This is a genomic window from Bradyrhizobium sp. CCGB12 (genome assembly GCF_024199845.1).
Lineage (GTDB): Bacteria > Pseudomonadota > Alphaproteobacteria > Rhizobiales > Xanthobacteraceae > Bradyrhizobium.
In genome coordinates this window covers 5,164,376-5,222,046 of record NZ_JANADO010000001.1, presented here as the reverse complement: position 1 = coordinate 5,222,046, position 57,671 = coordinate 5,164,376, and the positions used below count along the sequence as shown (strand labels likewise).

Here is a 57,671-nt window from a genome sequence, read left to right as displayed (position 1 = left end):
ACGTGGTGAAGAAAACATGCGTGGGACGCAGATCGCGCAGCGCCGATCCGAGAGACGCCGGATCCAACAAATCAGCGGCGATCGGCAACATACCCGCGATATCAATTCCTGGCCTGCGTGCCAGCCCGTACACTGACCACCCGCGCTCCAGCAGATGCCGGGCAAGATTGTTGCCCACTATGCCGGTTGCTCCTGCGACAAGTGCGGAACGTTCCATCTTCGGACCCTTTGCGATCCATTCGAGATGGGGCGCCGATTAGGCGCGAGCAATCCGAATCCCTGTTTCGTGATGTTGCGAGTTTGTCCGGTTTTGGCCCTGAACTGAACACCACGAGAGCCATTGCCATGTCTGCTGTCTTAGGGAAGCCGGACGTCGTCCGACCGATCGGCTGACCGCTGCTCTTGACCCGAAACGGACTTGGTCACATGCTCTCAGCTACGACACGGGGTACTCTCAGCGGCAGCTGCCTTGCTGTGAGCACTCGCGGCTGCAGCGGCAAAGATCGCTCCGGTGTTCTCCGGTGCAAAGAACTCGGCTGGTGATATCGTGCCAGCGTTCAGTCGCGCAAATCCATCCATGGCCATCTGATTGCCGTGCACCGCCTGAAGCAGCTGTAACAGCTCGGGCGGTGGAGACTCGAGCGCTGCGAGTTCGCAAGTGAAATCGTACATCGCTCCACCTCGCTCGTCGCGGATTCGCTGATAGTCGGCCATTGCATTGTCGAATGACCGCGCCCCCGAGAGGGACTCATGGAGTGCCTTCGCGCAGAGTTCGGCATCGCGGAAGGCATCGAGAATTCCCTGCGCGGTGATAAAGTCCTTATTGTAACCGGCGTCCCCCACGAGGGCCCATCCGGGGCCGTATGGCTTGCGGAAATAGTTCGGTACGGCAGTGCCGGCGAATGATGCTACGCGGGTTGCGCAGCGCAGCCGTTTGGCAAACGCCGGTGCCAGTTCGATCGCCTTCAAATAGTTGCCCTCGATGTCCTTCCGGTTCTCCGTAAACTCGGCGTAAGGCCATCCGGCAATCACGAGCGTCAGATCGTCGTGGGTCGGGACGACCGCAAATGCGCGCTTTTCGCGACTATAGGCTTCAAACCGACCGTCCATCGGCAGCCCACTCCAATAGCTGTAATAACCGGCCAGCAGAGGCGGCTTCTCGCGGTATTGCTCAGGGTGAACCGCATCGCTTACCATCGAGTGCCGGCCGTCTGCCCCGACGACAACGTCCGCATGTTCCGTGACGAAGCCACCGTGCTTCGATCCACCCTTGATGCCGGCCGCACGCCCCCCATCGATAATAATCTCCTCGACGTTGAAACCTTGACGGATCTCGGCGCCGGCTTCGGCCGCGGCGTCGACCAGCAGCTTGTCGAGGATCGTCCGACGGGGACAGTAAGCGACGGGATTCTCGTCCGTGCCCGGCGTACCGGCGATCGTGAACGCGCCGAAGTCGAAGGCGTAAGTATGGATTGGGGGACATCCGGTCGCCACCAGCCTGTCGAGCAGCCCCCATCGCGAGAGCGCCCCTACACCGAGGGGATGCAGGATATGAGTTGAGATGGTGTCGCTCGGGAATGATGCGCGGTCGACCGCCAGCACCCGGTAGCCCTTTCGCGCCAGTAACATGGCAGTTGTCGAACCGGCGCAGCGCGTACCCACGACTATCACGTCGAATGCCTTGCCCATTGAAACCTCCTGCGAGACCTTGCCGGCGGTGCGTCGCGATGCGGCTATTGGTAGCGGCATCCACCCTGAGGGAACAGGCTAGGGCAAATCCGCATTCCAAACTTTGCCGGAAATCCGTGCTTCTTTGCAGCGTGGTCACGCTTCACGATCGGCGGAGCAACGAAATGGATGCTCTATCGGATGCGCTGACGTCGGTGCGCATGACTGGTGCCATCTTCTACCATGCGGAGTGCACGGCCCCTTGGGGTTTCCAGGTGCCGCACCTGCATGACGTCGCCCACGTGCTCGCGCCCGGGACCGAGCGTCTTGTCAGCTACCACCTGGTCATCGACGGAAAGGCGGTGGTGCGCTTCCCGGGCCAAGAGCATATACCGGTTACTGCCGGGGATATCCTGATCATTCCCCACGGCGATGCCCATACGGTTTCAAACGGATCGCCCTCGACCTTTCTCGACAGCGGAGCCTCGCTCGACAAGTATCTGGCGGGCAGTCTGACAACGATGCGATTGGGCGGCGGCGGCGAGACGACCAGGTTTGTATGCGGCTATTTCGGTTGCGAGCGGCATGCGGATCGGCTCTTCCTCGCCGGGTTGCCGCTGATGATCAAGATCAACCTCCGCGGCGACGCGGCTGGCGAGTGGTTGGAAAACTCGGTCCGCTATCTTGTCTCTCAGGCCGGATCGGCGCGGCCGGGACAGTCAGTCCTCCTCTCCAAGATGGCTGAGGCGCTCTTCATCGAGAGCATTCGCCGCTATATGGAAGCGCTGCCGCCGGAGCAGACCGGCTGGCTTGCGGGCGCGCGGGATCCGGTCGTCGGCGGCGTACTGGCACTTCTGCACCGGAGGCCTAGACACCATTGGAGTATGGACGAGCTTGCTGTGGAGGCAGGCGTGTCGCGCTCGGTCCTCGCCGAAAGGTTCTCCCGCTTTCTCGGCGAACCGCCACTGACCTATCTGGCGCGCTGGCGATTGCAACTCGCTGCAAGAATGCTGCAGACGAGCCGGGAAGCGGTCTTACACGTGGCGTCCGAGGTCGGATACGATTCGGAAGCGGCGTTCAATCGCGCGTTCAAGCGCGAGTTTGGCATTCCGCCTGGACAATTCCGGCGGTCGGCCTTTCGATCGGGATCAACTGGTAGCGAGAAGCCAACCCGCGGCCGACCCGTCTTGGTCTAAGTATCCGCTTCTGGCCGATTCCGTTGAAGAAGTCCGTCTCGCGGCAGAGGCGGCCGCAAATTGCAGCGCGAACCGACCATCTCTCAGGCCGCCTTTGGCTGCGGCATTGGGACCAGCTTAGCTAATTTCCGAAGGTTCTGCGCGGCTGCTGCGAGGAGGAACTCGTCACGGGCACCATTCGGTCCACGTAGTCGCAGTCGGTCCAGCCTGAGAATGCGTTTGAGGTGAGCGAACAACATTTCGACCTTCTTGCGCAGTCGTCTTGATGTTCGCCCCTCCCAGGTGTTGGCAATCGCCCGCGCCATGTCGCGGGCCCCCTCATGAATCGAACGAGGCACCCTTCGAGCAGGCGTGTTCGGGCAGCAGCGTGGCCTCAAAGCACAAGCGTCACAGTCAGCCTTGCTCGCTCGATAAAGCAACGTCTCGCCATCATTCACACGTGTCCCTGTTGTGGTCAGTGTCTTGCCGCCAGGACAGATATAAACGTCGCCGGCTGGATCATAATTGAAGTCCTCCCGTGCGAAGGTGCCGTCCTTGCGTGCCGATTTGTCGAACACGGTCACATGCGGCTCGATGCCGTGTTCATCGACCAGCCAGCCCAGCATGTCGGCTGAACCATAGGCACTATCACCGAGGAGTCTGGACGGGTGGAGAGCGAAGTTCTTCGCGGTTCGCTCGATCATGCGCTTGGCAGCGAGAACTTCCGCCTGCCGTATCGCCGTGGTCGGCTCCACGTCGACAATGATCGCGTTCTCCACATCGATCAGATAGTTGGTAGAGTAGGCAAAGAAAGCCTGCCCGCCATGGGCGCCGGTCCAGCGTGCGGCTGGATCAGCCGGTGAGATGAACTTGGGGACGATCTCGGTCGCGGCCCCAAAAGCCGCATCGTCCAAGACGGCTAGATACTCGTCGATGGCACGGCTTGCAGCTTGTGGGGGCAACCCCTTCTCGCCCTCGACGCCGTTCTGCCGGTTCGCGTCGGCCTTGATCAGGCTGGCATCGACTGCAAAGCTTTCTCCGCCAACCAGCCCCTCGTCGATGCAGCGGCGCAATACGGCCTCGAACAGCTGTCGCAACAGATCACTGTCGCGGAAGCGGCCATGTCGGTTCTTCGAGAAGGTCGAGTGATCGGGCACGTCACGATCGAGCCCAAGGCGGCAGAACCAGCGGTATGCCAGGTTGAGGTGGACCTCTTCGCACAAGCGACGCTCCGATCGGATACCGAAGCAGTAGCCGACCAGCAGCATCCGGATCATCAGCTCGGGGGCGATCGAGGGACGCCCGATCGTGCTGTAGAAGGGTGACAGCTCTCGCCTCAGCCCATCGAGGTCCACGAACCTGTCGATTGATCGCAACAGATGATCGCTCGGAATGTGCCGCTCGAGCGAAAACTCGTAGAACAACGCAGCCTGCTCACCCAGCTGATGTCCCATCATGATTCAGTCCTCTCGCGACGACTGAATCAGCGAAGATCAATCGGCGCAAGCGTCGACTTTTTCAACAAAATCGACCCCAACCCGACATGGCGGGTCAAGTCAGCGATGTCGGCTCAGCGAAACAAGGCGGACCCTGTGTTGGTACGCAGATCCGGAAATGGAATTGGGCTCGCGCTCGGCGAGCCCAATTGTGCACTCGGCATTTCAAGCCTTGTGGTGGACAGTCTGTAGGCCATAGACCGGCGTCGGGATGCTCTCGTGGCGCGCCTTCAACTGCAGGGAAAGGAATTGCGAGTAATGCCGCGACTGATGCAGGTTACCGCCGTGAAACCATAGTCCTTCCTGCTGCGTCGGCTTCCACATGTTACGCTGTTCACCTTCCCATGGCCCGGGGTCCTTTGTCGTATTCGAGCCGAGGCCCCACACCTTGCCGACCTGGTCGGCCATTTCCGGACTGACGAGATCGGCGACGAAGCCGTTCATCGAGCTGTAGCCGGTGGCATAGACGATCACGTCCGCTGGCAATTCCTTGCCGTTGTCGAGCCTGACGCCGTTGGGCGTGATTTCCTCGACCTGTCCAGCGAACAGTTTGATTTTGCCGTCAATGATGAGCTGCGAAGCGCCGACGTCGATGTAATAGCCCGAGCCGCGGCGCAGATACTTCATGAACAGCCCGGAATCGTCGTCACCGAAGTCCAGCCTGAAGCCGGCCTTCTCCAGCCCGGCATAGAAGGCGGCGTCGTCCTGGCGGATCTTGTCGTAAACAGGCTTTTGAAACTGATTCAAGATGCGGTAGGGCAGTGAAGCAAAGATCAGATCGGCCTTTGCCGTGGTCATTCCGCTGCGGACGGCACGTTCGGAATAGAGGTCACCGAGGGTCGCCATCAGCGAATCCGAGCGCACAATGTGCGTCGTCGAGCGCTGCACCATCGTCACGTCGATGCCGGCCTCGTACAGCGCAGCGCAGATGTCATGGGCCGAATTGTTCGAGCCGATCACCACCACCTTCTTGCCTTTGTAGCCGTCGGAGCCGGGATGGCGTGAGGAATGGTGTTGCTCGCCCTTGAAGTTTTCCATGCCTTTGATTTTCGGCATGTTCGCGTTGGCCGACATGCCGGTCGCGAACACGAGCTGCTTGGGCCGCAGCGTGATCTCCTTGCCATCCCGCTCGACGGCGACGGTCCATTCCTTCTTGGTGTCGTCCCAACTGGCGTGTTTGACGGTCGTGTTCGTCCAGTAGTTCAGCTCCATGACCTTGGTGTACATTTCCAGCCAGTCGCCGATCTTGTCCTTGGGCGAGAACACAGGCCAGTTCTTGGGGAAATCGATGTAAGGAAGATGGTCGTACCAGACGGGGTCGTGCAGGCAGAGCGACTTGTAGCGGTTGCGCCAGGAATCACCGGCGCGTGCGTTTTTTTCGGCGATGATCGTGGGCACTCCGAGCTGGCGCAGCCTCGCCCCGAGCGCAATGCCGCCCTGTCCGCCGCCGACGATAAGCACGTAGGGCTGGGTCTTGAAGCCGAGTTGCTCGGCTTCCTCGTCGCGCAGCTCCTTCCAGGTCTTGGAGCCGGGATTGACGCCGTGCCTGGCGCCGAGCGGTCGGCTGAAGCCAGCCTTTTCCTCATGGCCCTTGAGTTCGGCCATCGTTGTCAGGAGCGTCCAGATCTGGCCGTTCTGCAGTCGGATGAGTCCATATCCGCGCGCGACCTCGGTCTCGAACGAGATCCAGGACTCGGTGACGCCGCCAGCCTCGGTTGGCGTTTCACCCTCGGCGATTTTCCAGTTGCGCGGCTTCGCATGCGCGAGGCAATGCGCGAGCATGTCGCGGACCTGATCGCGACCTTCCATGGTCTTGATGTTCCAGGTGAAGGCCACGAGGTCGCGCCAGTAGCATTCCGGAGCGAACATTTCCACGGCGGTGTCGTAGTCGCCCGCCGCAAGCGCGGCGCCAAACTTGTCGAGGAAAACCTGGACGCGCGCGCTAAGCGTGGTGTCGAGCATCACTTCCTCCCGGATGTCTTTTGCAATTGTTCTGCGCAGGCAGCGTGACATTACGCCGAATATTGCGGGAATCCAGACCGGCGCGGCAGGGTTCCCGGTGGGCTTCAGCGCCTTTCGGGCCGATTCCGCCGCGAAACTGGTGTGGGGCGCCGTGAGGCCGAACGCCCGCGTGTCCTCCGTTTGAGGCTTCCGCTTCCGAGCTCGGTCTATTTATCGTCACACGGCCTTCCAATTCTCACCAAGTTTGGCGGTCAGCAACGCTTCGACATCCAGCAGGGGCGTGACGCTTGACCAGCTCAAGGGTTGCCGCGCCTCGGAAGAAGACGGCCGGCCTCGGACGAGCATCATCTGGCAGGGTCAAAATGTTAAATGAAGCAATCAATCATGTGTTGCACGAGGTGCAGGCCGCGCGGCGTGACCTCACCCTGACCACCTTCAGCGTGCGGCAGGCAGAAGCGCTTCGCAGATTGGATCGAGCCAAAGCCACCCTTGCCGATCTGATGCAGTCCCGGAGCCAGTACTGGGCCTCTCACGACAACGCTTCCATCCCGCGATAAGTGGCGGGATGACTGCGGTTGATTCTTCTTTCGCGCTCGCCTGCGTTTCCTGTCGTTTCCTCCGATTGCGTCTCGGTTTGTAAGATAGCCGAGCTTGGAGGCATTGCCTTCAAGCGTTGAGATTACATAGCGATTCAGCGACCGGGGCGCCGGAGCTTCGGAGGAAGAGTATTGATCTACATCAAAGGACAACTCCGAGGTTAAGCTAAAGCGCGTCCTCGCCTCGGAGACGAAGTTCGGGGGCAAACTGGCACGAACTGCATAACTGCTCGGCCGCCTGCAGGGCTGGACCGTCGTCGTCATGAAGGAGGACTGGAAGCAGATATTCCCGACCGAAAACGCAGGGAAATAGAAGCAGGCGAGCGCCATGATCATCGAACCCAGAGCGACGGATGCTCCGATCGTCTCCATCCGGGAGGGCCTGGGTCGAAGAGCCTATCCGCCGAACTCGACCATCTTTGCCGAGGGCGAAGCCGGAACGCTCGCCTATGTCCTCCTTCGGGGCGACGTTACCATTTTCCTCAGGTTCGGGACCGCCCAGCAGCGTGCCGTGACGGAGCTGAAGCCGCCCGAGATGTTCGGCATTCACGCTCTCATGGCCGGGGCGCAACGCGCGGCGACGGCCTACACGAAAAACGGATGTGAGCTCCTGGCCGTGAGCGAGACCAGGCTCAGGCAGAAACTGGAAGAGGCCGATCCTTTTCTCCGGTATTGGGTCGACTATCTGTCGAAGCGCATCAACGACCTGTCCACGTGAGCCGAATGTGGAACTTGTAGCCATGCGTCGTGCAGGCGGAGCTCCGCGGATCCCGCTATTCGTCACGGTGTTGATGCTGTTCGTGCTCGCGGCCTTTCTGCTCGGAACCGCGCTGACGATCACCAATTTCATCGAGACCCGCAGGACCGCGGTGAAGGTGGCCGGCGAGACCTTCAAGGCCACGATCGAACGGATCAACGAGCGGCGGCTCGGATTCTTTGCTCCCGCTTTCTTGATGGCGGCGCAGCTCAGCGACGACCCCTCCGTAAAACGGATCGACGGCCTGAAGATGTCGATCGAAGCGCTGATTCTGACCACTCTCTCGCTGAATCCGCAGATATCGGCGGCCTATGTCGGATACGAAGACGGCGGCTACTTCCAGATATTGTCGATTTCCGAGGCCGAAGCTCCTTTCATCGCCGCATTGGGAGGGCCTCGGAACACGCGGTTCGCGATTCAGCAAATCCACAAGCGAAGCGAGACGTGGCTCTTTCTGGATGCCGGACGCCGGCAGATCGGCACGCTGGACAGGCAGACGGAGTACGATCCGCGGCGGCGCCCCTGGTATCGAGATGCCAAAGCGAGTCCGGACAGGACCGTCCGCAATGCACCTTACATCTTCGCCACCACCTCGATGCCCGGCTTCACTCTCGCCAGAGCTTTCGACGGCGGAGCGGTTGGCGTCGACATCACGATCGATCGCTTGATGGCTTATGTCCGCTCGGTTCGATTGAACGATGCGCATCGCTTCCTGGCGTTCGACGACCAGCGGCGGATCCTTGCTCATTCGGATCCCGGTCAGATGTTCAAGTCTTCTGGAGGCGACACGGTCGTCGTCGCGACCGTGGGCGACGTTTCCGATCCCGTCATGCGGGAGGCGATACGTATATTCGAGCGGGACGGTCCTTTTCCCCTGACGCGATTCCACGCGGCTGGCGCCGACTACTTCTCTACTGTCGTCCGCCAGATCGCCAGGGACGGTGGCGTGTTCTTCGTGCTGTACGCGGCGCCGCTTTCGGATTTCATGGGCACGTTCGTCGATGCTGCCGCGCGGAGTATCCCAGCGGCTCTTCTCATCTTCGCGCTGTCATTGCCGGCGATTGCCTATTTCGCACACTCGATTTCGAAGCCTGTCATGAGGCTCGCCGGCGAGGCCGACCTGATCCGATCGTTCAAGCTCGACGCTCCGGTCGGCTTCGATTCGCGGGTTCGGGAGATCAACGCGCTGATCAGGTCGATGTCGGGGATGAAGGGAGCGATCCGAGAGGTATCGAAGTTCGTGCCGAAGACGCTTGTGAGGGACATTCTCGAGACGGAGAAGGTCGTCGCGGTTGGCGGCGAGGCGCGCTGCGTCAGCATCCTGTTCACGGACGTCCAGGATTTCACCGCGATGGCCGGCTCTGTTTCGGCTGCGGATCTCATGAAGCATCTATCCGAGTATTTCGAGGAGCTCGCCTCGGTGGTCCTCCGGGAACAGGGCACGGTCGACAAGTTCATCGGCGACGCGATCTTCTCATTCTGGAACGCGCCGGTGCCGGTCGAGCGGCATGAGCATGTGGCCTGTCACGCCACGCTGAAATGCCGGGCGGCCGCTCTCCGTCTGAACGAACGTTGGCGCACCATTGGGCTTGCGCCATGGAGAACGCGGTTCGGACTTCACGTCGGCGAAGCCGTGGTCGGAAACGTCGGGTCGTCCGATCGGATCGATTATACCGCCATCGGCGATACCGTAAACCAAGCCTCCCGGATCGAAGGGCTGAACAAATACTATGGCACGGAAATTCTTGCGAGCGGGCAAGTCGCCGAGGCCTGTTCGGACGCGTTCTTGTTTCGTCGCGTCGACAGGATCCAGCCAAAGGGTACCGGAAAATCTTTCGACCTCTTCGAGCTCCTCGGTGCCCTCGATGGAGAGGAGGAGTTTCGCGTCACTCCCGCGATGACGCAGCTCGTTCGTGATTGGAACGGCGCCTACGAAGCATACGCCAGCCGCAACTGGATGCGCGCCTTCGACGCCTTCGAAGCCTTCGCACGAGAGCGTCCGGACGATGTCCTGGTCGGAATCTACCTCGACCGTGTTGTCGGCTTTCTGCTGGAACCGCCTCCGGCTGAATGGGACGGGATCATCCACTTTAGCAAAAAGTGATCTCGGTCGACCTAGCGAGCATCTAGGCCAGGCCGGAGGGCGCCTCTGGCAACGCGAATGACCATGGCGGCCGTCCCTTGAACCGGCGCAAAAATCGAGGCGAAAATTCCGAGACGTATCGGATGGATTGTGAGATCGAGTCGCCTTCAAAAACGAAATCGAGTCGGGCTCAAAGTGTCCGCACACACGGGTAGTCCGTTGGTAGGCCCGGCAGGACTCGAACCTGCAACCAGACCGTTATGAGCGGGACGGGGAGCCGGAGAATGCTGAAAAGATTGGTGAATTCGCTGAGGATTGGTAGCGTTCGTTCTTGATCAATAGCGTTGTAGTGTTGGTTATCGATTGGTCCAAAACGGCGGTCTCTCTCGTCTCGAGCGTGGTACCCTCACAACCCAGCCGCGACCCCCGGGAGTACCTGAACAACAAGCTAGCTGCGGCTCGTCCGGTCGAGATAAATATATCGCCGCCGACCAGACCATCCGAGCGCTGTTCCCTCACGGCATGTATGATTTCTGTATTCAGAACGGGTGGGTGGCCTCATGCGCTTTTCAATTTGGGCAAGCTGAGTTCTATCGAACTGATGAAAGGAGCAACTCGTGCAGGGGAGGGAAAGCTGGACGTGGAGTCGATGCTCATGCTCCCAATGATCAAGCCGGTCCCCTGATCTATGTTGACTCATCTAACAGCAATAAGTGCGACGTGGCGAGAGCCTTCAGTTCCCAACTCGCTTTCGAGAGGGATTCCACGCGGTACCACGAGCTGCGTAAGCCACGTGGGCTTCGGCTTGATTTCAATAACGTCGCGAAAGCCCATCTGCCGAGTCGCTTCTTTGAACATTCCGGCGCTGATCCGGGTGTTGTCGTTGAACGAGTGCGGGAAGTCAGGCAGGCTCGATAGGTTTGGGTGAGGTGGTTGGTAAGAGATCAGCAATCGTTCGGTTTCAACGAGTTGGCCCCAGAATATCAAGGCGCGCTTAGTTGCCTTCCCAACAGCGGCGAGAAAATAAAGCGGATCGGGTAGATGGCACATGATCGCCGACATTACCGTGACGTCGAACTGCCCAATATCTGGCAATTCGTGTGTGCGCGAATTGTACGAAGCGTGGATAAATCGGGCCTGGGTGCCGAGTGCATCATTGAGGAGTTGTACGGCCGGCCCATAATTGCCGAGATCTATGCCAGTTGCTCTCATCCCGCGGATTTCCGCTCCGACTGGGAAGTAGCCATTGTTGCAGGCGACGTCGAGAAGTGTCTGGCCCGGGAAGCGCACCGCGATTTCGTCCAGAATGTCCTCGTACATCGCCCGAAGTCTTGCATTGGTGTCGACCGCAATCCGCCAGTCCGCGGGATCCATCTCCTTCCGCCTTAGAACGAGCGCGGGCTCTGTCCGTGGGTCGCTGCCTCGCAGCCACGAATAGGCCGCTCCAGTTTCGATGTCGTCAGACAGTATGAACGGCTGGTAATCAAGGACTCTCGACGCCGTATCGATATCCCCTCGCAGAAATTTCCGCAGATCCATGGTCGTTTCTAATTCCTTTTAATCTGCATCAATCGGTCGATGTCTCGGCTTCAATTAGACCACGCCGAAGCGAGGCCCCTGATGATCGGGATGCTGGCTTCGACCGTTTCCTGCTTTCGGAAGAAGGGCGGCAGGTAGTCTTTGCAATCGATCAGCCCCGACGGCTTGTTGTTGTGGTTCTGTTCAAAGAATACGCCATGCGACCCGATCGCATTCGATATGAGTTCTGCGTAGATTTTGACTTGATGGGGACTCATCTCGCTCATCGAGAGCGTGTTGATCACCAGGTCAAATTGCTGGCCGCGAAGATGGGTTTGAGCCAGGTAGTTGGGAAGAAGACATACCTCTCCGATCGAACTTTGGTCGATGCTTATCTCCGTTCCCGCGAGTCGAACATCACGGTCCAAGGCCACCGTCAGGTAAAGACCGGAGAACAGGAGAGACTCTGGAAGATCGCAGATCACGTATTGGGTGGGCTTGAGTGCATTCAGAACGCCGAGGCAGAGCGCGCCATAGCCGCCGCCGATTTCAAGAATGCGCAGCGAGCGACCATGGAAGCGCTCCAGCACACCGGAAAGGGCGATCAGGCTCATACGCTCTTGATAGTCAACGATATCGACGTTCAAAATTTGGTTTCTCCACCACCAGCCGCATTCGCCCAGAATGTTTGGAGCGTTCAGCACGAATTGAGATGGAAGATCTTTTGTCAATGCTTGCCAATGCGACACAACTTGGTCCCGCTGCTCCTTGCTCCATTTCGTCGCTAAGTCATCGGCGACTGGGTTGGTTCCGCTGGTGCCTACACCGGGTCCCATTCTGCCGAGGTTGTTCCCGGTGAAATTCTGCGCCCGGAAACGCAGCAACCGGATCTCTTGTGGCGTGAGCGTTGCTAGCAACGTGTAACATCTGAGGTAATCATTTGCCGCTTCGGCATCCCAATTCGCGGCAGGCATTGCGAATCCCTCGTTGATCTCAGCGGAGCTTGCAATGAGTTCGCGCCGCCTTCGAACGGAATTTGTGATGGCGGCGCCGAGGCGCTGCGCCCGGAGAATGCTTGCCTCGGATAGCTTCTGATTTTGTAGGTGCGAGGCAATCCGCAGGTCCTTCGGCCGCGCCCGAGTTAGACGACCAACCATCTCAAAAACGCCCATGCCCGCTCCTCATCGAAAGGGCCGGAAAATAGCCCACAACCCCTAATCGAGCAACCGGAGAACCGACCCTGGCCATCGCGTCCCCCTCGTAGGGCTGGTGCGTTGCGCGTCAGTGCAAGCGTGCCCGTCGCGAAGGTAATCCAGCTTGCGCTCAAAGCGCTGGGTTAAGCCGCCGATGCCGGCTGTTTCGGACAGCATACCACACTGCCGGATCTTCAGCGCAGCGCCCGACTGCCGGGACAAACATCATCAACGTCTTGCTGCATTGAAACTGCGCCCCTCCCAAAAGGAAGGCCCACCGAGCGCATTTTGCGCCAACATAGCCGTGTGGTAGAGCTGCTTCCAATGAAGGACCATCAGATGAACATGGCTGGCCGCCATGCCGCCTTCCTCACTCCCCCGCGACTTCAAGCACCAATATGGGTCTTCCGGCAACACTTCAGGCACTAAATCCATGAACTGTCGCTATTCCGGCATCGAGGCGACGATCCGAGCGTAAAAAGAGCAGCAGACGATAAGATAGGTAAGATAATAAGTGATGGAAACTTCGGCACCTCAGAGGAAGTCCCGACAACGCGGTCTGCCAAAGCACCTCAGGAGCTTGGAGGCAGAATCCATCGAGATCATGCGCGAGGTGATTGCAGAGTTCAGGGCACCCGCGATGCTGTATTCGATCGGCAAAGATTCAAGCGTGATGCTGCATCTTGCGATCAAGGCATTCTATCCGGCAAGACCTCCATTTCCTCTTCTTCACATCGACACGACATGGAAGTTTCGCGAGATGATCGCGTTCCGGGACGAAACCGCACGTCGGCTCGGGATTGATCTAATCGTCCATGTCAACCGAGACGGATTGGCGCATGGCATTAGTCCCATAACCTCTGGATCCTCTGCACATACCCAGATCATGAAGACGGAAGCGCTCAAGCAAGCACTGGACCTCCATGGCTTCGACGCGGCATTTGGCGGTGCCCGGAGGGACGAGGAGAAGAGTAGGGCCAAGGAACGTATTTTCTCCTTCCGCGCAAAAGGACATGTATGGGATCCGCGCAATCAGCGCCCCGAATTGTGGAACCTGTTCAACACACGGATTCGGCCGGGCGAGACCATCCGCGTATTCCCACTTTCGAACTGGACCGAATTGGATATCTGGCACTACATCATGCTGGAAGAAATCCGGGTCGTGCCGCTCTATTTCGCCAAAGAACGCCCTGTGGTCCGCCGCGACGATGCTTGGATCATGGTAGACGATCATCGCCTGCCTCTCGCGTCTGGCGAACTGCCGGAAATGCGATGTGTTCGATTTCGAACACTCGGTTGCTACCCGCTAACGGGAGCAATTGAATCCGACGCCATCACCCCCGAAGAAATTCTATCCTGCGGTCGACGCGTCTGTCGGAACGTCAGGGCCGCCTCATCGACAGTGATGAGACCGCCTCGATGGAAAAGAAGAAGCGAGAAGGCTACTTTTGATGGACGGCGTCGACGGTGCCGGGGAGCGCGCGAATAGGGACCTTCTCAGGTTCCTGACTTGTGGATCAGTAGATGACGGCAAGTCCACGCTGATCGGGCGACTCCTTCACGATTCGAAGCAGATCTTCCAAGATCAGTTGTCTGCGCTCGCTAGGGATTCGGCACGCTATGGCACGACGGGCGATCGCATCGATCTGGCCCTTCTCGTCGACGGCCTCGAAGCCGAACGCGAACAGGGAATCACGATCGATGTTGCATATCGCTTTTTCGGAACGTCGAAGCGATCCTTCATCGTCGCCGACACGCCTGGGCACGAGCAGTATACGAGGAACATGGCAACCGGAGCATCAAACTCCGACCTTGCCATCCTGCTCATCGATGCCCGGAAAGGCGTTCTGGTCCAAACACGTCGGCACTCGCTGATTTGCTCGCTCCTCGGTCTGCGCCACATCGTTCTCGCCGTAAACAAGATCGACCTGGTCTCGTATCAGGCAAGCGTTTTTGAGCGGCTTGTCTCGGACTATCGCGTTTTTGCATCCAAGCTGGGCTTCTCGTCCATCGAAGCGATTCCGATCTCGGCCCGCGACGGGGACAACGTCACGAGCCCCTCGAGCAGGACACCCTGGTATGATGGCCCGACCCTGCTGGAATACCTAGAGACCGTCGACATCGCGCACGGAGCTGCCGACAAGCCGTTCCGGTTTCCGGTGCAGTGGGTCAATCGTCCGGGACCCGATTTCAGGGGTTTTGCCGGAACGGTCGCTTCCGGTACGATCAATCCCGGCGATCCCATCATCGCGGCCGGCTCCGGCCAGACGTCAACCGTGAAGGAGATCATCACCTATGAAGGCCCGCAACGATCCGCCGGAGCGGGCGACGCCATCACGCTGGTACTGGCGCATGAGATCGACATCGCGCGCGGCGATCTCCTGGTCAGCCCGGCGTCGCGTCCCGAAGTCTCAGATCAATTTGCTGCCCATATCATCTGGATGAGCGATCAACCGCTCATGCCGGGCCGTTCGTATTTGGCCCGCATCGGGACCAAGACCACTCCGATCTCCGTCACCGGGATCAAATACAAGATCGACGTCAATACGCGCGAGCATCTAGCGGCCCCTACACTGGGTCTCAACGACATCGGCTTCTGCAACCTGTCGACCGGCACCCCGGTTGCGTTCGATCCCTACGAAAAGAACCGCAAGACAGGCTCGTTCATCATGATCGACCGGCTGACCAATGATACTGTCGGCGCCGGCATGATCGCCTTCGGCTTGCGGCGTGGTACCAACATCCCCTGGCAGGCGACCCTGATCGGAAAGGCCGAGCGCGCCGCGCACAAGCAGCAAAAGCCGGCAATCGTCTGGTTCACCGGCCTGTCAGGGGCGGGTAAATCGACCATCGCCAACTTCGTAGAGCGACTTCTTCACGCTGCCGGTCATCATACAATGATGCTCGATGGTGACAACGTAAGGCACGGGCTCAACCGTGACCTCGGCTTCACCGAGGCAGACCGGGTCGAAAACATCCGGCGCGCCGGCGAGGTGGCAAAGCTGCTCGTGGATGCGGGACTGATCGTCTTGTGCTCTTTCATTTCGCCATACCGGGCGGAGCGTGAAACGGTACGGCGACTGGTCCCGGACGGTGAATTCATCGAGGTCTTCGTCGACACGCCGATCGAAGAATGCGCCAGGCGCGATCCCAAGGGGCTATACGCAAAAGCGAAAGCCGGCGAGATCAAGAATTTCACCGGCTTCGATGCGCCATACGAAGCCCCCGAAAGTCCCGAAATTCATTTGCGCACGGTCGGCCAGCAGCCCGAACCACTGGCCCATCATCTCATCGAAAAGCTGACCCAGTTTGGACTGATATGATAGACGCACGAGCACCACATTACTGTCTTGCTCGCCTGTAGGCCCAATGAAGGCTGTCGCGCAAAACTCCGACGTAGACTGAGATCAAGCTGCGTTCAGAGATCACGTCGGGGGTAAATCTCAAATCGTAGAGATTCGGATCGACAGGACCGATCCTCATCGGCACAGCGATGATGCAGTCGCGACGCTGGAAAAGGTTGTACCTTAAAAAGCTTCCGAGCGGTCGGACCTCGCCTACTCTGTCGTCACCACCGGACTTCAACGGAGCTGATGCCTCAACTCCAACTCCGCGTTGGTCAAGCGCACCGGATTCGAACATCGATCCCGCTTTCCCGGCCTCTTCGGCTTCCATCGAACGCGCAGAAGGTGCGACCACGGAGGCGGTTTGGTCTTGGGACGAGCGAAGCTTCTCCAACTCGGATTTGACGAGTTTTCCGACCATCGGCACGACTTGTCGTTCGACCACCCTCGCGACAATTTCAGCGCGTACCGACGCCAAGCTTTGGGAGTTGGCAAATCGCGAGAGCCCCTCCTCGGAGAGCTGACGGAGATCGGCGCTGCCAGCCGAGAACGGAATTCCATAGTAACGTTGCTTGAACGAGACAATATTGTGGTCGAGGAAATCCGTTTCGACCAAGAACGGAACGGAGAAGTGCGTGGTCGACATCAATCGCAGTGGTCGATGACGAAACGCCGCAACGTGACGCGGCAGGACTGACGAGCCGTCGTAACCGAACTTCTCCATGAAGTCTTGAGGGAGTGCCTCAAGCTGACGAACGACGTTGGCCGACAAGGCTTGTCGCCATCCGTTGATGCGGCCCTCCCTGAACGTGGGACTCGAACGACCGGACGCAGCGGAGCACATGTCCCGGGTGACCCCAGGCACGTGCAATTTGAGCTGCAGCGACCACACCAATGCCTCGAATGCCTCGTCCGAACCACCGCCAGCATCGCCAACGATCTCTTCAAACGAAATCGGGACTACGTTGCCGCAGTCCAGCCAGGCCGCAAACTCGCCGACCCGATCACGAACCGAGCCAAGCAGCCATCGATCCTCCATCAGTCGGGCAATACGTTCCTCGAAGGAAAGATGTCCCAGCAACACCGACAAAGGACTGTTGCCGTCGATGTGCCAATAGTTCGCTTCGGAGACCAATACGTCGAACGGATTGCGGTAGTTGAAAAGCGCGGGCGACCGCATGAAGGGATGAGCCCGATTGCCGAACGGCGCGCGCTGCAGCTCGTCCCGGAAGAACTCCCGCGTCATGGTATGCGCATTGCTGTGAAGCAGATAGTACCAGTGACCGCCCTTCGGCTGGTCCGGGGCAACGCCGCCAGCGGCATAGCCAAGCGCTTCTGCCAATCGAAAGAGAAGATGTGTGCCGGCCTTGGGTATCGATATCAGGTAGAGCGGCAGGTTCGAATAATAACGGTCCGTGACCGGAGCAACCAGAGTTGGCGCGCGGCTGTCCACGTAGCCGAGCAGCGCGGCGCTTACCTTCTCTGCATCACCACCAATGAGAAGAATTGCGTCGAAGGGATCGAACGCTTCGGGCTCGGCCAAAGTCGGCGTTTGGCCGTTCCGTTCCGATACTCGGAAAGCTTCGCCGAATTCCACAGAAAGAGCTGAGGCAATCTCAGCGGCCGCATCGTCAAGAAGGTGCGCGGAGACAGTTCGATAGCCTCTCTCCAATAGACCGCGGACGACACCTATCCAAGAGCTCGCACGGTCCGGCTCGGGAACAAATTGGAGGGAGCGCCCCCTCCGTGGCGCGCGGTCGTTTTCATGCATCGTGTCGGATCATTCCATAGTCAGTTTGCAACGCCATCGCTCAAGGCGATACGCAAGGATTCGTAGGAATCCCGGACGATCGCACCGGGAATGCTGTGCGGATCCCGCTCCGTGAGATCGACAGGGCCTGCCGCGCGTGGAATGGCGCTAAACTCGCCGCGATGCGAAACGAGATTGTATTCGTTCCAACTGCGGATGAGCAATGGCGGCACGCTGCGGTCGACCTCGAGCACATCAGCCGAACCGTCAGCGAAAGCCTGTCGAACGGTTGCCCGCAGCTCATCCGCCATCGCAGCCGTGACCCGCGGCATCCTCTCCGCCATGGCTGCGGAAAGGGCTACGGCAGCCTCGACGCTGGCAACGGCACGAGTCTCCGTTGAATAATCACCAGCCAACAACTGCTCCAGCACCGCATTCAGCTCGCCAGCCGCCTTCTCGGCGGCTTCCCAGACCGCCATGACGATCGCCTCGTCCGAAAAGCCCGAACGTTCGATGCTTGAATGCACGCGCCATCCGTACCGTCGAAAGGCAAATGCGCTGGCATCAATGTTCGACTTATTGAATGCAAAGCCGAACAGATCGAGATCGGCGTGATCCTCAAACACCTTTCCACGGGAGACCAGCTCCGCAACACGCTGTTGAAAAGGCGTGTACCGCGCCTCCTTGAGAGGCTCGATGCGGCCATAGCCGAATACTTCCATGGTGTGCTCGAGGCCATGCTCCCGGATGATCTCGAGATGCGCATTGGTCATCCAATTCTTCCAATCGCCCACCAAGCCTTTGCCACGGCGGTAATTGTGCTCATGCGCACCGGTGAGATTGACATGATCCAGGCGTTCCCAGACCTGGTTGGCGTGATCGGCCTCGATGACCAGACCGGCTTGCAGCGCAACGCGCCGGATGGTTTCTGCCGAGCGATCGATCAGATCTTCCCATCGCGTCACATGAAAACGATCTGCGACCGGCAGGAACTCGTCAAAGTAACCCTTGTAGTGACGAACGATTCCCGTGAAAAAGTCGAGATTTGTAAACTTGAAGAGTGCAAGTCTCTGCCGCATTTCATCGTTGTCATCGCGCGGATCGACGTAACGCTGAATATACTCGCTGGCCAACGCATTGAGAGAGAACAGCGACGAGTTGACAATGCCGATGGGATTGCGCACGGACGCGAACTTGAGAAAGTCCTGGTATTGCGCCAGTTCAGTCCACAGGCGCGGGTGACTGTGAGAATGAACGATAGAATCGGTCTCCAACACTTCGGCCGGATGGGCAATCACCAAAATAAAGTCGCCCATACCTTTGACGCCGAGATATTTGCGGAAGCACGCACGGGAAGGTTCATCCGCCTTCAACCATTTCGGTCCGCCGGCAACAGTCTTGAAGTTTCCGTTGTAGATCAGCCGGTCTCGAACCCCGGCCGCTGTGAACGCGGCCTCAATGGCCGTAGAGATATAGTGCTGAGTTTGCCGGACCGCTGAGTTAATCAGGCGCTGCTTGATGCCGTAGCGCAACGGGTCCATCGGCAATAGTTGCGAAATGACGCTGCTCAGAAGAGCGAAGCCGCTTCGCGGCGCTCCCACGACCAAAGGGCGCATATTCCAAGAACCTTATTTGCGTGGCATTTGCCCACCTTGGGCGCACAAAGTACACATAACGATGCCCTAGAAGCAATCGTGAATTGTACTCTGCGGGCCTGTCGATCATCGCTTCAACGTGATCCTGTTCCGCACCACCGGCTCTATGCAGCCAGGAATGCACATCCTTTCAGCTGCAAGGAACTCTGCGCAGCGCGCGCATGAGCGTCGCCGTCGGTCCCACGCGTCTGAATGACAGAAATGTATCGACACGACAGCGCCGTCGCAGACCACTGCTGAGAGCACGGCCACAGCAGCTCAATTAAGCGGCTTACGTACGGCGGCTGCGGCCACTTCGGTCCGATGCTGCTCCACTTTATCACGCTTAGCGATGATGCCAGCCAAAGCTGCCACCCCCAATACGTACATCCACCCCTCGGTGAAGTCAGACAGGTGAGAGTTGAAGATCGAGCCGATGATGTTCTGTGTGATGACGACCAGACCCAGGTCCGAGATGTATCCCGAACCAAGGAACATCCGCAGATGAGACGCCCACATTCCGTAGAGGACCAGCACGCCCAGTAGCCCCCATTGGACTGCCGCGCTCAGCGTCTGATTGTGCGGATTGGCAATGATCTCAGCCGAAGTCCCCGTATGGCCAACTGCCGCGATCTCGAACAAATCCCGTACCGATCCCGTGCCGTGGCCGATCCAAGGCTTCTCGATGAAGAAGCCAATGGATTTTCGCCAGAACTCCAATCGTTTTCCGACAGAAGACGGGACATCGGCACTACGATACTCTTCAAATTGAGTGCCGACGGAGAGAACGCGAGCACGCAGATGAGGCGACGAAAACCATGAAATCGCGAACACGAGAGCCCCAGCAGCGGTCATTGCGAAGACACCTCTGCTTCCAGCATGGCGCCAGGCAAGCACCAAAAGCATAAAGGGAATGCAAACAAGCGCTGTTCTCGAGGTCACAACGAACAACAGATTGGCGGCAAAACCCACCCCAAGCGCAGATACAAGTATCGCGTATTTCCAGTCCTTGCGCTCGGCCAATTGCAGCGCCGTCAGGATCAATCCCACCAGGCAAGCGGTAAATTCCTGGCTCTGATCGATATAGTTTCGAACCGGGACGCCATAGTCCTCGCCGCAACATCGTCCGGTCTTCAGCGCCAGGGTCGGCTGAAACACGACCAGCCAAGAATATAGGAGGAGAACGGTGCAGGACACCAGGAACGCGACCAGGATCCAATGGGCCCGCTCCGATTTCTGAAAATAGTAAAAGAGGAATGGAAACAAAAGCAGCTTGACCATCGGGCTGAGGCCGTGCACCCCGTCGGACATCCCCGCCTCAGACCAGCAAATGCCAACGACTGCCAACGCCAGGAACGCCAGAGGAAAGAACGAGGCCGGCCGGCGGAACGACCGCCTGAAAAGCGCGACGTCCACGCTGCCCAAAACGATCGCCAACAGCGGGATCAAGAGAATCAAGAAGGCCGATGTCGACCAAGGTAGTGTGGCCGACAGCAAAGCGGCCAGTACATCCGCAGCAGCGAACCAGTACCGAGATGTCCGAAAGGCCTCAAAGCGCTGTCGTGCAGTCGAACCACTCAAGATCGAACCCATCGATACCACGTCGCAGCCGCATTGGCCGAGCTCTGGGAGGGGAAACCGAGCCAGCGTTTGGCGGGCAAGAGTGGTCCAGCTATTGGTACGTAGACTTACTTGAAATGCCCGTCAAATACAGCCACAAGACGTGCTCGACCACCCATCCATGCACCGGGCCGAGCCTCCATAGCCGATTTTCCATGCACCGAAAGCTAGCCCCACAGACTCCCGACCGCCAAGTTCTTGGAACGTCGGCATCCGCCTCCAGGATTGATCCTTTTCCCTATCGTCAGGATAGCACCGCGGCAAGCCATCTCGACACCTGAATATCAACACACCAGCCGGTTCACCCAATCTTTCGGCGTCGCCGGTCAACCAAGGGCAGATAGTTAGGTATGACAGACACAAAACATCTGAGCCTTTATATCGGCAACCACGGCAAATCGGACGGAATTGAGGACTACATTACACTGATCACTGCGATCATGGGGAGACGTGGGATCGATGTGAAAGTCTCCTCCACTCTCGATCCCGAGGCGATCAATCTCATCATCGACGAATTCACGAACTACGTCGAGAATCGGCGCATCGCGAATTTCAAGAGAGCACACCCGCACAGCAAAACGATCTTTGTGTTGACGGAGTTCACTGTCCGCAACTGGGGCGTGACATCCTTCAACAACTTCGGCGGTCCTCTCGATGCAGCGACAATCGTTCTGTTCGACGTGTACCTGCGGTTCGTCCGCGACGACTTCGGCAAGATAGAAGCTGGACGTGTTCTGCGGCTATTGTGCTATTCGCCGCTGTTGGCCATGCAGTTATTGCCGACCATCATGAAACTAATCCTGCGGATATTCTTCAAGCGCTTCTCGCACCCTGTTAAGTTTCTGCGCAGTAACCACCGGACGATCTACTTTCACATGCGCTACCTCGGCTTGATGGCCTCCCTGCATTACGCCGATGCTGTAATCACCAGCCACGAAAAGGTCATCGAAGGCGTCGCCCGAGAAGATGGGCGTCCTCTCGAGCATTTTGGCGTATTGTATCCGGAGCTGGATCCAGAAACAGTGATCGACAAGCTGATGCTGGATAAGAAGCTCTTCATGGAAATCACCGGCTCGGTCACGCAGTATCGTCAGAAGTGGATTGAACGCATTAATACGCAGCTGACTACGCTGGGGCTGCAGAATGTCTTTTATTATTGCAGGGCGCTTCCGTTCTCCTTCCTTGCCTCCGACGAGCCGGCTCACCGCGGGGCGTATTCGCTACACCCGCCACAAACTCGCAGCTGGCCATATTCCAGCCCCACGAGACTGTTTCGTGCCTTGTCGGTCGATCACAATTTGCCGATTCTGACCCATCATTTTCACCAGAATCCGATTGAAGATGTGTGCTTCGAGCTCAAAGGCACGGCTTCGTTCGTCGAGTTGTACGAGATGTTCAACGATCGCAGTCGGCTCAGAAACTTCATCGAGCCCAAGCTAAAGCGATACAACGAGATCGTTACTGCGCGTAACGATACGCTCGCCCAGCATGTGCGCAAACTCTTGATTCCCGCGGAACCGGCAACCTGATGCAAGACCAGCGTTATCTCCAGTGGGCTGAGCTGCTGTACCTGCTGACCCTCAAGGAACTTAAGGTACGCTACAAACGTAGCGTGCTCGGCTATCTCTGGGCGATCGCCAATCCGTTCGTTTTTGCCTTGGTCTATTGGCTCGCATTCAAATTCATCATGCGCGTAGAGATGGAGAACTACATCGTCTTCATTCTAACCGGCATGTTTCCTTGGGGATGGCTTAGCCAATCGACAATACAGGGTACCGGCAGCTTCGCGAACAACCTGTCGCTAGTTCGGCGCGTGAAGCTCCCGAAACTGATTCTGCCTCTCAGCAATGTGATGCAGGAAATGTTTCACTTCATGTTCGCTATTCCGGTCGTGTTCTTCTTCATGGCGATTAATGGCGAACGCATTTACCCTGTAACACTACTCTGGCAGATGCCCTTGATGCTGATCTTGCAACTGCTCTTCGTGTTTCCGCTGGCCGTAATTGGAGCAGTACTCAACGTCTATGTCCGGGACATTCAGTATTTGATCGGCATCGCGTTCTCAGCTCTCTTCTTTGCGACGCCGATGGTCTATCCGTTGAGCATGGTGCCGGTCGAATATCAGTTCTATTTCAAGCTGAATCCGATGTACTGGCTCATTGACAGCTGGCGGATCGTCTTTGCCGGCGGCATCCTTCCTTTGGACCATGTGGCGTGCGTGTCCGGCTCCATCGTCGCGTTTTCCTTGATTGCTTGCTGGGTCTATCAACGCCTTGCGATGCGGATTCCAGAGTTGGTCTGATGCCAGTTGTCACGGTAAATGAGGTTTGGAAAACCTATCACAATCAGCCGATGCTCGGCATCAAAGAGCGGTTGGTCGGCAAGCGAGTGGCGGCCCAAGAGGGGCGCTTCGCGCGAAGCTGGGCGCTGCAAGACATCACCTTCAAGGTAGACGCAGGACGATCTCTTGGGATCATTGGGCATAACGGCACCGGCAAAAGCACTCTGCTGAGCTTGGTTCTCGGAACGATCAAGGAGGATCGAGGCGCCATCGCGCGCAGTGGACGCATTGGTGCGATGCTGGAGCTGGGATCGGGCTGCCATCCCGATCTCACCGGGCGAGAAAACATTTTCTTGAACGGCTCGATTCTCGGCCTTCGGATCAATGAGATCAAACGCAAATTCGATTCGATCGTCGCGTTTTCGGAGCTTGGGCCCGCGATCGACCTGCCAATGCGGGCCTACTCTGCCGGCATGTCGGCCCGATTGGCTTTCGCAGTTTTGGCGCACGCAGACCGGGACGTCCTGTTGATCGACGAGATTCTCGCCGTCGGCGATGCAGCTTTCCAGGCCAAATGTGCAGACTACTTGGCCAATTATACGGCCTGCGGAGGTACATTGATCGTCGCTTCGCACGATCTAGAGAGTCTGCAAAAACTTTGCGTGGAGGGCATCTGGTTACATGAAGGCAAGCTGGTCGAACAGGGACCGATCGCGACCGTGGCCCGATCGTATCAATTAGCCATTGTTGAATCCCTTCACAAAGCTTGAGGAGCGCCTTGAATAGACTGGATACACTCCGTAAGCGGGCGCATCGACGTTCATGACGAACCTGCGCTGGATCGAGACCCAGCGCGACCGACTCGGACTGCACAGGCATGAGCCAGTTCGAGGGAGACTTCGGCAGCGGGGCTCAGTTCCCGCACGATGGCATGCGCATCGGACACAGACGGAACTCCGGCGCAAACAGCTTGCATTGTGGTCACACTCCCCCCACAAAGCTACATTCTGGGCGCCATCCCCATGCGGCGCCAGGACTGGGACGTAGATGAAAAAGCGAATCTCTCTGCTGCTGCCGACTCGCGGACGGCCTACGCTCGTCGAGCGTTTCCTTCGCAGCGTGGTGGCAGAGAGCACGCATCCCGAACTCATCGAGATCATCCTGTGCGTCGACGACGATGACACCGGCAGCCACGGGATTACGTTCAGCCAACTTTCCCTGAGGACCGTCATCGTTCCTCGTCAGACGATGGGCGCTTACAATTCGATTTGTTTCCAGCATGCTACCGGCGATATCACCATTGCCGTCAACGATGACATCGTCGTCCGAACCAAGGGATGGGACGACAAGGTACGTGAACTCGATGCTCGCTATCCGGATGGGATCTACCTGGCTTATGGGAACGATCTGTTGAAAGGGGCCCGTCTGTGCACCTTTCCGATCCTATCGCGCCGGGCTTGGCTCCCGCCTGCTGTACCCTATCCCGTCGAGTACAAGGGCGCCTTCATCGATGTGCACTTGATGGACATCTTCAAGCGCTTGCAGAAACGTGGCCATCAACGGATCATGTACGAGGAGGACCTCGTTTTCGAGCACCTCCATTATCGCAACCATCCCGAAGCGCTCGACGCGACCTATACCGATCGCTCCCGATTTGGAGACGACCTCACCTTCATAGCTCTTCGAGAAGCGCGCCGGCTCGAGGCCGACCGATTGGACGCCTTGATCGCGAATACGGCCCTCGCGTCCGCCCCGTCTCCGCGACGAGCGGGATGCCCATCTCCGGGACTCTTTTCGATCATTTCGCTCTGCCTACGCAGTTTCCTGTTTGATTCGGATTTACCGATCAAATGGAGAGCGTATCTTTTTGCCTGGCTAGTGACAAGGTACTATTTCAGCAGAATCTTCAACGTAGCCTGAACCGAGGCCAATTTAGCCCAAGTTAGCCCACACGTTCGCTGAGGGCACCGGCCAGGGCGAAATGTTCATCGCCCACCAGTCGGAACAATGGGTTTCATGAATGGACCTGAAGCGGCATTCTGACCGATTCGCGTCGGGTTGATCGGCTTATCTTTCACCCCAAATGGTTGTTTCCAAAATGGATTCCATATATACGGCGCCCAGAAGTTGGGGACAGCGGATGGACGCACTTTTCGTAACGCCGGACTCGTCAGCAAAGGCCTATCAAGAGCTCGCAAAGACATTTTCGGCTATCGAACCGCCGACTTGGTCGCTCTTGCTTGCGGAGTCCTGCCGAGCGAAGGGATTTGAGGTCGGAATTCTCGACAGCGACGCGGAACGTCTGTCATTGCAAAGCACGGTGACGCGCATTCAGGACGCGAAGCCGCGCCTGATCGTGATGGTGTTGTACGGGCAGAACCCGAACTCCGGCACAACGAGCATGATCGGCGCCGTCGATCTATCGAACGCGCTCAAGGCGGCCGGCGTCGGAACTCCCATCTGCTTTGTCGGCTCGCACACCAGCGCACTTCCAAAGGAGGTTCTCGCTTACACTTGCGTTGATATCGTCCTGCTCAACGAGGGCGTCTATGCACTGCATAATCTCCTTCGATCCAATCTGAGGAGCGATCTTCGGACCATCAAAGGAATAGGATACAAGGTTTCAAATGGGGCCGCGCAAGAGCTCATCTTGAATCCGCCCGAACAAATCGTCCCGCAAGACCGCATGGATGTCGATCTTCCCGGCTACGCCTGGGACCTGCTTCCTTATCACGAAAGACCGCTCGACCTCTATCGCGCGCACTTCTGGCATGCCGGGTTCAGCCACGACAAACGAACTCCATTCGCTGCAATCTACACATCGCTTGGATGTCAGTTCGCCTGCAATTTCTGCATGATCAACATTGTGAACCGCGTCAACAATGACGACGGGACGGATGCTTCGCATTCGCGCGGAATGCGCTTCTGGAGCCCGCAATGGGTCGCCCGCGAAATGCGTAAGCTCGCCGATATGGGCGTCAAGACCTTGCGCATCAGCGACGAGATGTTCTTCCTGAACCGAAAATACTACACGCCTATCCTCGATGACTGCATACAGTCGGGCTATGGATTCAACATGTGGACCTACTCCCGCATCGATACCGTTCGGGCGAACGTCCTGGACAAATTCAAGCAGGCAGGGGTCAACTGGCTCGCGCTGGGCATCGAAGCAGGGAACCAAATGGTCCGTCAGGAGGTCTCGAAAGGAACATTCCGGGAAGTCAATATTCGGGACGTGTGCAAGACGATCCACGATTCAGACATCAACATCATCAGCAACTACATATTCGGATTTCCGGAGGACACCAACGAGACGATGCAAGAGACCCTGGGTCTCGCCCTCGAGCTGAACACCGAGATGGCGAATATGTATCCTTGCCAAGCCTTGCCCGGCAGCCCGCTCTATTACACCGCTCGCTCGAGCGGATGGGAGCTGCCACAGAAGTTCGAAGAATTTGCGTTTCTTTCGTACGAGAGCGTGCCGATGCGAACGAAGTATCTTTCGGCCGCGGAGGTCCTGAAGTTTCGCGACGAGGCGTGGCAGACCTATTTCAGAGATCCGTCGTACCTCGCGCTCGTCGAAAGAAAGTTCGGCACGATCGAACGTCGCAACATCGAACAGATGTCGGAAATCCGGCTCAAGCGGAAATTGTTGGGTGATTGAGCAGTGGCAATCCATGCTGTTCCCTTGAGTCAGGTCCGCCTTCGCAGACTAGCCGCGCGAGTTCCACAGTGATCATCACCAGGACCCCGTACCGTGTTTCCTTCTTTGGCGGGGGTACAGACTACCCCGCCTGGATCCAGGAACATGGCGGTGCCGTACTCGCGACTGCAATCGACAAATACTGCTACATTACGTGCCGACGGCTCCCGCCATTTTTCGAGCACAAGCATCGAATCGTTTACTCGATCATCGAGAACGTCTCGAACATCGACCAGATTAAGCATCCGGCGGTACGCGCGACGCTACAGCACGAAGGCGTGACCGAAGGGCTCGAAATCCATCATGACGGCGACCTTCCCGCCCGATCAGGACTTGGATCGAGCTCCTCCTTCACCGTGGGCTTGCTTCATGCCGTGCAAGCGCTGCGCGGCAACATGTCGAATAAAGACGCCTTGGCGAAGACTGCGATCCATATCGAGCAGAAAATGCTTCACGAGAACGTAGGATGCCAGGATCAGGTCATCGCCGCCTACGGCGGCATGAACTATGTCAGGTTCCGGGCAGACGGTACATTCGACGTGTCGCCGGTCATCGCTTCGCCCGAACGCAAGGCCCAGCTCAAGTCCTATCTGATGCTCTGCTTCACGGGGTTTTCACGCTTTTCCTCCGAGGTAGCAAAGTCCCAGCTCGACAACATGGCAGCCAGTGCGGCGCGGCTCAAGCGTATGCGCCTGATGGTGGACGAAGGCGTTGAGATCTTCGTAAATCGCTCGCTCCCGATCGAAGCATTCGGGGAACTCCTGCATGAAGCCTGGCTCGCCAAGCGAACCTTGTCGGACAAGGTGACAACCGACGAGATCGACGCGATCTATGAAGCCGCGCGTGACGCCGGAGCGATCGGTGGAAAGCTGCTCGGCGCGGGCGGTGGCGGCTTCATGCTTCTTTTCGCCAAACCCGAGCGGCACGCGGCAATCCGCGAAAGACTGAAGAGTTTGATTCACGTGCCCTTCGATTTCGAAGACTCCGGCAGCCGCGTAGTCCTTTATCAACCGAACGGCTTATGATCATCATGACGGAAACGGCTTTCTCCATCGAACTTCGCGGACCTGCATGCGTGCGGCTTCACCGTCCCCGTCTCGAAAGGCATGCTCCGACCCGGTCAGTCCGCAGTGTGCCCCCACCAGTGTACTCCAAGTGAGGCCGTGTCTTGATCAGCAATAGCGTCAACCTGCGTGACAAGGCGAACTGGGTCTGGAGGGAGACCTTGTCAGTGCACCGTCGCGCGCCCGAGACACGCATCGCATCCTCACTGTCTTCCATCGAAATTTTCGTCGCCCTGTATTATGGGGGCGTTCTGATTATCGAGCCCACCAATCCCCGATGGGATGGTCGCGATCGTTGCGTGATCAGCAAGGGACATGGTTCGATCTGCATGTACCCGATCCTGGCAGATCTCGGCTTTTTCCCGGCCGCCGAGCTTGATCGCGTATGCAAGGCCGGCGGCATTCTGGGCGGGATTCCCGATCCCATCATTCCCGGTTACGAAACCGTTAATGGGTCTCTGGGCCATGGTCTCGGTGTCGGAGCGGGAATGGCTCTGGGGCTAAAGCGCGGCGGCTCGAACCAGAGCGTCTTCGTGGTCTGCGGAGACGGCGAGCTGCATGAAGGCGCCAATTGGGAAGCTATCATGTTTGCATCCCAGCATGAGCTCGACAATCTTCACCTCATCGTCGACAACAACAGCATTGCGATGCTCGGCTTCACCGATGACATCGTTTCCCACGCCGGGCTCGTGAAGCGACTCGAGGCATTTGGATGGCAATGCGTCGAGGTCGATGGTCACGATGTGCTGGCCGTGCAAGAGCAGCTGTTGAGCCTGAAAGCGATCAACAGCGGGCGACCGAAGGCACTCGTCGCACGAACGCTGAAAGGACGCGGCGTTCCCGGCCTGGAAAATGAGGCTCTTTCTCACATTATGGCGCCGAAAGCTGAACTTCTCGACGAACTCCTGAAGGCCTCCGATGAGCGTTAAACCGCGAGCGATGCGCGATGCGCTGTTGGATCAGATACATCGGGCCATGGCCCACGATCCGAAGATTTTCTTCGTCTCTGCCGACTTTGGGTCCCCGGTGCTGGATCGCATTCGCGCCGACCATCCCGCGAGGTTTGTGAATGTCGGCGTAGCCGAACAAAATCTGATCAACGTTTCCTCGGGACTTGCGCTCGAAGGCTACAAGGTTTTCGCCTACGCGATCGCCCCTTTCATCACGATGCGCTGCTTCGAGCAGATCAGGGTGAGCCTGGCTCTCCTGTCCGAGGTTCGCCCGATGAATGTCAATCTGATCGGCGTCGGTGCAGGTTACAGCTATGTCGTGTCCGGTCCAACGCACCAGTGTTACGAGGATATTACGCTGATGCGCGGGCTGCCGAACTTCCAGGTGCTCTCACCATCCGATCACATCACCGCGGAACAGCTTTTCGGAATATGTGCCAAGATTGGCCCCAAATATCTTCGTCTCGATGCGCAGGTACTGCCCGTCCTGTATGCGGACGGTCCGCCGGATGTCACGAAGGGATTTCATGTTCACCGACGCGGCCAGAAGATCTGTCTCGTAGCCACGGGCTACATGGTACACACTGCATTGATCGTCGCCGACCGGCTACGCGAAGTAGGAGTCGAAGTCGGCCTCGTTGACTTATTCGACCTTGCGCGCTTTTCCACGGAAGCTCTGTACGACGAGCTATCGCCGTATCAAACCATCGTCAGCATGGAGGAGGGATTCGCAGGCCGCGGCGGCCTCGACGCTCTGCTCTACAATTTCCTCGGACATAGCGCGCTCGACGCCAAGCTGCTCAACATCGGAGTTGAGGGCGGCTACCGCTTCGAGCTCGGATCGCGTGCCGAATTGCATGAGCAAGTTGGCATAGGCCCCGACGTGGTGACGAAGCGCGTGCTTCAAATTTTGGCTTCATCCTCGAAGACTCTCCCTCCCCTGAACGGTGGTCGCCCCCAATGAAATTCCCCCTGATGCGCAACAATATCGCGCGCGAAGATCTGGACGCTCTCATCGAGCATTTGAAGCAGGACGACCCAGTCCTCACGAACGGTCCGAACGTCCGCGCGTTCGAGCAGGAATGGAATGAGTGGCTTGGCACCAAGTACAGCGTATTCGTCAACTCTGGCGCCTCTGCCAATCTCCTGACGATGGCCATTCTGAAGATTCGCCATCCGGAGGGTGGTGAGGTGATCGTGCCGCCGCTCACGTGGATTTCGGACGTCGCGTCCGTGATCCAGAACGGCTTCACGCCGGTGTTCATCGACATTGATCCCGCGACCCTGGCGATGGATGCAACGAAGATCATCGATGCCATCACCGAACGAACACGAGCCGTATTTCTAACCCACGTGCAGGGCTTCGACGGGCTGACCGACGAACTGATCCGGCATCTCGATAAGGTCGGAGTTCCGCTGATCGAAGACGTTTGCGAATCTCATGGGGCTACGCATCGCGGCAAGAAGCTCGGCAGCTTCGGCTGGATATCGAACTTCTCCTATTACTATGCCCACCACATGACGACCATCGAAGGCGGCATGATTTGCACCAACGATCATGCTGCCTATCAAGCGGCACGAATGTTGCGGTCCCACGGCATGGTCCGAGAAGCCAACGATCCGGCCATCAAGGAATCGTACGTTGCAGCTCACCCGGATCTGAATCCAGATTTCATCTTTGCTCACGCCGCCTATAACGTGCGCAATACCGAGATCGGGGGCATACTCGGCCGACGGCAGCTTCCTCGGCTCGACGCGAACGTCGCACGTCGGACAGATAATTTCCTTCGTTTCCTATCGCGCATCAACCCCGAGAAATTCCGTACGAATTTCAAGACAGAGGGCTCGAGCAACTACGCTTTCAATTTGGTGCTGCGTCAGCCTGATATGGATCTTGCCGAACGTCTGATGTCCGCCATGCGCGCCGCCGGCATCGAGTTTCGCAGAGGCAGCGCGGGCGGAGGCAACCAGCTTCGTCAGCCGTATCTGAAATCATTCGTCCCGGCGGAGCACTACAGGAAATTCCCCCAAACCGACCACATCCACTTCTTCGGCTTCTACATCGGCAATTTTCCCGACCTTAAAATTGATGAGGTCGATGAGATTTGCGCCATCCTCAACGCGGTGAATTGAGATTAACAGCCATGCAAGCAATCCTGGCGGTCGGCAAGAGTACGCGCCTCCACGCCGCGGTTTCTGACTTGGCCCTCGATCAGTGTCGCGCGGCCGGCGTATCGGAATCCGGTTCTTAACCCATCGGAGTGCCGATATGACCGCCACGAGAGCAGCCCCGCTGACAAGATTGACCGCCTCGATCGAGGCGAAGCGAAAGCTCCTGTCTGATCTGGATCGGATTGCCGTATTCGAAGCAATTGCCGATGTCGTCATCGCTACGTACAAGTCCGGCGGGCGTCTCGACATCGCCGGAAATAGCGGATCTGCGGCGGATGCCCAGCACCTGGCAGCCGAGTTTGTCAGCAAACTCGCCCGAGATCGCGCGCCCTTGACGGCCGAGGCACTGACCGTCGATACATCGATCCTGACCGCGATTGGAAACGACTATGGGTTCGATGCGGTCTTCTCCCGCCAGATCGAGGGAAAGACGACGGCCATGGACATCTTTCTCGGAATAACCACATCCGGCAATTCGAGAAACATTCTCGAAGCGCTACGCACTTGCCGCAAGCTGAATATTCGTACGATCATCTTCTCGGGCGGCAATGGCGGCCTCGCTGCCGAGGAAGCGGACTATTGCTTGCTCTCACCCAGCGAGCACCATTCAAGAAATACACATCATCTTTGCGCACGCACTCTGTGAATGCGTAGAGAGTGCCATGTTTCCGCTCCGATCGACGTGACGCGCGCTGCAGAATCGAATTAAAGCCATTCGTAACGAGGGAATCCCCCAATGAGCTACAACATTCTCGTGACTGGCGGTGCCGGTTATATCGGATCAACTCTGGTTCCCCGACTGTTGGACGCTGGCCACAAGGTAACCGTGCTGGACAACTTCATGTTCAAGCAGTCCAGTCTGAACCAGTGTTGCCATTACGACGGCTTCAGCGTGGTTGGGGGTGACATCCGCAGCGAACAGACCATGCAGCCGCTCCTGAAGAAGGCCGATGTCATTTTTCCTCTCGCGGCACTGGTCGGAGCTCCGCTGTGCAGCCGGGATCCCATTGGAGCCAAGACTACCAATCACGACGCTATAACGATGATGTTGAAGCATGTGTCCCGCGATCAGCGGATCATCATGCCGACAACGAATAGCGCCTATGGCTCCGGCGACGAGAACAACTATTGCACGGAAGAATCTACGCTCCGCCCAATCTCGCAGTATGCAATCGACAAGGTGGCCGTTGAACGCGAGCTGATGGAGCATCCGAACGTAATCAGCTTCCGACTCGCCACCGTGTTCGGAATGTCGCCCCGCATGCGTCTTGACCTGCTAGTTAACGACTTCGTGTACCGGGCGGCAAACGACCGTTTCGTCGTTCTCTTCGAGGGACATTTCAAGCGCAACTATATTCATGTCCGCGACGTCGCTCGGGTCTTCGAGCACGGGCTTGCGAATTTCGAGAGCATGAAGGGCCAAATCTTCAATGTTGGCCTTTCAGACGCAAACGTGTCCAAAAAAGAGCTCTGCGAACACATCCAAAAATTCGTTCCTGAGTTTTGTTTTGTGGATGCCAAGGTAGGTCGCGATCCCGACCAGCGCAATTACATCGTCTCAAACGCCAAGGTTGAGAAGACCGGATATCTACCCAGTATTTCGCTGGACGTTGGCATCCAGGAGCTCCTGAAGGGATTCGTCATGATCAAAAATTCCATCTATGCAAATGTTTGATCATTGGCCGGTGAGTTAGCTAGCTGGAGATTCTTGGTGGCCCGCCGCGAGAAGCGGGCCTAGCGGACCGCGTTGGATCGCTGATCTGTTGTATCCACGATAATCTGATAGAAATCGATGAGGGAACGCCAATGGGGGACGTACCGTTCGAGTTGAGGGGAAAGAGTGTTTTTGTCGCTGGCCATCGAGGAATGGTCGGCAGCGCGCTTGTCCGCCGACTGATGCAAGACGTCCGATTATTGACGATCGAGCGAAAGAAACTCGATTTACGCGACTAAGCGGCACTGACCGACGCGCTTGAACCGACCAACGAGCCCTATGCAATAGCTAAGATCGCCGGTCTCAAGATGGTGGAGGCTTATCGAAGCCAGTACGGCTCTGATTTGATCAGCGTAATGCCGACCAATCTCTATGGCCCCGGTGACAACTACCATCCTGAGTACAGCCACGTGATGGCCGGCTTAATACGGCGCTTTCACGAGGCCAAACTCCGACGCAACCCGCGTGGTGGTTTGGGGGACGGGTGCGCCGAAGCGGGAGTTTCTATACATTGACAACATGGCGGATGCTTGCATGCGCCTGATCAAAACGTACTCGAGCTCCGAGCTCGTAAACATTGGCACCGGCGAGGAAGTCACCATCGCTGAGCTCGCCCGCCTGATCGCGGACACCATCGGCTATCCCGGCGAGATCGCGACCCGACGGAGCGCCGCGTAAGCTGCTCGATGCAAATCGGATTGCCAAGTTAGGTTGGCGTGCAAGGACCTCGCTAGAGGAAGGCATCAAGCTAGCGTACGCGGCATATTTATCGAATGAAGCGGGCTAGCAAACCGACGACTGCTTTCGATCATAAAGATGCTCGGCGGAGAGTTACCCCTTATCGACCTTCTTCGCTCCTCATGCGGGGTCCCCCCTCAGCCCTTTCGATACAAATGCGAGGTTGGGGAATTGTCGAGGCGCAGATCACGGCTGGCTCCGCGTAACCTTCAGCCATAATCGTTACTATGACGCACGCGGCACTGGGCGTTAGCGGTGGTTCCAAACTGATCAAGAGCAATCGAAGCGGGCCAGCCGCCTCCGCGGTGTGGCCCTTGGGCCATGTCCCGCCAATGAACTTCTCTCCTCAAGTTCTCAGTTTGACCTGTGCAGGGGTTCACTCACCGGTCAAATGGGCGCACTCCCTATTTGGGACCTGACGGCTTTTCGGCGCTTAGACGGCATCAATACGTAATCTAAGATCGCTTCATTATTCTCAGCGAAGCTGCAAACGACAATCTGGCACCTGACTGCCCACTCCGATTGGCGGATGCCGCCCGCTTGTGTTTTCCTGAAGGTGGAATGACCAAGAATGGTTTGCTTCGGGAAGCCAGAAGAGGGCGTCTTCGAGTAGAGAAAATCGCCAATAAGCTGTTCACGTCCCCTAGTGCTCTCGCAGAGATGAGAGAATTATGCCGAGTAAAAGTCGAGGCCCCGGCTATGGTGGAGAAATGATCGCCGAAAGGGTCGGAGAATCATTGCCAAAGGCACCTGGATCGTCATCGATGGCGGCAAGCATATCGCCACAGGCTGCGTTGTTGGCGAAGATACAAAAGCGCAAGAGTTCTTAGCGGCATATACCGCCGAGAAATACAGCCCTGCACGCCGTGTAAGAGATATCGAGTCCGTCGATGTCGCTGATGCACTCTCAATCAATGATGACGATTGTCGCGCGCGCCAGGCGAACAAAGCCAAATTTGATGAGCGGATGGTGCGGCTTGTCAAATGGTGGGGCGGGAAAATGCTTTCCGAGGTCAACGGATCAAACTGCCGCGCGTATGCGAGATCGCGTGGTAGCGATGGCGGTGCGAGGCGCGACTTTGAAGACCTAAGGGCGGCGATCAATCGCCACGCGAAGGAAGGTTTTCATCGCTTGCGCCATGGAGAACGCGGTTCGGACTTCACGTCGGCGAAGCTGTGGTCGGAAACGTCGGGTCGTCCGATCGGATCGATTATACCGCCATCGGCGATACCGTGAACCAGGCCTCCCGGATCGAAGGGCTGAACAAATACTATGGCACGGAAATTCTTGCGAGCGGGCAAGTCGCCGAGGCCTGTTCGGACGCGTTCCTGTTTCGTCGCGTCGACAGGATCCAGCCAAAGGGTACCGGAAAATCTTTCGACCTCTTCGAGCTCCTCGGTGCCCTCGATGGAGAGGAGGAGTTTCGCGTCACTCCCGCGATGACGCAGCTCGTTCGCGATTGGAACGGCGCCTACGAAGCATACGCCAGCCGCAACTGGATGCGCGCCTTCGACGCCTTCGAAGCCTTCGCCCGTGAGCGTCCGGACGATGTCCTGGTCGGAATCTACCTCGACCGCGTTGTCGGCTTTCTGCTGGAACCGCCTCCGGCTGAATGGGACGGGATCATCCACTTTAGCAAAAAGTGATCTCGGTCGACCTAGCGAGCATCTTGGCTAGGCCGGAGGGCGCCTCTGGCAGGGTCAAAGCCCCTCAGGCGGCCGGCTGCGCGAAACAGGTCGGGGCCGGCCCTCTATCACGCCGCGGAAAACGGCACGCCCGTTGCGCTCCCGATTGGCAAGGAGCACCCGAAATATCGCGGCTGGCGCCCGGCAGCGGCGACGCGGCGGTGAGGCCGGGTGCTAACCACCCCATCCCGCGAACGGATTATGACCTGGTTCTGGTTGGTCATCATAGTGCGGGGTCGGTTGATGGCGCTTCGGTGGTGCCGGTGAATAGGCCCAGGCCGCAGCGGTCCCAGGCGTCAAAACACGAGAATGAGCAGTTGCATGATGCCGATGGACCTTGGCTGCCGGCGCGGCGCTTACGGGTGCACACAGGATAATCAAAAGGCTCAAAACCAGACCCGATCGCATGGTAGTTTCTCCGATGGACCTACGATGGGGAGTTAAGTGAGCCTCGGTCCACGCCTCCGCAATCGGCCACGCCTGCAAGACTGGTAACGTCCGCGGCATCGCGCGCCGGTTGGCGGTCGAATTCGTGCGAATCTGTAAACCCCGCATACTGGCAGTGGCGTCACGGTTTCGGGTCTTTCGTCGCCGGGGCTGCCGAGAACATTCAGTTCATGGTGAAGGACTCGAAGAGGTACGCCGCGACCGCCGCTGGCGGTTCGCCGATTTCAGGGACGGCAAGCTCGCCAACCATGCGGTCGCCAGGGCGTGTTCCTCGGTCGCATTCTAGCATTTGCAGCAAGACGTAGGTGATGCTACAGATTGGAGTTAAGGCACTTACATGAACTGCTGAAAGGCTGAATTCGAATGCAGATTCGTACACCTCCGCGCCGTCGCTTCGGGTCGACCGATCGGGCGGTATATGTCGTCCTCTGCGTCCCGGCAGCCGTCATGTTCTGCCTCATCGGAGTGATGGGGCCTGCGCTCGCGCAACAGGGTTCCGAAAGCACGGTGGTAGCTGCCGCGACACTCCCTCGCGATCTCAGCCCCTGGGGCATGTTCATCCAGGCCGACATCATCGTGAAGGCCGTCATGGTCGGGCTTGCCTTCGCCACGTTGGTCACCTGCACGGTCTGCCTGTCCAAGACGGTTGAACTGTTCACTGCGCGCCGCAATGTACGGCGGGCCCTCCGCGAACTGGCGGCAGCGCGGAGCTTGGACGAGGCGGTGCAGGCCGTCCGCGAGGGAGCCGTGGCACGGTTGCTCGAGGGGACTGTCGCCGAACTTGATCTGAGCACCGATCGGATGGACAGGGAAGGCATCAAGACGAGGATCGCTTCCCGCCTGCAGCAGATCGAGGCGGCTGCAAGCCGGCGCATCGCGTTCGGCACGGGCGTGCTGGCGACCATCGGAGCAACCGGTCCCTTTGTGGGCCTGTTCGGTACGGTCTGGGGCATCATGAACAGCTTCATCGGCATCTCGAAATCCCAGACCACCAACCTCGCGGTCGTTGCGCCCGGCATCGCAGAGGCGCTGCTGGCGACCGCGCTCGGGCTTGTCGCCGCCATTCCGGCGGTGGTCATCTACAACCTGTTTGCGCGCCAGATCGGTGCGTATCGCGCGCTACTCGGCGAGAGCTCGTCGGAAATCGCGCGCCTTGCGGGCCGGGATCTCGATGGCGGTACGATCGCGCCCAAGCGACTACGGCTCGCAGCGGCAGAGTAAGTTGATGGCGATCAATCTCAACCAGGCCGGCGGCGATCTCGCCGAGGTCAATGACATCAACGTGACGCCGTTCATCGATGTCATCCTCGTGCTTCTCATCATCTTCATGGTTGCCGCCCCGCTTGCGACCGTCGATATCGCCGTCGACCTGCCGGCGTCGAATGCTCAGCCGCATCCACGTCCGGACAAGCCGGTCTATCTCACGGTCAGGCCGGACCTCACCTTGTCGGTCGGAGACGAGACCGTGAGCCGTGCCGCGCTGGCCGGTGCGCTCGATGTCGCCACCAACGGCCAGAAGGACGCTCGGATCTTTCTTCGCGGCGACAAGATGGTTCCCTACGGCGAGATCATGCGTGTCATGAACGGCCTGCGGGCGGCCGGCTATCTGAAGGTGGCGCTGGTCGGACTGGAGCAGACGTCCGAACCATGAAGCGTCTCGCCGCCGAAGATGCGTCGGATCTGAAGCGCTGGACGTACAGCAGCCTCGCCGTCCTGACCATGTACAGTGCACTTGCTGCTTCGCTCGCGACGTGGCAGCGGCCCGACGATCTCGAGCCGGCCGAGCCGACGGGCGCCGTGGTGGTCGACCTTGCGCCGTTGCCCGCCGCGCCATCGACCACGCCGACCGACATTCCGCCCGGGCCGGAGCAGGTGATGTCCGAGGCGCGCCCCGAGGCGAAGCCTGAGGTCGCACAACCCAACGATACACCGGAGCTTCCGCAGGCCGCCAACCCGGACGCCGTCGTCGATGTGCAAAAGAACGTGCAGCCCGACGCCATGGCGGAGCAACAAGCCGCGTCGGCGACGTCAGCGCCACCGGCGGCGGTGTCGGAACGCATCGCTCCCGTGGCGGCCGCACCGACACAGGGACAGCCCGATCAGAAGAATTCGCAGGCCGTTGCGACCTGGCGTTCGCAGATACTGGCCCTGGTCGAACGCAACAAGCGCTATCCGGAAGCCGCGCGATCACGGCGCGAGCAAGGGATCACCCAGGTTCGATTCACGCTGGACCGCAACGGCATCGTCGGCGATGCGCGCGTCACCCAGAGTTCAGGCTCCGATGCGCTCGACGGCGAAGCCATCGCGCTGCTGAAGCGCGCGCAGCCGTTTCCTGCGCCGCCCGACACTTTTGCGGGCGACGTCGTGGCGGTCAGGCTGCCGATCCGGTTTACCGTCAAGTAAGGACGGCGTTTCGCGCATCCTTGGACCGGGGTGAATTTTGAACGGCAGCAGAGATGGGGCGCAGGTCCAATCGAACCTGATCCCGCTTTACTCTCCGGCGATCGCGGCGCCGAACTTATAGTTTACGCCGAGGCGGATCGCATCGGTTCTGACCTGCGCGTCGGAATCGAATGACGTCGCCATCCCGGCGGCCATGTTCGGCGCGGCACGGAATGAGCCGAGATCGGCGTGCAGATACTCGATCCGTCCGGTCCAGTTGCCGAACAGCCGGCTTTCCAGTCCCGCGCCGACTGCCCAGCCGAAGCGGAACGTGTCGACATTGAAGGGCGTCGTCGTCGCAGCACCGGTGGTGGTGAAGCCCGACACCGTTCCGGACGAGCTCACGGTCCCGAACGGCACGCCGGCCGTGACGTAGGCGAGGCTGTTGGGCGTGACCGCAACGCCGACGCGGCCGCGCAATGAGGCCATCCAGTCGAGCCGATAGTTCATGTTGGCCGTCATCGGGGCATCAAGCGGAAGCAGCGCCGCGTTGCAGGCCGCTGTCGGGCACGTGGTCGACGACTGGCCGCGCTGGCCCGCGTAGACGAAATCGCCTTCGATGCCCGCCACCATCCGTCCCATCGTCCAGTTGTAACCGGCCTGAACGCCGAGCCCCGCATGGTCGAGCCCGGCACTCGGGCGGTCGCCGTCGAGCGGGATCTGGCTCGCATTGTCGATGAAGCCCGCATAGGTCTTGGCGGCGCCCCATGAATATCCGGCGTTGCCGCCGGCGTAGAAGCCACTCCAGTCCCATGAGGCGGTCGGGGGCGCCTTGCGGAAGATCGATGGCGTGTCCTGCGCGCGTGCGGCGCCAATTCTCGTGTTCGCCGGCGCGTCGGCGCCGTATTTGACATTGAGGAACAGCTTGACGGTGCGGCCCGGCTGCAGGATCTCGTCCTTGTGGAACTGCACGGAGTTGCGGATGTCGGCGTTGAGCAGATTGTCGCCGATCAGCCCGGTCGCCACTTCCACCGCGCCCCAGGGCGAATCCTTCCAGCGCTGCCGGTGCTCGAGCTGGAACTTGAGCAGGTTGTAGCCGTCGGTTGGCGTGTCGAATTGTGCAAAATCGTTCTGCCTGAAGGCGTGCAGCAGGTTCAGCCGCGCGTACCATTCGTCGCTGCGCCAATAGACGCCGCCACCGAGCCGCATCGGCGGAATGCGCGGCACGTTGGTGCCGTCGGTGAAGGTGGCGCGCACCATGTCGAACTGGCCTTCCAGTCCGAAGATGCCGCCGGAGAGGGGGGAGACATCCCATTGCCAGGACAATTCGCCGCCGCGGAAGATCGCGTCGCGCTGGGAGTAGGCGACCTGGATGTAGTCGCCGGTGCCGCCCGCGGCGCAGGTCGCAAACGTCGCGCCGCAGAAATTGCCGGTCGACTGGCCGAAGATGAACTTGTCGTAGCGGGTGTAGTACAGGTTCGCATCGAACCTGACCTCGCCGCGGGTCCGCTTCAGGCCGATTTCCGCGGTGTTGGCGGTCTCGAGCGTCAGGTCGGGATTGCCGATCTTGAAGGTCTTCTCCGAATCGTCCGGACCGCTCGCGAACAGTTCGAGCGCGCGCGGCGCACGCTGGATGCGCTGCAAGGTCAAGCTCGCCTGAAGATACGACGGAAGATCCTTGATCACGCCGACGCTGAGGCTGGTCGGCAGGAAGTCGGAGCGGGACGCCGAGCTCGTCGGCAGGGCCGGCGGCGGCAGATTGTTCGACGGGAATCCGAATGAGGTGCCGGCGACGTCGACGGATTCGATACGCCCGGCGAACTGGGTTCGCAGCGTATCGGTGTGTCTCATTTCCTCGAAGAAATATCCGGCGGCGGTCGTGGTCTGCGCCGGGAGCAGGATGGCCTGGCCGAGCGTGTCGAGGCGCTGGTAGGCGCCCTGCACGCCGACGATGCTGGTCAGCGCGCCGAGCGGCGTCACCACCGGCTGGCTCTCCACCTCGACCTTGCCTTCGGTCGCGCGGTTCTTGAACGTCGCGCCGATGGTCTGGAAAGTCCCGAAAGCGGTCTGGTTGACGTCGACCTCGTCGTGCCGATAGTCGGAGTAGCCGAGCCAGTAGCGTACGGCGGCGAACGCGACGGCATCGGGGCGGTATTCGCCCTTGCTCATGATCTTGGTCTGCTCGAGATCGTTGTGCTGTTGGCTCTCGGCCGACGCGATGCCGGGGACGTGATAATCGCTGGTGAAGCGGGAGATCGACAGGCCGACATAGCCGCCGTCGAACAGATAGGAGCCGCCGATCGCCGCGCCCGCGCTCTGCATCGCCGAGTTCGGCTGCCGCCCGTTGAAAGCGGGCGCCGGGCTGGGCGGCACGAGATACGGGTAGCTCGGGATTCGATAGTCCTGGCCACCGCGGCCATAGACGTCGGCGTGCACGGCCACGTTACCGGCGCCGGCATCCAGCAGCAGGCCGCTCTCCCAACCGTTGTCGACCGAGGTGACGGCCGACCGCAGCTCCGCGGCCATTCCGCCGACCGGCGCGGCGGTCGGAATCCGGTTGTTGGTGACGTCGACGATGCCGCCGACCGCCTGCGTGCCGAAGCGCAGCGCGCCCGGTCCGCGAAACACCTCGGTTTTCTGCAGCGCCAGCGGATCAAGCGGCACGCCATGATCCTGCGCGATGTCGGAGACGTCGACACTGCCGATGCCGTTTTCCTGGATTCGGACCTTGGCGTCAGACAGGCCGCGGAGAACAGGGCGTGATGACTGGGTCGACAGGCCGGCCGAGGTTGCCCCGGGGGCGGTGAAGAACAGATTTCCGAAGCTCGTGCTGGTGCTTGCCTGAATCTGGTCGCCGGTCAGCGCTGACGGTGCGAAGGGCGGGGTGGCGGATGTGACCGCGGATGGCGCGACTGGCGCCGGTGCGGCGCGCGACGTGGTGGGTCGGCCCGTCGGCTCGTTGCGGGTGGTGCGGCGCGTCGCCCTGGGCTGCCGGCCCTCGACCGTCACCTGGGGAATTTCGATTTCCGCCGGACTGTTGGCCTGTGCCGGCGATGATGGCGCGGGCGCTGATGGCTGCGTCGCAGCGGCGGGGGATGGGGAATCGGACGTCGTGGGGACTGGCGCGGGAGCTGCGGATGGCCGCGCGTTCGATGCATCCGGCGTCGCGGGCGGCTGGGACTGGGTTGCGGGCGACCCGGACGGACTGTCGGTCGAGGGCGGGGCGGCCTGCTGGGCTGCCGCGATCCCGTGCAAGCAGATCAAGGCAACCGACGTCGTGCCCAATAGGGCCCGACGAGCAACGCAAACACGCATCCCCGACCTCCAACGCGCCTTATCAAGTACACCAATATGTAGCTAAGGCTACAATTGAGAGGCATTGGCTACGATGTCAAGGTGGGGCTGTTGCAATTGCGAAGCTGTTGCAGGAAGGCGACAGGAAAAATCGCCGGCTTGCAATGTCCTGCCGGGGAGCCCATGGTCGGTCAGCCATGAACGCGGATTCTCCCATGAGCCGGAAGGCTTCACCTGCTCGCAAGGCCTCGCTCCATGCCCTCCCGACCGAACAGGCGCAGGCGCGGCGTTTTGGCAAAGCCCGCACCGCGCGGTCGACGGCCATCCTGGAGGACTATGTCGAGCTGATCGCCGATCTGATCGAATCGACAGGTGAGGCGCGCGCCACCGACATCGCGCGACGTCTCGGGGTGTCGCATCCCACCGCGATCAACACGATCGCGCGGCTGAAGCGCGAGGATCTCGCCACGGCGCGCCCCTACCGCGGCATTTTCCTGACCGAGAAAGGCGAGGCGCTCGCAAGGCGCGTGCGCGCGCGCCATCGTCTTGTTCTCGAAGTGCTGCTCGCGCTCGGCGTGCCAAGGGAGGCCGCCGAAGCCGATGCCGAAGGCATCGAACACCATGTCTCGGAGGCGACCCTCAAGGCCTTCTCGGATTTCCTCAAGGGATCGCGGATCAAGAAGGCGAGTTAAGGGAGGCCTTCGCTGCAGCGAGATGCGTGCCAGGCCCCGCTCGCCGTGGATGCAGCCCTAAAGCGCGACGAGATTAGGATGAATCGTCATCGCGCTTTAGGTTTTCATTTGAGCATGATCTCCGCGCAAACGCGTTCCGTGGAAACCGCTGCACACTTTCCGGATCATGCTCTAGCGGCCGTCCTCTTTGCTGCCGCCAGCGGGTAGCTGGTTAAGCGTGAAACAGGTTTCCCTGGACCCCATTGCGACGCAGCTGCTCATCAATCAGGATCGTTCGAACGCGCGCAAGCTTTTGAGGACTGTTGCCCGCGAGATCGGCCGACGATTGTCCTGAACATGCTTCACGATGGACTTGATGGTGGCCGGTCGCCTCTCGCTTCCCAGCAGCTAGTCGATCAGAGAGACACGTGTCTGGTCGGGCGGATGCCGAAATTGATCAAGATACTGCGAAGTTCGTCATCCGACATGAGGTGGCCTATGATGTAGTGGATGCTACATTATCAAGCCTTGGCACCAACGGTCAAGCTGCGAGTCTTCCCATCAACCAGTTGCCGCAGGCTAGCGGCTGGGGCTTCGCCCCGCGTCGGCGGCTTCCTGATCGACGCCTCTCAGGGTGCTGTCGGCGCAGCGAGATCGCCTGGACAGTCAACTGAAGGGGCTGAGTCTACGAGCGAGTGGAGAGCCTCGATGCTGCAGCGACTTTGGCGGGATGCGGGTGTGCGTCACGCTATCGTGAGCATACCGATTTGCCGTTCGCACAGCCGTGATTATTCACCGCGTGTTTTTTCCGAGCGCATACCTACCTCATGCTTATCCAAGAAATTCGAAGGAAACGCATTCAATAGAGCAGGCAATTCGAGCCAGCGCGAATGCTCCGCACGAAAACAACAGCCGTTTGGAGCACGACTATGGATGGATTCAGGACTTTTGTTATTGCAGCGATTATGTCGGTTGGCGTGATAAGTTCTGCGAGTGCCCAGTGCCCGTTGTGGGCGACTCAACATCCAAATTTGTTTCAGGCGCAATATCCCGATCGGGATGTGTTGAACGACTGCGAACTGACGCCAGCAGGCAGAATGGGCCTAGTACGCCCTGGCGGCGCGGCTCCCTTGTTTGGGCCCAACAGGGCTTATGAGACAACGCTTGGCGCTGCTCAGCACCATGGCTTTCAACATCGATCGCGGTGAGTATCTGAAAATAGATCCGGATGGTCGGATTCCGGCGGAGAAACCGGAGCCCGCCAAGTCGAATGACCAGAAAATCACTCCGTGCACCTTCGGTGCACCACAGTCGATCTCGTTCGAGTCTCTGACTTCGGCGCTTTGATCTATGTCAAGCGCGTCTGGGGTTACAGAATTCATCCGGTTCAACGATCAGCATATCTGCTGATTATCTTGATGCTGACGTGAAGCGACAAGGTGTGTCTAAGATGCCACTGGTTCAGCTATTCCAATGTGAGCGTCGGCCCTCAAACATACGACGCCTCAAGCTAGTTAGGGCTCGCTTATCCCGCCAAAGACAACAATTTCCCGTATCTGAGCCGCTACTTCGTTCATTTGTCTCACCAACGACAGCAAGTTCTCAGGCGGACTCAGATCGTCCGTTAGCAGGCTGATTTTGATATCCGCGACTTTCGACTCGGCGCGGAGCGCGGACACAAGCAAGTCGCTAAGGGCCTTTTGTGTCCCCGTAAGCGGCTGTTCAAGGTGCTCTCCTATGATCGAAGCGACAGACGCAGCCAAGCTTACCACGGCCGTCGCGATCGCCACGTGCCTCTTGTCGAGAGCGAGCGCCGAGATCACTCCAACACTAGAGATCGCCGCTGCGATCGCGCTGACGAGCTTTATCGTCCGGGCCCGCTTTATCTGAAGCACAAGCGCCTTGATGACCTTGGACAGTCGGCTTTCGGCTGCGGCTATGCCAGCCTCTGCAAAAGCTCGCAAAGCCTCGGCCCGGCGTCCGTCGTGCAGCTCAGACTGGGAGGTCTCGTCGCCGAGTACAAACGAGGTGTCAAACAGCCCTTTCTGTTCTGGAAAGAGCGTGCGCAAGCGAGCCAACTCCGCTGGCGTTTCGCTCGCCACGAGATTGGCTATTGAGCGAACGGAGAGATGCGCCGCGCCGTCGAAATTTTCCATCTAGTCGCTCACATCTCTTTGAACCGCCTTGCAAACGGTCGCCGATGCAGGATGATTCTCGCAGTCCAGCCGAGCTTCAGCTTCCGTTGCCGACTTCGTCGTTGGGGCCGGCAAGCGCGTCATTTGAAACAGCATACCGCCAAGTGACGTCACAGCACTTATGGTGCCCGGGATGAGGAACGCAGCAATGACGATGACGGCAACCCGACCGATAACAGGCCAATTCTTTTCGGAAATCCAGTCGACCAGCCAGCCGGGTAGGTGCTTTACCGTCCGCCAAGCTAGAACAGCATAGGGAATCATCAGAACGCTAGCGACCACTAAGACATAAGTTGGGTAGCGCTCGAACGAAAAAGCTAATTCCGCGAGTGCAAGCACTGCCGGAAGGCAGAATGCCACAATTAGCCCTAGGCGAAGCGCGATGAACGCAACAAAAAAGATCGTAGAGATCACAAAATGCAAAGGCCGTAGGAATGCGGACCATAAGTGTTCATGAAGGAAATCGCGAAACGACCAACCGCCAAATAGGAAGCTGATTGCAACAAGCGCGCTAATTAGGGGGGCGACGACAAAAAACAATATTTCCCGGCCACATTTAACCACAATCGACCACGTCGGATGCAGTCGAGGATTCGGAACAATCGGAAACAGTCTAAGGTACGCAGCCCTGTTACGACGAAACATGAATGTGAATGCAACGATTCCGAAGCCCCACCACGGAATGAGATATTGCACAATTCCCTCGGCCTCGATGAACCTCACTAGTCGGAGCGAAAAGGCACCCGTGTTGACTGCTTTCTCGTGGCGAACCAGTTGCTCAAGTTCGAGCACACGATGCTCAGCGAGCTTATTCATCGCGGGTCCGGTGATCACGTACGGAGATTCGCTGCGGCCAAATGCACCGAGCATCTGCGCATATGATTTGGCATTCATCGCCTCTGATAGGGAAGCCGAAATGCCGACGTCTGTGACCGAATCTACGAAGCCGCTGCGACCGGTAGCACGAACGCAACTGCAACCGGCAGTCAGAACCGTTACGCCGGCATCGTCAGCGGCCGCTTCGAGTTCGGCAATCGCAATTCGCTGAGTGACATTTCCTCCGGCTGATCTGGCGACAAAACTGCCATCTTCGACATGTCCGATGGCTATGACGACGTCACCGCTGCGGTAAGGCAGCGCGATCTTTCCACTGGCATCGACAAGAAGCCGGCCTTCGGTCAGTTTATCGCCAGCAGCATCGGCCAACCGTTTGATGCTGTCGACGTCGCTGCCATCAAAGAAAGCGGCGACACGGATCCGCTCCGTTTGCACCGGACTTTTTAGAAGCTCGACAACCTCTTCCGTCATTTGCTGATCCAGTCGCACAATAAGCCCTGGGCTCACTTCCCGGAAACGTCCCAATGTACCGTTGCCGAGGGGAAGAATGCGCAGCGGAACTGCGCCAAATCCACTCTCGACAACAAAGACTTGGCCGTCCTTGGCGAGATCGTCGATCTTGTTGCCTAGCAAGTTGGCCGTCTCGAGGGTCATCGCATAACGCTTGGGGTTGACGCGCATTCCGCCTATGTCATCGATGACCCCTCGGGCCGCCCGTACCACATCGTCGGATAGATTGACGACCGCCCGTGCCGCGTTCGAAATTCCCTCTACGATTACTTGCGAACCCTGCACATCGACGAAAACGGCAGCGCCACCCGCGAGAAGCATGGCTTCTCGCTTGGACAAGCTACGCAGGGTTGCTCCACTGACAACGGTCGCTGTACTACGGGTCGCTTTGGAGCCCTTCGAAAGCCAACCTAAGGGACCGCATTGAGCGTCCGTTCCAAATCCACTGAACGCTAAAAGAAGACAAAAAATTATTGAAAGCCGATAAGAATGCATTGCAGCCTCCCGCCGCAACAGTTTGCTGATCTTACGCTTCCATGGGCTCCTTGGCACGGTCATGGCTCTGACCGCAGTCGAAGTCACAAGAGTTCTGATGTCGCTGTGGACGTCCTTGCAAGCCTATAGTCCGCGTGACGGACGGACTTCGTGCGGCAAAACAACAGCTGATTAAATGTCCACTACTGGTTGCAGAGTAGATAACACTGACGACAATCTGGCATTTGTGATGCTGTTCACAGTTCTAACGGAAAAATTGCGTTCGGTCGGTCAACAGATAGCACCGGTCGGGACGCTAGTTCGAAATCAAAAGGCAGCGGTTTCGTGAGACGGCCAATCTTCGGCGGGACATGTCGGCTCGTTACCGGAAAGTTCCTTCCAACCTGCGGGGCGCTCGGGCCTACTTTTTATCTTCTCACCCCTCGCGCAATCGTCTCACTTGCCATTGATTATTCTTCCCGCGCGCAAACAACATGAGGTAGAAATCGATAATTAGGGCCCGGCATTCAGCCTATGATCACACTCTTTGTCGACACAAACATCCTGCTTTCGTTCTACCATCTGACCAGTGAGGATCTGGAAGAGCTACGCAAGCTGGTGGCCCTGGTCGACAAAAAGGAGATCAAGCTTACATTGACGGATCAGGTGAGAAATGAGTTTCTGCGCAATCGAGCTACAAAGATAGTAGACGCCATGAAGCGGTTGCAGGAGCCAGTGCTCAAAGTCTCATATCCAGCTTTCGCTAAGGACTATCGAGAATACACGGAGCTGCGGACGCTGCTCGATGACGCTAATAAGAAGCGCGCGCAATTGGTGGAAGCTATCACGGCAGATGCAGCGGGCGCAAAATTGAAGGCGGATGCGCTGGTGGACGAACTATTTGGAAAGGCCACGATCATTGAGGTGACCGAGGAAATTTATCTTCAAGCTCTCAAACGCTCGCGACTCGGTAACCCGCCGGGAAAAGAAGGGTCGCTGGGCGACGCAGTTAACTGGGAATGTCTGCTTTCGAAAATCGCGGATAGAACATCAGTTCACTTTGTGTCCGAAGACAGAGACTACCGCTCCCATCTCTCGCCGCCAGAAATGAGCGAGTTCCTAGCTTTTGAGTGGGAAGATCGAAAGCAGGCAAGCATTCATTTTTATACGCGGATCTCAGATTTTTTTAAACTCAACTTTCCGGCCATCAAGATAGCGAGCGACATTGAGCGGGATCTTCACATAGCCGAACTCTGTGAGAGCCGGACCTTCGCAACCACCCATTTGGTGATAGCGAAACTCGCGAAACACACCGACTTTTCGCCTACCCAGATCGAGGAGTTGATGCGCATCGCGCAGACGAACAACCAAGTTGAGTGGATTTTAGGTGACGCGGACTTGCACGGCTTCTACTCCTCTCTTCTCAAACATGCACCGAAATTGTCGCCCGATATACTTGACCAGCTCGAACAGGTGGTGAAGTCAGGCGAACCGAATCAATGACGATGATGTCTTGAAAGGGCGCTGTCTCATCTCACGCAAAAGGCCAACATTGTTTCGAGCTCAGCGCGGATCGCCGTGAAATAGCGGTTCACAGGGACGCGGGCCTACGCAGGTGAAGCAATCAGGAATGATCCATCTCACGGCAGATCCGGGACGGAATATCGACCGCCGGGTGCTTTCGCCCGGCAGTGGCTGGGCAGGCAGCTTGGCTTTGTTGATGCTTCGACGAACGTTCGCTTTTCAGATTGCGCATGGGTTGCAATGAGGTAGAGGACACCAGCGATACACACTGTCGCCAGGCTCGCGACTACTACGCGCAGCCCATCCCAAAGCAACATCTTACCTAGCGCACAGATCGTCACGTCGGATGGAATAAAGTTGAGTCGTTAATCGTTCGTACGCCCGTGCCTATTATCGACCAAAGAGTAGTTATGGCGCTGCCCAGCGTCGTGAGAGCTCGCGAGATCGAAAAGCAAGAACCGTCCAACCAGGCTCGTCCAGTATTGGCACCGGAACGGACAGAGCACGTATCTGTGGCGATAGCTGTAGCGGCGATTTTCCGGCTTGTGCGGTGCTGGCTATAAGCCTCTGATCTCATTGGTGGGCCCGGCAGGACTCGAACCTGCAACCAGACCGTTATGAGCGGCCGGCTCTAACCATTGAGCTACAGGCCCCGCCGCGAGGCGGCCGCTTCGCGCGGCCGGCAACGGTGCGCGGTTCGTTTACAGGGACCGAGGCGGGCGTGCAATCCTCAAGCGATTTCAAGCGATTTCAAGCGAGTGCTCATCGGCTCGCGTCAGGACAACGCGCCAAATAGAACTGCCCTGACCAAGCCGGAACGCCGGGGCTGCGCGGCATGCATTGCTCCCGGGCGATCGCTGGAATTCGGAATAATGGCATTCTGCCAGTGTTTTGCCCGACGTGTCAAATGGCCTTGCGGTCGTCGGCCGGGTCCGGCTTTTCCGCTTCCGTAACCCCCTGTGATTGCTCATGTCTTCTACTGTGCATGGGGTTGTTTTCGCACTTATTGTTGTGAGAGGGCCCCTCGGCCCCCTCAAACGTCCTGCCCTTGAGCGACAGGCCCTGCGGGGCGGTGCCTAATCCACCGACACCCCCGCGAACTCCACCACCTTGCGCCACTTCTCGGTTTCATCGGTGACCAGCTTGCCGAACTCGGCCGGCGTCATCGGCTTGGCGAGGCCGCCGGTCTCCGCGAGGCGGGCGACCAGCTTGGGGTCCTTCAGCGCTTCGCCGACGGCCTTGTTGAGGATCTCGATCACCTCGGGCGGCGTGCCCTTCGGCGCGGAGATGCCGTAGAAGCCGACCGCTTCAAAACCCGGCACGGTCTCGGCGATCGCGGGCACGTCGGGCACGCTCGGCCAGCGCTGCGGCGAGGTCACGCCCAGCGCACGGACGTTGCCGCCCTTCGCCTGCTCCAGCGCGGACGGCAGATTGTCGAAGATCAGCTGCACCTTGTTGGAGATGATGTCGGGGAAGGCGATGGCCGAGCCGCGATAGGGCACGTGCACCATGTCGCATTTGGTCATCACCTTGAACAGCTCGGCCGACATGTGCACCGAGGTGCCGTTGCCCGACGAGGCAAAGGAGATTTTTCCAGGATTGGCCTTGCAGTAGTCGACGAACTCCTGAACCGTCTTGGCGGGGAACGCGTTGGAGACGACCAGCATGTTGGTGAGCTGCATGATGCTGGCGACCGGCACGGTGTCGCGCAGGAAGTCGAACGGCAGCTTCTTGTAGAGCGATGTCGAGATCGCGTTGTTGGGCGCGACGAACAGCAGCGTGTAGCCGTCGGGCGCTGCGTTGATCGCAGCCGCGGCCGCGATGTTGCCGCCGGAGCCGGTGCGGTTCTCGACGATGAATTGCTGGCCGAGACGGTCCGACAACCACTGCGCCATGATCCGCGCCACGATGTCGACCGGGCCGCCGGCGGAAAAGCCGATCAGCCAGTGCACCGGACGGTCGGGATAGGCGGCGGAGGCGGGAGGGGTGGTGCTGAAAAGTGATGCAAGAATGACGAGCCCGAAAACACCGTTACGCAAAATTCGCAACATGACGCCTCCCATTGTTCTATTGTCGTTGCGGGCATGCTTTCACAAAATCGGGCTGCTGCCTACATCGTCGCAAGTCGGTGTTGACGCAGTTTCGTCAGGGACCACCATGAGATTCGCGACCATCATTCTCGCTGCGGCGCTGTTCGCCGGTCCCGCCGCTGCTCAAACCGGAGGCAACGCCATTCCGACGACGACAATCAGTCTGGGCACTGCGACGCCCGGCGGCGGCTTTCCGCTCTACGGCAACGCCTTCGCGGAGGTGCTGAACGCGGCCGATCCGCAGATCTCCATCGCGCCCCGCAACACCAAGGGCAGCAACGAGAACATCCCGCTTCTGGAGAAGGGCGAGCTCGATCTCGCGCTGGTCGCGGGCGAACCGGCCTATGAAGCCTTTGCCGGCATCGGCCGCGCGCCCGTGCGGCTCAAGATTCTCACGGCGATCTATTCCAACCCCGGCATGTTCGTGGTGCGCGCGGACAGTCCCTACAAGACGATCCGCGATCTCGTCGGACAGCCGGTCGCGTTCGGCGCCAAGGGCTCGGGCCTGCCGATCCTGGCGCGCTACGTGCTGGATGGACTCGGGTTGAAGCAGGACGAGGACTTCAAGGCTGTTTATCTCGACCGCGCCGGCGACGGTCCCGCGATGGTCGAGGATGGCCGCGTCGCCGCGCTGTGGGGCGCGGGCATCGGCTGGCCCGGCTTTGCCGCGGTCGCATCGAGCGCGTCAGGCGCACGCTTCATCGCACCCAGCGCTGACGAGATCACGCGCATCCGCGCCAAGCATGCGTTCCTCAAGCCGCTGCTCGTGCCGGCGGGTAGCTATCCGAAGCAGGCCGAGCCGATCGCGTCGCTGGGGTCGTGGAGCTTTGTCCTCACGCGCGAGGATTTGCCTGATGATGTCGCCTATCGGCTGGCGAAGACGCTGCATGGCGCAGAAGTGACGTTCTGCAAGAAGCTCGCACAGGCCTGCGAGACGACGGCGTCGAACACGGTCGCGGCCGCGCCGAAGGTGGAGCTGATCCATCCCGGCGTGATGAAATATTTTCGCGAGATCGGGGTGGTGAAGTAGGACGCGGCCACACCCGCCGCCGTCATGGCCGGGCTTGACCCGGCCATCCACGCGTCACCGCGACAAGCCCGGGCATGACGAGTTGTGTGCTTTGCGAGACCGTCACTTCTTCACCAGCGGGCACGCCGGGTCCGGCGGGCCGAACGCCTTGTCGCCGGAGATGGTGGTGAGGATCTTGTAATAGTCCCACGGATATTTGCTTTCCTCCGGCGTCTTCACCTGCACCAGCCAGAGGTCGTGCACCATCAGATTGTCCTCGCGCAGGCGGCCGTTGCGGGCGAAGAAATCCTCGATCGGCTTTTCCCGCATCTTCGCGGCGACCTTGAGCGGATCGTCGGTGCCGGCTTCCTTGATGGCGTTGAGATAGTGCATCACGCTGGAATAGACGCCGGCCTGCCACATCGACGGCATCTTGTTCATCTTGGCGAAATAGCGCTTCGACCATTCGCGGGTCTTGTCGTCCATGTCCCAATAGAACGACGTGGTCAGGAGCAGGCCTTGAGCTGCCTGCAGGCCGAGGCCGTGGATGTCGGTGATCAGCGCCAGCAGCGCCGCCATCTGCTGGCCGCCCTTGAACACGCCGAACTCCGAGCCGGTCTTGATCTCGTTCATGTTGTTGGGGGGGCCTGCGGCAATGCCGATGATCTTGGCCTTGGAGGCCTGCGCCTGGAGCACGAAGGAGGAGAGGTCCGGGGTCGCCAGCGGCGGCCGCACCGAGCCCAGCACCTTGCCGCCATTGGCGGTGACGACGGCGGACGCGTCGCGCTCCAGCGAATGGCCGAAGGCGTAATCGTCGGTGATGAAGAACCAGCTGTCGCCGCCGCGCTTGACCACGGCGTCCGCCGTGCCGACCGCGAGCGCGCGGGTGTCGAACACCCATTGGATCGCGTAGGGCGAGCAGAATTTTCCGTGGAAATCCGCGGTGCCGGTGGAGTGGGTGATGAACAGCCGCTTCTTCTCGTTGGCGACGTTCTGCACCGCGAGCCCGACCGCGGAGACCGGCACGTCGACGATCAGGTCGACCTGGTCGACGTCGTACCAGCGCCGCGCGATCGTGCCGCCGATGTCGGCCTTGAGCTGGTGGTCGCCGATCACGATGCTGATCGGCTTGCCGAGCACAGTGCCGCCGAAATCGTCGATCGCCATCTGCGCCGCCGTCACCGAGCCCTGGCCGGTCGGCGCGGAGGCCGGGCCGTTCATGTCGGTGAGCACGCCGATCTTGACGACGTTGTCGGAGACCTGCGCCGACGCCGCACCCGGCAGCAGCGATGCCGCCAAGAACGTCGCTGCAAAGGCGGCCGCGACCGGCAGTCCAAATCTGATTGGCTTCACGCTCGTCCCTCCCTGATCCGGCTCGTTGGCCGGTGTTGCCCGGGTATGCCCGGCTGAATTGGTTTCTTTTGCAACTATTTGGGGGTGGGCGTCAACGTCAGGCCGCGAAGCGGATCTGTCCCGCGGGCGAGGGGTCGTAACCGGTCAGTTCCTCGGCGCGCTGCCGTAGACGCCTTTCGCCGAGGAGCCGGAAGAGGGCCTGCATGGCGGGGCGGAAATAGCTGCGTTGCCGCATTGCGAGGTCGAAGTTCTCCCAGACCAGCGGCACGAAATCGAGGCCGGCCGAGCGCGCCGCCGCGCGCGTTGCGATGCCGCAATCGGCCTGGCCGGCGCGGACGACCTCGGCGAGGTCCGGGCCGGTCAGGGCCGGCGCCTCCACGCGGCGCAGATCCCGTGTCGCGGCGCCCCCGCGCTTCAGGAGCATGTCGAGCAGCATCTGCGCGCCTGTGCCTTGTTGTCGCATCGCCATCCTGGCGCCGAGGGCGAGCACGTCGGACAGGCCGTGCAGGTGCTTGGGATTGCCTTGCGGCAGCACGAGACCCTGCTCGCGGCGCACGAATGCGACCAGCACCGCATCATGCAGGTCGGGAGCTGCCCGCAGCGCCTCGACACTGGCATCACCGGCGAGACTGCCTTCGGCGTCCAGGGCATGGAAGTGCACCGCCGCGGCCATCACCTCGTTGCGTTGCAGGCGCTCGAGCCCGCGCGCGCTGCCCTCGCTCATCGATCCCAGGCCCGAACCGGATTCGCGCAGGCTCCAATCCAAAAGCTCGTCCTGGCTGCCGCCGACGACCGGCGGCGGCTCCGCGATCAGCATGCCGGCCGGACGGGCCAGTCCCGACAGCACCCAGAGATCGAGTTCGTGCCGCGGGAAGAGCCACTTCCCGGTCACCTTGGTGCAGGGGATCGCACCGGTGGTGACGAGTTCGTACAGCTTGCGTTCGCCGAGCCGAAGATAGTCGGCGGCTTCGCTGGTCGTCAGGAATTCCATCCTGCATTCCTATGCAAATTCTTGCTTCTTTTTGACGTTCGACGCAGGTGGTGTAACTTATGTCCGCGGGGACCATGCCCGATCATCTCGCTGCTTTGCAACACATCCTCGCACGCGATTTCTGCTTTGGTGAACGATCTCAAAGCGCGCGCGCTTTGCCGAAATTTCCCGAGCGCGGAGCGCAAGGAGCAGATGCGTCACGAGTGCGGCGCAATCGGTCGCCATCATGATCGCGTCAAATCCAATGGGAACCCGATCATGGCCGTCCGCCGCCTCTCCGTTGCATTCGCGCTTCTCTGCGGCCTTGCCGCAAGCGTTGCGGCGTCATCCGCGGAGGACCGCGACATCGTCCTCGCGACGACGTCGGCGACGCAGGAATCCGGTCTGCTCGATTATCTGTTGCCGATCTTCCGCGAGAAGACCGGCATCGACGTGACGGTGATCGCACGACGCGCCGACGAGGTGCTCGACGGGGCGCGAAGGGGCGAGGTCGACGTCGTGCTGATGCATGCGCGCCCGCAGGAGGAGAAATTCGTCTCCGACGGTTTTGGCGTGAAGCGCCTCGACGTGATGTACAACGACTATGTGCTGATCGGGCCGAAGAGCGATCCCGCCGCGGTGAAGGGCAAGGACATCGCGACCGCGCTGAAGGCGATCGAGGCCAAGGGCTCGCCTTTCGTGACGCGCGGTGACCGCTCCGGTACCCATGCTGCGGAGCTCGCGCTCTGGATCGTCGCCGGTATCGACATCGCGACCGCCAAGGGCGCCTGGTATCGCGAGGCCGGGCCGGGCATGACCGCGGCTCTCGACGCAGCGCGCGCCGCGAACGCCTATGTGCTGTCCGATCGCGGCAGCTGGATCTCGTTCGGCAATCGCGGCGATCTCGACATCGTCGTCGAAGGCGACAGGCGGCTGCTCAATCAGTACGGCGTCATGCTGGTGAATCCCGGGAAGTTTTCGAACGTGAAGAAGGACCTCGCGCAGACCTTCATCGACTGGCTGACCTCGCCGGAGGGGCAGACGGCGATCGCCGCCTACAAGGTCGACGGGCAGCAGCTGTTCTTCCCCAATTCGGACAGGTCGGGCGGCTGAGACGGGCAGCGCCGGCGGTTGCCAAACCGGGCGATGCATGGTCCATCATGGCGCATGACCCAGCGCCTGCCGTCCTCGCTCACGCCGCTCGACACTGCGCTCGCCGAGTTGCTGCGCGGCATTGATCCCGTCGCGCCGGTGGAGCTGCCGACGGCGGAAGCGATCGGCTGCATCGCGGCGGGCACTCCGCTGCTTGCGGCTTGTCCGCCTCGTGACGTCGCCGCGACGGATGGCTGGGCGCTGTCCGCCAACGATCTCGTCGGTGCGTCCGCCTACTCGCCGCTGCCGCTGGCGATGGCCCCTGCGTGGGTCGATGCCGGCGACGCGATGCCGGAGGGATGCGACTGCGTGCTCGATGCGGGCGCGGTCGAGCTATCGGGGCCGCTGGCCCAGGTGTTGGCAGAGGGCGTGCCGGGGCAGGGCGTCAGGCGCGCGGGAAGCGACGTCGCCGCGCGCACGCCCGCCGGGGCCGAGGGATATCCCATCAGTGCGGCTGATCTGCTGATCGCGCGCGTCGCGGGCGTGGAGAAGCTCAGCGTGCGGCGGCTCCGTCTATGCATCGTCAATGTGCCGGGTGCAACGGCAACGGCGCAGATGATCGCCGACATTGCGCGCGCAGCGGGACAGGATGTGAAGACGCTTGAGGCTGGCGCGCGCGATGAAGCATCGATTGCAGAGGCGCTGGATACCTCTTCCTGCGATGTATTGCTGACGGTCGGTGGCAGCGGCGTCGGCCGCCGGGATGCCGCTGTTGCGGCGCTGGCCCGGCGCGGCCAGGTGCTGGCCCATGGCCTTGCGCTCCAGCCTGGACGGACCGCCGCGGTCGGGCGGCTCGGACCGATTGCCGTGGTCGCCTTGCCCGGCTCGCCCGATCATGCGCTCGCGGCCTGGCTCGCACTGGTGCTGCCGCTCATCGACCAATTGTCGGCGCGCAGGCCGCGCCGACGGGTGACCCTGCCGCTGGCGCGCAAGATCGCATCCGGTGTCGGCATCGCCGAAATGGCCCTGCTGTCTTGGGAACATCATGCGTGGATGCCGCTTGCCGTGGGCGAATGGTCGCTCCAGGCGATGGCCCGTGCCGATGCATGGCTGCTCGTCCCCGCCAGCCACGAGGGATTTGCGGCGGGCACGCCGGTCGATGCCTATCTGATGCGGGAATGATATGGGTTCCGGCATGACGATGATTCCGCGGTCGCAAGAGCGCAGCGCGCTCGAACAGGAGCAGTTCCTCAAGATCCTCTCGCGCGAGGAGGCGCTGGCGCGCTTCGACGCCGCGCTGTTCCCGCGCCCGATTCCGACCGAGATGCGCAAGCTCGCCGATGCGCTCGGTGCGGCGCTCGCCGAAGACGTCACGGCGCCGATCGATGTTCCGCCGTTCGACCGCTCCAATGTCGACGGCATTGCCGTGCGGTCCGCGGATGTCGTTGCTGCGGGCGAAGGCAAGCCTGTTCGCCTTGTGCTGAACGGCGAAACCATCCACTGCGGCACCGTCCCGATGCTGCAGGTGGCGGCCGGGTCGGCAACGGCGATCGCCACCGGCGGTCCGCTGCCGCGCGGCGCCGATGCCGTCGTCATGGTCGAACATACCCAGCCGGCGGGGGCGGATGCGATCGAGGTTCGTCGCGCCGCGTCTCCCGGGCAATTCGTCTCCTATGCCGGATCCGACATTGCGCGCGGCGAAGCGCTGCTGCGTGCGAGCACGATCATCGGTTCGCGCGAGATCGGCATGCTGGCGGCGTGCGGCATCGCCGAGGTAGCGGTCGCGCGAAAACCGCGCGTGGCCGTGATCTCCACCGGCGACGAATTGGTCCAGCCCGGCGAGGTGCTGGCGCCCGCCGACATCTACGACACCAATGGTGCGATCGTCACGGCTGCGATCGACGAGAATGGTGGCGAGGCGGTCTTCCTCGGCGCCATCCCCGATGATGAAGCCAAGCTCGAAGCCGCCATGCGCAACGCGCTGGCGGAGGCCGACATGCTGGTGCTGTCGGGCGGCACCTCGAAGGGTGCGGGCGATCTGTCCCATCGCATCATCGGCCGGCTCGGCGCGCCCGGCATCATTGCGCATGGCGTTGCGCTCAAACCCGGCAAGCCGCTGTGCCTTGCGGTTTGCGACGGCAAGCCGGTGGTGATCCTGCCAGGCTTTCCGACCTCGGCGATGTTCACCTTCCACGACATGATTGTGCCGGTGCTGCGCAGGATGGCCGGACTGCCGCCGCGCTCCGATGCGAAGGTGAACGCAACCGTGCCGGTGCGCATTGCTTCCGAGCTCGGCCGCACGGAATTCGTCATGATCTCGCTGGTCGAGGGCAGGGACGGCCTGATCGCCTATCCCACCGGCAAGGGATCAGGTGCGATCACGTCGTTCGCGCAGGCCGATGGTTTCCTGCGCATCGACGCGCTCGCCGACCAGATGCCGGCCGGGACCGAGGCCGAGGTGACCTTGTTCACGCCGCATGTGCGCGTGCCCGATCTCGTCATCGTCGGCAGCCATTGCACCGGCCTCGATCTCGTCACCGCGCAGCTCGCACATGCCGGCCTGACCGTGCGCTCGATCGCGGTCGGCAGCCTCGGCGGGCTTGCAGCCGCGAAGCGCGGCGAATGCGATCTCGCGCCGATCCATCTGTTCGACGATAGAAGCGAGACCTACAACACGCCCTATCTCGTCGAAGGTCTCGAACTCGTCCCCGGCTGGCGGCGGATGCAGGGCATCGTCTTCCGCAACGGCGACAAGCGTTTCGAAGGTCTCGGTGCAAAGGACGCCGTCGCCGCCGCGCTCACCGATCCCGCCTGTATCATGGTCAACCGCAACCAGGGCGCTGGCACGCGCATCCTGATCGACCGGCTGCTCGGCGGCGCGCGCCCGGAAGGCTATTGGAACCAGCCGCGCTCGCACAATGCAGTGGCGGCGGCCGTCGCGCAGCACCGCGCCGATTGGGGCATGACCATCGCGCCGGTCGCCCATGCGGCCGGCCTCGGTTTCATTCCGCTCGCCGAAGAGCATTATGACTTCGCGCTGGTAACGGCGCGCAAGGGCCGGCCGGCCGTGCGGGCCTTTCTTGATGCACTCGGCTCGAATGAGGCGCGTGCGGCACTCGAGCAAGCGGGTTTTCGGCCGGCCTAGACAGACGACGCGGCATTCAAGCCGCGCGAGAGGGGGACGCGATGGCAAGGCCGCTTTCGGTTGCGATCGTCGGGGCCGGCATGGGCGGACTTGCGACCGCCGCGGCGCTCCGGCGCGTCGGCATCAAAGTGATGGTCTACGAGCAGGCCTCCCAATTCGCACGCATCGGCGCCGGCATCCAGATCGGCTGCAACGCGATGAAAGTCCTGCGTGCGCTGGGTCTCGAGACGCGGATGCGCGAGCACTCGTTCTATCCGCGCTCGTGGAACAATCGCGACTGGAAGAGCGGCGACATCAAGTTCGACATGATCTTCGGCGAGAGCGCGGAGGAGAAATTCGGCGCGCCCTATCTGCTCGCCCATCGCGGCGACCTGCATGCGGCGCTGGCGAGCGCGGTCCCGGACGAATGCGTGCGCCTCAACCACAAGCTGGTCGGTCTCGACGAAGCCCGTGACGGTGTCCGACTGAGTTTCGCCGACGGCGCGAGCACTGTCGCCGATGCCGTGATCGGCGCGGACGGCGTCCATTCGACGGTACGCGATATCCTGTTCGACACCGCGCCGGCCAAATTCAC

The 57,671-nt window shown here is 59.8% G+C and carries 41 protein-coding genes, 1 tRNA gene and 3 pseudogenes (2 of these 45 running past the window's edge); 29 read left to right on the top strand and 16 right to left on the bottom strand.

The window, feature by feature from the left end; all coding sequences use genetic code 11:
* Window positions 1-217, bottom strand: partial view of an SDR family oxidoreductase gene (locus NLM27_RS24250; protein ID WP_254145730.1) — the 5' end (the start) only. 848 nt of this gene lie to the left of the window's left edge; only the first 217 of its 1,065 coding nucleotides appear in the window; the start codon lies at window positions 215-217; its stop codon lies off the left edge, out of view.
* 215 nt (window positions 218-432) lie between these two features.
* A complete protein-coding gene (locus NLM27_RS24245; protein WP_254145729.1) occupies window positions 433-1,689 on the bottom strand; it encodes an NAD(P)/FAD-dependent oxidoreductase in 1,257 nt (418 codons plus the stop codon).
* 164 nt (window positions 1,690-1,853) lie between these two features.
* Between NLM27_RS24245 and NLM27_RS24240 the strand changes: the two genes are divergently transcribed.
* Entirely contained in the window at window positions 1,854-2,864 is a 1,011-nt protein-coding gene (locus NLM27_RS24240; protein ID WP_254145728.1) for an AraC family transcriptional regulator, read from the top strand.
* Window positions 2,865-2,947: 83 nt separating this feature from the next.
* Here NLM27_RS24240 and NLM27_RS24235 read toward each other — a convergent pair whose 3' ends face one another.
* Together NLM27_RS24235 and NLM27_RS24230 are read right to left on the bottom strand one after the other, a co-directional pair.
* Entirely contained in the window at window positions 2,948-4,300 is a 1,353-nt protein-coding gene (locus tag NLM27_RS24235) for a transposase (protein WP_254144035.1), read from the bottom strand.
* A gap of 204 nt (window positions 4,301-4,504) precedes the next feature.
* On the bottom strand, window positions 4,505-6,301 hold the full coding sequence (locus tag NLM27_RS24230) for an NAD(P)/FAD-dependent oxidoreductase (RefSeq protein ID WP_254145727.1): 1,797 nt from the start codon (window positions 6,299-6,301) through the stop codon (window positions 4,505-4,507).
* A 924-nt stretch (window positions 6,302-7,225) separates the two neighbouring features.
* Between NLM27_RS24230 and NLM27_RS24225 the strand changes: the two genes are divergently transcribed.
* Both NLM27_RS24225 and NLM27_RS24220 read left to right on the top strand, forming a co-directional pair.
* On the top strand, window positions 7,226-7,615 hold the full coding sequence (locus NLM27_RS24225; RefSeq protein ID WP_254145726.1) for a cyclic nucleotide-binding domain-containing protein: 390 nt from the start codon (window positions 7,226-7,228) through the stop codon (window positions 7,613-7,615).
* Window positions 7,616-7,637: 22 nt separating this feature from the next.
* On the top strand, window positions 7,638-9,758 hold the full coding sequence (locus NLM27_RS24220) for an adenylate/guanylate cyclase domain-containing protein (protein WP_254145725.1): 2,121 nt from the start codon (window positions 7,638-7,640) through the stop codon (window positions 9,756-9,758).
* Between the two features lie 675 nt (window positions 9,759-10,433).
* Here NLM27_RS24220 and NLM27_RS24215 read toward each other — a convergent pair.
* Window positions 10,434-11,276 (bottom strand): bifunctional 2-polyprenyl-6-hydroxyphenol methylase/3-demethylubiquinol 3-O-methyltransferase UbiG, encoded by an 843-nt coding sequence (locus NLM27_RS24215; RefSeq protein WP_254145724.1) that lies wholly within the window; start codon window positions 11,274-11,276, stop codon window positions 10,434-10,436.
* Between the two features lie 50 nt (window positions 11,277-11,326).
* Window positions 11,327-12,427 carry a putative sugar O-methyltransferase gene (locus tag NLM27_RS24210; protein WP_254145723.1) on the bottom strand — a complete coding sequence of 367 codons (1,101 nt, stop codon included), beginning with the start codon at window positions 12,425-12,427 and terminating at the stop codon, window positions 11,327-11,329.
* 538 nt (window positions 12,428-12,965) lie between these two features.
* Here NLM27_RS24210 and cysD point away from each other — a divergent pair.
* Both cysD and cysN read left to right on the top strand, forming a co-directional pair.
* Window positions 12,966-13,900: pseudogene (cysD, locus tag NLM27_RS24205) on the top strand (sulfate adenylyltransferase subunit CysD).
* The gene (cysN, locus tag NLM27_RS24200) at window positions 13,900-15,771 is read left to right on the top strand and encodes a sulfate adenylyltransferase subunit CysN (RefSeq protein WP_254145722.1); all 1,872 of its coding nucleotides are present in this window, start codon (window positions 13,900-13,902) and stop codon (window positions 15,769-15,771) included. Before cysD ends, cysN begins: the two are co-directional and overlap by 1 nt.
* Window positions 15,772-15,790: 19 nt before the next feature.
* Here cysN and NLM27_RS24195 read toward each other — a convergent pair whose 3' ends face one another.
* From NLM27_RS24195 to NLM27_RS24185, 3 genes are all read right to left on the bottom strand, one after another.
* Window positions 15,791-17,563, bottom strand: coding sequence for a hypothetical protein (locus tag NLM27_RS24195; protein WP_254145721.1), 1,773 nt, complete (start codon window positions 17,561-17,563; stop codon window positions 15,791-15,793).
* A 20-nt stretch (window positions 17,564-17,583) separates the two neighbouring features.
* The gene (locus NLM27_RS24190; protein ID WP_254145720.1) at window positions 17,584-19,158 is read right to left on the bottom strand and encodes a sulfotransferase domain-containing protein; all 1,575 of its coding nucleotides are present in this window, start codon (window positions 19,156-19,158) and stop codon (window positions 17,584-17,586) included.
* Between the two features lie 297 nt (window positions 19,159-19,455).
* Window positions 19,456-20,769: an O-antigen ligase gene (locus tag NLM27_RS24185; protein ID WP_254145719.1), complete on the bottom strand. Its 1,314-nt coding sequence runs from the start codon at window positions 20,767-20,769 to the stop codon at window positions 19,456-19,458.
* Between the two features lie 377 nt (window positions 20,770-21,146).
* Here NLM27_RS24185 and NLM27_RS24180 point away from each other — a divergent pair, with 377 nt between their 5' ends.
* From NLM27_RS24180 to NLM27_RS24105, 16 genes and pseudogenes are all read left to right on the top strand, one after another.
* Window positions 21,147-22,325 carry a hypothetical protein gene (locus NLM27_RS24180; protein ID WP_254145718.1) on the top strand — a complete coding sequence of 393 codons (1,179 nt, stop codon included), beginning with the start codon at window positions 21,147-21,149 and terminating at the stop codon, window positions 22,323-22,325.
* Window positions 22,325-23,098, top strand: coding sequence for an ABC transporter permease (locus tag NLM27_RS24175; RefSeq protein WP_254145717.1), 774 nt, complete (start codon window positions 22,325-22,327; stop codon window positions 23,096-23,098). Before NLM27_RS24180 ends, NLM27_RS24175 begins: the two co-directional genes overlap by 1 nt.
* Entirely contained in the window at window positions 23,098-23,847 is a 750-nt protein-coding gene (locus tag NLM27_RS24170) for an ABC transporter ATP-binding protein (RefSeq protein WP_254145716.1), read from the top strand. Before NLM27_RS24175 ends, NLM27_RS24170 begins: the two co-directional genes overlap by 1 nt.
* Before the next feature lie 277 nt (window positions 23,848-24,124).
* Window positions 24,125-24,997 (top strand): glycosyltransferase family 2 protein, encoded by an 873-nt coding sequence (locus tag NLM27_RS24165; RefSeq protein WP_254145715.1) that lies wholly within the window; start codon window positions 24,125-24,127, stop codon window positions 24,995-24,997.
* A gap of 220 nt (window positions 24,998-25,217) precedes the next feature.
* Complete coding sequence (locus NLM27_RS24160; protein WP_254145714.1) at window positions 25,218-26,741, top strand: B12-binding domain-containing radical SAM protein; 1,524 nt, start codon at window positions 25,218-25,220, stop codon at window positions 26,739-26,741.
* A 68-nt stretch (window positions 26,742-26,809) separates the two neighbouring features.
* Entirely contained in the window at window positions 26,810-27,805 is a 996-nt protein-coding gene (locus NLM27_RS24155; RefSeq protein WP_254145713.1) for a galactokinase, read from the top strand.
* Between the two features lie 143 nt (window positions 27,806-27,948).
* Window positions 27,949-28,773, top strand: a complete 825-nt coding sequence (locus tag NLM27_RS24150; protein ID WP_254145712.1) for a transketolase — start codon at window positions 27,949-27,951, stop codon at window positions 28,771-28,773.
* Window positions 28,763-29,758 carry a transketolase family protein gene (locus NLM27_RS24145; RefSeq protein WP_254145711.1) on the top strand — a complete coding sequence of 332 codons (996 nt, stop codon included), beginning with the start codon at window positions 28,763-28,765 and terminating at the stop codon, window positions 29,756-29,758. Before NLM27_RS24150 ends, NLM27_RS24145 begins: the two co-directional genes overlap by 11 nt.
* A complete protein-coding gene (locus NLM27_RS24140) occupies window positions 29,755-30,927 on the top strand; it encodes a DegT/DnrJ/EryC1/StrS aminotransferase family protein (RefSeq protein ID WP_254145710.1) in 1,173 nt (390 codons plus the stop codon). The genes NLM27_RS24145 and NLM27_RS24140 overlap by 4 nt, the downstream gene beginning before the upstream one ends.
* Before the next feature lie 136 nt (window positions 30,928-31,063).
* Complete coding sequence (locus NLM27_RS24135; RefSeq protein WP_254145709.1) at window positions 31,064-31,612, top strand: SIS domain-containing protein; 549 nt, start codon at window positions 31,064-31,066, stop codon at window positions 31,610-31,612.
* A gap of 90 nt (window positions 31,613-31,702) precedes the next feature.
* Entirely contained in the window at window positions 31,703-32,641 is a 939-nt protein-coding gene (locus tag NLM27_RS24130) for an NAD(P)-dependent oxidoreductase (RefSeq protein WP_254145708.1), read from the top strand.
* Between the two features lie 131 nt (window positions 32,642-32,772).
* A pseudogene (locus NLM27_RS24125) lies at window positions 32,773-33,467 on the top strand (NAD-dependent epimerase/dehydratase family protein).
* A gap of 1,106 nt (window positions 33,468-34,573) precedes the next feature.
* Window positions 34,574-35,065, top strand: a pseudogene (locus tag NLM27_RS24120) (adenylate/guanylate cyclase domain-containing protein); the annotation flags it as partial.
* A 933-nt stretch (window positions 35,066-35,998) separates the two neighbouring features.
* Window positions 35,999-36,772, top strand: a complete 774-nt coding sequence (exbB, locus tag NLM27_RS24115) for a tonB-system energizer ExbB (RefSeq protein WP_254145706.1) — start codon at window positions 35,999-36,001, stop codon at window positions 36,770-36,772.
* A 4-nt stretch (window positions 36,773-36,776) separates the two neighbouring features.
* Window positions 36,777-37,202 (top strand): TonB system transport protein ExbD, encoded by a 426-nt coding sequence (gene exbD / locus NLM27_RS24110; RefSeq protein ID WP_254145705.1) that lies wholly within the window; start codon window positions 36,777-36,779, stop codon window positions 37,200-37,202.
* Window positions 37,199-37,954: an energy transducer TonB gene (locus NLM27_RS24105; protein WP_254145704.1), complete on the top strand. Its 756-nt coding sequence runs from the start codon at window positions 37,199-37,201 to the stop codon at window positions 37,952-37,954. The genes exbD and NLM27_RS24105 overlap by 4 nt, the downstream gene beginning before the upstream one ends.
* 87 nt (window positions 37,955-38,041) lie before the next feature.
* Here NLM27_RS24105 and NLM27_RS24100 read toward each other — a convergent pair whose 3' ends face one another.
* The gene (locus tag NLM27_RS24100) at window positions 38,042-40,942 is read right to left on the bottom strand and encodes a TonB-dependent receptor domain-containing protein (RefSeq protein ID WP_254145703.1); all 2,901 of its coding nucleotides are present in this window, start codon (window positions 40,940-40,942) and stop codon (window positions 38,042-38,044) included.
* Between the two features lie 500 nt (window positions 40,943-41,442).
* On the opposite strand from NLM27_RS24100, the gene mntR reads away from it, so the two are divergent.
* Both mntR and NLM27_RS24090 read left to right on the top strand, forming a co-directional pair.
* Window positions 41,443-41,919 (top strand): manganese-binding transcriptional regulator MntR, encoded by a 477-nt coding sequence (gene mntR, locus NLM27_RS24095; protein WP_254145702.1) that lies wholly within the window; start codon window positions 41,443-41,445, stop codon window positions 41,917-41,919.
* Window positions 41,920-43,062: 1,143 nt separating this feature from the next.
* Window positions 43,063-43,245, top strand: coding sequence for a hypothetical protein (locus NLM27_RS24090; protein WP_254145701.1), 183 nt, complete (start codon window positions 43,063-43,065; stop codon window positions 43,243-43,245).
* A gap of 167 nt (window positions 43,246-43,412) precedes the next feature.
* Here the strand turns inward: NLM27_RS24090 and NLM27_RS24085 are convergent, their stop codons facing one another.
* Both NLM27_RS24085 and NLM27_RS24080 read right to left on the bottom strand, forming a co-directional pair.
* Window positions 43,413-44,054, bottom strand: coding sequence for a hypothetical protein (locus tag NLM27_RS24085; RefSeq protein WP_254145700.1), 642 nt, complete (start codon window positions 44,052-44,054; stop codon window positions 43,413-43,415).
* Window positions 44,055-45,761, bottom strand: coding sequence for a hypothetical protein (locus tag NLM27_RS24080; protein ID WP_254145699.1), 1,707 nt, complete (start codon window positions 45,759-45,761; stop codon window positions 44,055-44,057).
* Window positions 45,762-46,448: 687 nt separating this feature from the next.
* Here NLM27_RS24080 and NLM27_RS24075 point away from each other — a divergent pair.
* Window positions 46,449-47,417 carry a PIN domain-containing protein gene (locus NLM27_RS24075; RefSeq protein ID WP_254145698.1) on the top strand — a complete coding sequence of 323 codons (969 nt, stop codon included), beginning with the start codon at window positions 46,449-46,451 and terminating at the stop codon, window positions 47,415-47,417.
* Between the two features lie 598 nt (window positions 47,418-48,015).
* Here the strand turns inward: NLM27_RS24075 and NLM27_RS24070 are convergent.
* Window positions 48,016-48,091 (bottom strand) — tRNA-Ile (locus NLM27_RS24070).
* Between the two features lie 423 nt (window positions 48,092-48,514).
* The gene (locus NLM27_RS24065) at window positions 48,515-49,489 is read right to left on the bottom strand and encodes a tripartite tricarboxylate transporter substrate binding protein (RefSeq protein WP_254145697.1); all 975 of its coding nucleotides are present in this window, start codon (window positions 49,487-49,489) and stop codon (window positions 48,515-48,517) included.
* A 106-nt stretch (window positions 49,490-49,595) separates the two neighbouring features.
* Here NLM27_RS24065 and NLM27_RS24060 point away from each other — a divergent pair, with 106 nt between their 5' ends.
* Window positions 49,596-50,558, top strand: a complete 963-nt coding sequence (locus NLM27_RS24060; protein ID WP_254145696.1) for a TAXI family TRAP transporter solute-binding subunit — start codon at window positions 49,596-49,598, stop codon at window positions 50,556-50,558.
* A 102-nt stretch (window positions 50,559-50,660) separates the two neighbouring features.
* On the opposite strand, the gene NLM27_RS24055 is transcribed toward NLM27_RS24060, so the two are convergent.
* Together NLM27_RS24055 and NLM27_RS24050 are read right to left on the bottom strand one after the other, a co-directional pair.
* Complete coding sequence (locus NLM27_RS24055) at window positions 50,661-51,890, bottom strand: ABC transporter substrate-binding protein (protein WP_254145695.1); 1,230 nt, start codon at window positions 51,888-51,890, stop codon at window positions 50,661-50,663.
* Between the two features lie 97 nt (window positions 51,891-51,987).
* On the bottom strand, window positions 51,988-52,881 hold the full coding sequence (locus NLM27_RS24050) for a helix-turn-helix transcriptional regulator (protein WP_254145694.1): 894 nt from the start codon (window positions 52,879-52,881) through the stop codon (window positions 51,988-51,990).
* A gap of 258 nt (window positions 52,882-53,139) precedes the next feature.
* Between NLM27_RS24050 and NLM27_RS24045 the strand changes: the two genes are divergently transcribed.
* The 4 genes in view from NLM27_RS24045 to NLM27_RS24030 are tightly spaced (at most 54 nt apart) and all read left to right on the top strand, a layout consistent with a single transcriptional unit that may run on beyond the window.
* Window positions 53,140-53,973, top strand: coding sequence for a substrate-binding domain-containing protein (locus tag NLM27_RS24045; RefSeq protein ID WP_254145693.1), 834 nt, complete (start codon window positions 53,140-53,142; stop codon window positions 53,971-53,973).
* A 54-nt stretch (window positions 53,974-54,027) separates the two neighbouring features.
* A complete protein-coding gene (locus NLM27_RS24040; RefSeq protein WP_254145692.1) occupies window positions 54,028-55,134 on the top strand; it encodes a molybdopterin-binding protein in 1,107 nt (368 codons plus the stop codon).
* Window positions 55,135-55,147: 13 nt separating this feature from the next.
* Window positions 55,148-57,097, top strand: coding sequence for a molybdopterin biosynthesis protein (locus NLM27_RS24035; RefSeq protein ID WP_254145691.1), 1,950 nt, complete (start codon window positions 55,148-55,150; stop codon window positions 57,095-57,097).
* A gap of 41 nt (window positions 57,098-57,138) precedes the next feature.
* On the top strand, window positions 57,139-57,671 hold the beginning of the coding sequence (locus tag NLM27_RS24030) for an FAD-dependent monooxygenase (protein WP_254145690.1). It continues 598 nt past the right edge of the window; 533 of the gene's 1,131 nt are visible here — the first part of the coding sequence; it begins with the start codon at window positions 57,139-57,141; the stop codon falls past the right edge of the window.

Excerpts from the sequence above, each read along its gene's own strand:
- NLM27_RS24245 (WP_254145729.1), bottom strand. The coding sequence starts at position 1,689 with ATGGGCAAGGCATTCGACGTGATAGTCGTGGGTACGCGCTGCGCCGGT.
- NLM27_RS24240 (WP_254145728.1), top strand. The coding sequence starts at position 1,854 with ATGGATGCTCTATCGGATGCGCTGACGTCGGTGCGCATGACTGGTGCC.
- NLM27_RS24235 (WP_254144035.1), bottom strand. The coding sequence starts at position 4,300 with ATGATGGGACATCAGCTGGGTGAGCAGGCTGCGTTGTTCTACGAGTTT.
- NLM27_RS24230 (WP_254145727.1), bottom strand. The coding sequence starts at position 6,301 with ATGCTCGACACCACGCTTAGCGCGCGCGTCCAGGTTTTCCTCGACAAG.
- NLM27_RS24225 (WP_254145726.1), top strand. The coding sequence starts at position 7,226 with ATGATCATCGAACCCAGAGCGACGGATGCTCCGATCGTCTCCATCCGG.
- NLM27_RS24220 (WP_254145725.1), top strand. The coding sequence starts at position 7,638 with ATGCGTCGTGCAGGCGGAGCTCCGCGGATCCCGCTATTCGTCACGGTG.
- NLM27_RS24215 (WP_254145724.1), bottom strand. The coding sequence starts at position 11,276 with ATGGATCTGCGGAAATTTCTGCGAGGGGATATCGATACGGCGTCGAGA.
- NLM27_RS24210 (WP_254145723.1), bottom strand. The coding sequence starts at position 12,427 with ATGGGCGTTTTTGAGATGGTTGGTCGTCTAACTCGGGCGCGGCCGAAG.
- cysN (WP_254145722.1), top strand. The coding sequence starts at position 13,900 with ATGGACGGCGTCGACGGTGCCGGGGAGCGCGCGAATAGGGACCTTCTC.
- NLM27_RS24195 (WP_254145721.1), bottom strand. The coding sequence starts at position 17,563 with ATGCATGAAAACGACCGCGCGCCACGGAGGGGGCGCTCCCTCCAATTT.
- NLM27_RS24190 (WP_254145720.1), bottom strand. The coding sequence starts at position 19,158 with ATGCGCCCTTTGGTCGTGGGAGCGCCGCGAAGCGGCTTCGCTCTTCTG.
- NLM27_RS24185 (WP_254145719.1), bottom strand. The coding sequence starts at position 20,769 with ATGGGTTCGATCTTGAGTGGTTCGACTGCACGACAGCGCTTTGAGGCC.
- NLM27_RS24180 (WP_254145718.1), top strand. The coding sequence starts at position 21,147 with ATGACAGACACAAAACATCTGAGCCTTTATATCGGCAACCACGGCAAA.
- NLM27_RS24175 (WP_254145717.1), top strand. The coding sequence starts at position 22,325 with ATGCAAGACCAGCGTTATCTCCAGTGGGCTGAGCTGCTGTACCTGCTG.
- NLM27_RS24170 (WP_254145716.1), top strand. The coding sequence starts at position 23,098 with ATGCCAGTTGTCACGGTAAATGAGGTTTGGAAAACCTATCACAATCAG.
- NLM27_RS24165 (WP_254145715.1), top strand. The coding sequence starts at position 24,125 with ATGAAAAAGCGAATCTCTCTGCTGCTGCCGACTCGCGGACGGCCTACG.
- NLM27_RS24160 (WP_254145714.1), top strand. The coding sequence starts at position 25,218 with ATGGACGCACTTTTCGTAACGCCGGACTCGTCAGCAAAGGCCTATCAA.
- NLM27_RS24145 (WP_254145711.1), top strand. The coding sequence starts at position 28,763 with ATGAGCGTTAAACCGCGAGCGATGCGCGATGCGCTGTTGGATCAGATA.
- NLM27_RS24140 (WP_254145710.1), top strand. The coding sequence starts at position 29,755 with ATGAAATTCCCCCTGATGCGCAACAATATCGCGCGCGAAGATCTGGAC.
- NLM27_RS24135 (WP_254145709.1), top strand. The coding sequence starts at position 31,064 with ATGACCGCCACGAGAGCAGCCCCGCTGACAAGATTGACCGCCTCGATC.
- NLM27_RS24130 (WP_254145708.1), top strand. The coding sequence starts at position 31,703 with ATGAGCTACAACATTCTCGTGACTGGCGGTGCCGGTTATATCGGATCA.
- exbB (WP_254145706.1), top strand. The coding sequence starts at position 35,999 with ATGTTCTGCCTCATCGGAGTGATGGGGCCTGCGCTCGCGCAACAGGGT.
- exbD (WP_254145705.1), top strand. The coding sequence starts at position 36,777 with ATGGCGATCAATCTCAACCAGGCCGGCGGCGATCTCGCCGAGGTCAAT.
- NLM27_RS24105 (WP_254145704.1), top strand. The coding sequence starts at position 37,199 with ATGAAGCGTCTCGCCGCCGAAGATGCGTCGGATCTGAAGCGCTGGACG.
- mntR (WP_254145702.1), top strand. The coding sequence starts at position 41,443 with ATGAGCCGGAAGGCTTCACCTGCTCGCAAGGCCTCGCTCCATGCCCTC.
- NLM27_RS24085 (WP_254145700.1), bottom strand. The coding sequence starts at position 44,054 with ATGGAAAATTTCGACGGCGCGGCGCATCTCTCCGTTCGCTCAATAGCC.
- NLM27_RS24080 (WP_254145699.1), bottom strand. The coding sequence starts at position 45,761 with ATGCTTCTCGCGGGTGGCGCTGCCGTTTTCGTCGATGTGCAGGGTTCG.
- NLM27_RS24075 (WP_254145698.1), top strand. The coding sequence starts at position 46,449 with ATGATCACACTCTTTGTCGACACAAACATCCTGCTTTCGTTCTACCAT.
- NLM27_RS24065 (WP_254145697.1), bottom strand. The coding sequence starts at position 49,489 with ATGTTGCGAATTTTGCGTAACGGTGTTTTCGGGCTCGTCATTCTTGCA.
- NLM27_RS24060 (WP_254145696.1), top strand. The coding sequence starts at position 49,596 with ATGAGATTCGCGACCATCATTCTCGCTGCGGCGCTGTTCGCCGGTCCC.
- NLM27_RS24050 (WP_254145694.1), bottom strand. The coding sequence starts at position 52,881 with ATGGAATTCCTGACGACCAGCGAAGCCGCCGACTATCTTCGGCTCGGC.
- NLM27_RS24045 (WP_254145693.1), top strand. The coding sequence starts at position 53,140 with ATGGCCGTCCGCCGCCTCTCCGTTGCATTCGCGCTTCTCTGCGGCCTT.
- NLM27_RS24040 (WP_254145692.1), top strand. The coding sequence starts at position 54,028 with ATGACCCAGCGCCTGCCGTCCTCGCTCACGCCGCTCGACACTGCGCTC.
- NLM27_RS24035 (WP_254145691.1), top strand. The coding sequence starts at position 55,148 with ATGACGATGATTCCGCGGTCGCAAGAGCGCAGCGCGCTCGAACAGGAG.